The following is a 57,671-nucleotide window of genomic DNA, read 5'->3' as shown; positions in this document are numbered from 1 at the left end:
ACCATCACGTCCCGCAGGTGCCAGAGCTGCTGATAGATCTGATCAACCGTTCGAATCTCCCGTTCGAACCGCAGCATCACGTCGCTGATGGCGATGCCGTGCGCATCAGCCAGGGCAAGCAGGTCGGCGGCACTGTGAAACGACCATGGCGCATCGAGCAGGCCGCTGCGGTTCGCGGTATCGGCTGCGGAGTCGGCGAGGATGAACCCGCCGCCCACCGAGTAATAGGTCTCGGTGTGCAGAACCCGCCGGTCCGCGGCACAGGCGGTCAGCGTCATCGCGTTCGGGTGTTGCGGCTTCACGATGTCGGGACGAAGGTGGAAATCTCCCTCCCGCAACGGGATCAGACTGGAGCCCGCAAGCCGGATCATACCGGTGTCCCGCATTTCGGCAGTCCGTTTTTGTGCGTGATCGGGGTCCAGTGCATCCGGCCACAGCCCTTCCAGTCCGAGAAGGATGGCCGGGAACGTTCCGTGCCCAGCGCCGGTGGCCGCCAGCGAGCCGAACAGTTCCACTCGCACCTCGCGGGTGTCGGTCACCAAGGCGCACTCGGCCAACTCGGCGGCGAACCGCGCGCCGGCGCGCATCGGGCCAACGGTGTGCGAGCTGGAGGGGCCGATGCCGACGGAGAAGAGTTCGAACACGCTTATGGTCATGTGCTCAAACCCCGGAATACAGAGGGTGCTTGGCAGCCAGGGTCTCGATTCGACCCGCCAGGTCCGCAGTGTCGGAGTTCGCGGGTGCGGTCAGGACTTCGGCGATCACCTCGGCTACCTCTCGGAAATCGTCGGTGGTGAATCCGCGGGCTGCCAACGCGGGGGTACCGATCCGTAAACCAGAGGTCACCATGGGGGGACGCGGATCGAACGGAACGGCATTGCGGTTGACCGTGATTCCCACCGCAGCCAAGCGGTCTTCGCCCTGCTGTCCGTCGATGGCAGCATCTCTCAGATCCACCAGCACCAGATGCACATCGGTACCGCCGGTGACTACTGAAATCCCTGCCGTCGCCACATCCGGCTCGGACAAGCGGTCCGCGATGATGCGGGCACCATCGAGGCACCGTTGTTGGCGGGCCACGAATTCCGGCTGGGCAGCCATCTTGAAGCCGACCGCCTTACCGGCGATCACGTGCTCCAACGGTCCGCCCTGCTGGCCGGGAAACACCGCGGAGTTGATCTTCTTCGCCAAGTCGGACTCGTTGGTGAGCACGATACCGCCGCGTGGACCGCCCAGGGTTTTGTGCGTCGTCGAGGTCGTTACATGGGCGTGCGGCACCGGCGAGGGATGCAACCCGGCGGCCACCAAACCGGCGAAGTGCGCCATGTCGACCATCAGGTAGGCGCCCACCTCGTCGGCGATCTCCCGGAACCGCACAAAGTCCAATCGACGGGGATAGGCCGACCAGCCGCCGATGATCAGCTTCGGCCGGTGCTGCCGCGCCGCAGCGGCGACTGTCTCCATGTCGATGCGGTGGTCTTCCTCGGACACCCCGTAGGCCGCAACACTGTAAAGCTTTCCGGAGAAGTTCAACCGCATGCCGTGGGTGAGATGACCGCCGCAGTCCAGTGACAACCCCAGGATTGTGTCGCCCGGACGCAGCAGCGCGTGCATCACCGCAGCGTTGGCCTGGGCGCCCGAGTGCGGCTGCACGTTGGCGTACGCCGCACCGAAAAGGGCTTTCACCCGTGTGAGTGCGAGTTCTTCGACGACATCGATGTACTCACACCCTCCGTAGTAGCGCCGGCCGGGATAGCCCTCGGCGTACTTGTTGGTCAGCACCGATCCTTGAGCTTGCATCACCGCCAGGGGGGCATAATTCTCCGAGGCGATCATCTCCAGGCCGTCGCGCTGACGCCGAAGTTCCCCGCCGATCGCGGCGGCCACTTCCGGGTCAAAGGTGTGCAGTGTCTCCTCAAGGACGTTCATCATCGAATCCCGTTCTTCTCGGCGTACTCGGCAGCGCTGAGCAAAGTCCCCATGCCGGTGGGCCGCACAGCAAACAGCCAGCCCCGACCGTAGGGATCGCTGGTGACCAGACTGGGGTCATCGACGGCGGCGCTGTTGATTTCGGTGACTTCGCCGCTGACCGGAGGGAACAGCTCGGAGACGGTTTTGGTTGACTCCACTTCACCGCACGGTTCACCAGCGGTGATGGTGGCACCCACCTCGGGCAAATCCAGGTACACCAGTTCGCCGAGGGCGTCGACGGCCACCGAGGTGATGCCGATACGCACAGGGATCTCCGGTGGCAGTGGCGCACCGGGTGCGACGTCGACCCATTCGTGCTCGTCGGTGTAACTGCGATCAGCGGGAATCGAAAGCCCGGACATGATTGTGCTCCTTGACTGGTCGGTGGTTCAGCGGCGCCGGTAGAAGGGATACGGGGTGATCTGGAAAGGCACGAGGGTGCCGCGGATGTCCACCAGGACTTCGGTGCCCGTGGCAGCCACGCCGGCGGGGACATAGGCCAAGGCGATCGGATAGCCCAGGGTTGGTGAGAGTGCTCCGGAAGTAACCACGCCGATTGCGTCGTCGTCGCCCGCACTATGGATGCGGTAGCCGGCCCGCGCGGAGCGCCGCCCGGCCCCCCTCAGCCCGACCAGGGTCCGCGCCGGTGACTGTTGCGAAACCGACTGCAACCGTTCGTGACCGACGAACTCCTTGGACAGCCGGACCACTCTTCCCAGGCCCGCTTCGTAGGGATTGATCTGCCGGGTCAGTTCGTGGCCGTACAGCGGCATTCCGGCCTCCAATCGGAGGGTGTCGCGGCAGGCCAGCCCGGCCGGCGATCCGCCTGCGGTATAAGCCCTCGTCAACAGAGCGCGCCACAGGGCCACTGCGGAGGCGCGTGGCACGTACACTTCGAAGCCGTCCTCCCCCGTGTACCCGGTGCGGGCCAGTTGCACGTCGATGTCAGCCACGGTGGCCGACATGATCGCGTAGTACTTCAGTTGTGATACCGCCTGGGCCTGAGTAGACGGAACCAGGTCCAACACGATCGCCGCCGCGGCCGGCCCCTGGACAGCGATGAGTGCCGTCGCTGCGGACTGATCGTCGATGTCGACGTCGCGGCTCTGTGCGTGACGGGTCAGTTCGGTGAGGACCGCGCCGGTGTTGGCGGCGTTGGCGACCACCAAAAACTGTTCCTCGCCGAGCCGATAGGTCACCAAGTCGTCGATGACTCCACCGTCGGAGTCGCACATCAGGGAGTATTTCGCTTTCCCCACAGCCACACTCGACAATTCGCCGACCAGGGTGTAATCCAGCAGCGCGGCGGCTTCGGGTCCGGTCGCCATGATCTCGCCCATGTGGGAGATGTCGAACACTCCGGCCGCGCGGCGTACACAATGGTGCTCACGCAGATCACTTCCGTATTTGACGGGCATCTGCCAGCCGGCGAAGTCGGTGAATGTCGCTCCGAGCCCACGATGCTCGACAAGCAGTGGCGATTCGGTGGTGGGCGGCGCGGTCATGGGCGACTTTCCTTTGCGGTGGTGGCGAACGATTCGGGTGATGGGCACGAACAGACCAGATTTCGGTCACCGTGTACCCCGTCGATCCGCCTGGTGGGTGGCCAGTACTTGTTGGCGCGCAGCGAGTCCACGGGGTAGGCGGCTTGCTGTCGGCTGTAGGGCAGCTCCCAGGTGTCGGCGGTCAGCAGCTCGGCGGTGTGGGGTGCCTGGCGCAGCGGGCTGTCCGCCACGGCCCAGCGGCCGGCGGCCACATCGTCGATTTCGCCGCGGATAGCGATCATCGCTTCGATGAATCGATCGAGTTCATCGAGGTTTTCGCTTTCCGTGGGTTCGACCATGAGGGTGCCGTTGACCGGGAACGACAGCGTGGGCGCGTGGAAGCCATAGTCGATCAGCCGTTTGGCAACGTCTTCGGCGGTCACTCCCGTCGCCTTGGTCAGTGCGCGCAGATCCAGGATGCATTCGTGGGCCACCAGACCACCTGGCCCCGTGTAGAGCGTCGGGTAGTGGTCAGACAATGCCGCAGCGACGTAGTTCGCCGACAGCACCGCAGTGCGGGTTGCGTCAGTCAGCCCTTCAGGTCCCATCAGCGCCAGGTAGGCCCAGGTGATCGGAAGAATGCCGGCAGATCCGTACTGGGCGGCGGCCACTGCCGACTGGGAATCCCCGTCGTCGGCCAGCGGGTCCCCGGGCAGAAAAGGCGCCAGGTGTGCACGGACTGCCACCGGGCCGACACCCGGCCCGCCCCCACCATGCGGAATGCAAAAGGTCTTGTGCAGATTCAGATGTGACACGTCGCCGCCGAACTGGCCTGGTTTCGCCAGACCGACCAGCGCATTCATGTTCGCGCCGTCGATATAGACCTGGCCACCAGCCCGATGAACCAGGTCGCAGACCTCGATGACGCCCTCTTCGTAGACGCCGTGGGTGGACGGATACGTCAGCATGATCGCCGCGACTGACTTACCGTCGCTGCCCAGTTTGGCGCGCAGATCCTCGAGATCAATGCTGCCATCCCCGGCGGTGGCCACCACGCGCACCTGCATGCCGGCCAACACCGCCGAGGCAGCGTTGGTCCCGTGCGCCGACTGCGGTATCAGACACACGGTGCGCTCCGGCTCACCACGGGATTCGTGATAAGCCTTGATCGCCAGCAGTCCGGCCAGTTCGCCCTGCGATCCGGCATTGGGCTGCAACGATATCCGGTCGTAACCGGTGATCTCGCAGAGCCAGGTGCTCAGGTCGTCGATGAGTTGGCGGTAGCCAGCGGTCTGCGCGGCCGGGGCGTAGGGGTGCAACGAGGCAAACCCTGGCCAGCTGATCGGTTCCATCTCCGCGGTGGCGTTGAGTTTCATGGTGCACGATCCGAGCGGGATCATGCTGCGGTCCAGCGCCAAGTCCTTATCGGAAAGGTGCCGCAAGAACCGGAGCATCGCGGTCTCGGATTCGTAGGAGTTGAACACCGGTTGTGTCATGAAGTCGGACTGCCGTACAACCGCAGCGGGCAGGTGGCTGGCGCGGCCCGAGTGGATGCGCCCGGAACCGAACACCGCCAACAGCGTGCTCAGGGTGTCGTCGGAGGTTGTTTCGTCGCAAGCGATCCCCACGTGGCTATCATCGACAAATCGGATGTTGATGCCGTCCTTGTCCGCGGCGTCGACCATCGCGCGGGCCATCCCGGGAACCCAGACCAGGATGGTGTCAAAGAACACCTCGTGCACCACTTCGTAACGCTGCGCGCGAAGGCTCTGAGCGAGCGAGGACGCCATCTGATGGGCCCGGGAAGCGATGTCCCGCAGTCCTTGTGGGCCGTGATACACCGCATACATCGCGGCGACGTTGGCCAGCAACGCCTGCGCGGTGCAAATGTTGCTGGTCGCCTTCTCCCGGCGGATGTGCTGCTCGCGGGTCTGCAGTGCCAAACGGTAGGCCGGTCGGCCCGTGGCATCGATCGACACCCCCACCAGTCGGCCGGGCAGCATCCGCTCCAGCCCGGAGCGCACGGCCATATATGCCGCGTGCGGGCCACCGAAGAACAACGGCACCCCGAAACGCTGTGTCGATCCCACCGCGATATCGGCGCCGAATTCACCTGGCGGACGCAACAGCGTCAGTGCCAGCAGGTCGGCCGCCACCGTCACTTGCGCGCCGTGCGCGTGGGCCGTGTCGATCAGCGGCGCCAGGTCACGGACCGCGCCACTGACCCCCGGGAACTGAGTGACAACACCAAATACTCCTGTCTCCCAAACATCTTCGGGAATGGCCCGGGCCAGGTCGACGACCAGAACATCGATTCCCACCGCGGCTGCTCGGCCACGCACGACGTTAAGGGTCTGCGGAAGACAGTCGGCGTCGATGATCACCTGGTTACCCGGCGCGCTGCGGTTAGCCCGCCGCATCAGCAGCACAGCCTCCATGACCGCAGTCGCCTCATCGAGTAGGGAGGCGCCGGAGACCGGCAGCGCGGTCAGTTCCGAGACCATCGTCTGGAACGTCAGCAGGGCTTCCAACCGTCCCTGGGAAATCTCCGGCTGGTAAGGGGTGTACGCCGTGTACCAGGCCGGCGATTCCAGCATAGTGCGCCGCAGAACCGGTGGAGTAATGGTGTCGTGGTAACCCATACCGATCATCTGGATATGAGTTTGATTGCAGCGTGCAATCTTTCGCAGTGCATCGAGAACATCCTGCTCGGAGCGGCCGGCGGGCAGCCGCAAACTCTGGCAGCTGGGCAATCTGATGGTCGACGGCACCGCGGCGTCGATGAGGTCGTCGAGACTGGCGTAGCCGAGCTTGTCCAGCATGTGCTGACGGGCCGACTGGCCTGGACCGATGTGACGACCGACGAAGCAGTTCGGCTTGGCGAGCTCGGATGAAACTGCTACAGAAAGGGACATGCGGTAACTCCGGTATCGCAGGCCCACCGAGGTGGGTTTCGAAGGGTGACACCTCCCCGATCTGTCCTGCTACCTGAGAGCTTGACGCGTGACCGCGCATTCACCTTCGGTAAGTGCCCGGCGTGAACCGGCACTGTTCTCCAGAGTTGCCTCTGCGCTGCGGTACTGGGCCTGAGAGATTCCTGGGGAGGAAGTTGCTCCTACGGCACCTCACGAAGAGGTTCTCCCGCTGCGCGTCAACGGCGTATTCAATTATCTCGAAGCGAGACACTACCTGCACTGTGGCCTCGGCACCACCTGACGAGCAAAACTGCCCCGAAGGACCCGGCTGAGCGGAGCGGACCACACCAACGGCGAATCCGGTGGCGCACGAACACCATTACTGAGCTGTACCGTCGGGCTCAGCGCCTGGGACGCGGCTGACCGGCGGCCCCGGTGACCGCTCCGGGTGGACCCGAATCGAGGCGCGGCCACGCTAGCGTCTCACCACTCGAAGCGGCCGGAGTGCTCGGCCAACACCACCAGGGTGAGCGGCGTCATAAGACGATGGGGCCGGTGCCACCCGTAGGTGGCACCGGCCCAGGGGGCGATCTGAAGTTGCTCTGCTGCTGATTTAGCCGGCCATTCGGACGTCTGTCAGACCGTCGCTTTCCGCGGTCGGCGGGGTGTACTGAGCGGCGGCGGTGGGTTCAGGGGCCGTGGTGCGGCGAGGACGACGCGCCCCGCTCGCGCGGCCTCGGCGCGTCCCGGCCTGGGTGGTCAGCGGCGCGACGTTGAGTAGATCGAGCTTGGCGGCGGGAGCTCCGTTCTTTTTTGCTTCCTTGACCAACCCGGCCAGTTCGGCCAGGCGCCGGCGGTCGGCCTTGAGGAATTCGGTGCGGGTGGCTTCGATCTCGGCGGCCAGCTGGGCCGCAGGTTCGAGTGCTTCGCGTCGGCGACGTTGCCGTTCGGCGAGGGCTTGTGCTTCGGCGGCGTCCTCGGCTTCGATCTCGGCGAGGAGGTTGCTGGGGTCGAATGTGGTCATCGTTGTCTCCTAGGGTTGGTTGGGTGGGTTCACATTCCGCGTGCGCGTTGGCGATCGGCGTTCTTGCCGCCGCCTGTCCTGGCGCGGGCCTGATTGCGGGGTGCTGAGGCGACGGCGGCACGTGGGTTTGTGGGGTGATCGCGGGCGGCGGTCGCGGCGGCGCGACCTGGTGCGGTGGGGCTCGCGGTGCCTACTCGTTCGGCTCGGCTCATCGGCGGTGGCGTATAGGTCTGCGGCCCCACCGCCACCACGGGTGGCGGTGGGGGTGGTGTTCGGCCGGGGCGTTCGTTGGGCGCTGACCGGTTGAGTGCATCGGCCCGCTCGGCAGCGAGTTCGGCGTTGTGTTCGGCTGTGGCTGCGCGGTCGTCGGCAGCTTGTGCTTGGGAGAGCAGTGCGGCGGCCTGGGCGCCATCGCGATCGACGCTGTCGCTCCCGTCGTGGGTCATCGCTGGCTGTGCGGAGTTGTCGCTGCCGAAGCTGAGCGGGTTGTCCGAACCTTGCCTGGCCTCTCCTACTGTCTGTTCGTAGCGGCGGCCCGCTTCTGCGGGGTCCATGCGCATGAGTTCGTCGGGGTCGAGTCCGAGATCCTGGATCTGTTCGCGGAGGTTGTCGCGGACGTTGGCAGCCACGACGGCCTCGTCGGCGTATCGGTGGGCGAGGTCGAGTACGCCCACGACTGCGGTGCCTCTGGTGTTCTGCGCCCATTGCCGGTCGTAGGCACGATCGCCGAGTCGGCGCGGGTCGAGGTCCCGGAAAGGGGCCTTTTCGGCGTCGTCGGTGCGGAACTTCTCGACGAGTTCGTCGGGGCTGGCGGTGAGCCAGAAGGGGGCGTCTGGCCGACCTTTCGCAAGATCGTGGCGGGCGCGCTGTTCTACCTTGGCGGCGGTGCGACCCAGGTCGTCAGGCGTCTGGTTGGGTGGGGCGGGTTTGTCGGTGTCGGCGCGCTGCGCTTTCCGGTTGCGCTGTTTGGCGACCAGTTTCGCCCAGGACTCCACCATCGAGGAGCCGTGTGCGATGGCGACGGCCAGTGCACGCTCCATTGTCTGTTCGAGCTCGCGGGTTTCGTTGTCGTGCTCTTCCATTGGGGGCTCCTTAACTGACGGTTTCTGGGGCGAGGGTGCTCATGGCCACCCGGAGGTTCAGGTCGTCCATCTCGTCGGTGGGCAGTGCTGTGGCGGCGAGGTCGGTGTTGTGTCCGCGGTCAACCGAGCACCCTTCGAACGGGCCGTCGGTAGCGAACAGTGCAGGCATGTGGTGGTCGGCGTGATCGCGCCACCACACGCTCATCCCGGTCCCTGGGTCCAACCGCAGCGATTCGTATGCGCGCCAGAGCGCTTCGAGCCGTGACACTGCTTCGGGGTGCTCGAACCAGCGCGGGCACCAGCGGCGGTCTTGTTTGTGGGCGAGTTTGCGGGCGTAGAGAAACACCAGGTGGGTCTCGACGAACTCATACACCGAGGTGAACTCGGGCTCGGGGGCTGCCTCCTCTGCGTCTCCTTCCCCGCTGGTGTCGTCGTAGTCATCAGCGGCGTCGGCGAGCTCTTCGTCCAGGAACAGATCGTCGGTCATCGGTGTGCTCCTTCGGCGTGCCCCGGGGCGGCGACCGCCGCGACTGGCGGTGCGTCGGGGCTGTACTCGGCGAGCGAGGACTTGATGAGGTCGGCGTATGGCTTCTCCCACCACGGCACGGTTTTCAGGATCGTGGGCGGGTTGCCTGCCGAGAACAGCAACAGCCGGCCGCGCGGCCACGCCGCGAGGTCACTGGGGTTGAAGATGTTCTCGCGGGTGACATGGCGCGACACTGAATGGTTCCCGCCGCTCTTGCCGCCGCCGCTGGAGTCGGAGACGTTGCGTGCCAACCGCTCGTATTGGCCGGTCAGTTTGGTGAGGTTGTCGAGGTAGGCCGCTTCCCGGACGTTGCCGCCGTAGATGTAGATGTTCGACGAGGATTCGAGCAGCTTCATTGGTCGTTCGCCGAACACGCCGATGCCTTGGGACCACGATTGCAGGATCGTCATGATGATGATTCCGCGGGAGCCGAAGTGTGAGTACAGCTTCGGTAGATCGGGCCAGCGCACGACGTTCGCTGCTTCATCGAGCGCGCACAGCATCGGGATCGGTAGCCGACCGCCTGGCGATGCGGTGGCGATCGCCTCGGCGGTTTTGGTGGCGGCCATCGTCAGCGCAGCCACCAGGGGGCCGACGGAGCCGACACCCTCGCGGGAGAGGCAGTAGAGGGTCTCGCCGTTGCGGATGTAGGAGTCCAGGTCCAGTTCGGGCCGCTGGTCGTCGGCGTCGGTCGGGGCGACCCACTGCCGGACGTTGCGTCCGCGCAGGCATTTGGCCATTTTGATGGCGGTACCCCAGATGCCGTCGGCCTGCTTGGACGCGTAGTTCAGTCGTGCGTTGAGTGCCTGGGCGATCATCGGGTAGCCGTGCTCGTCGAGGATCGCCACGGCCTCGTGACCGCGATCGCGCACGACCAGCCGCTCGTAGACGACGGTGATCGGTTCTGCGGCCAGGGCGGAGGCCAGGATGAGGTTGGCCAGCAGGTCTTCGCCTTCGGGGTCGAAGTAGGGGTCCTTCTTCGCGTCGAGGCCGTCGTCGCCGGCGGAGAACAGCTGGGCCAGCTCTTCGGCGCGGATTTCGTCGGTGACGTAGCTCAGTGGATTCCAGAACCACCACGGGTCCTCGTTGGCGACCGCTTGCGGGTCGAAGACCCACACCTGCCGGGTCGGGTTGCCGGCGGCGTCGCGGAATTCGCGCACCAGCCGGGTGTGGTCGAGGTTTCCTCGTTTGTTCTCTGTGGCGAGCACGGCGCCGGGCGCTTCGCAGATCGCCGGGATGATCCGCGAGGTCGACTTGCCCTGGCGGGGACCCCAGATGTCGAGGTGCATGTCTTCCCACGAGCCGTAGACCATTGTTCCGCTGAGGGTGCGTCCCAGCGGCACGCCGATGGTGCTGGAGAACTCCGCGGGCATGACCGCATCAGTGACGCCGAGGGACTTCGCTTTGGCGGCCACCGCTTTGGCGGTCACCGATTCGATGTCCTGGCGGTTGCCGAGGTGCTGCTGGGCGCTGTCGACGCGGGTCCGGCTGGTGCGTCGCTGCCGCCACCACCACGCTCCCCCACCGACAAGACCGACTGTGACAGCGAGTATCAGGACCGTCCACACGGTCGCCGCCAGCGGCCACCGCAGATCGCCCGTGGCGAGTTTGATCGGTACTGCGAACGGGTTGCCGGGGACCGTCTGCCCCCCGGCGAGGTGCAGGGCCGCCCAGGTCACGACGGCGACCACGGCCACCACCCCGGCAACGCTGAACAGCAGCAGGTCTGTCCCCCGATGCCCCGATGGTTCCTTCGTCTTCCCCGGTGCGCTGGCCATCATCGTGCCCCGCTGGCCGCTGCAAGAAGATCGGTCAGGGAGACCTCACGCCAGCTGCGGAATCCCGGCAGTCGGCACACCTCCAACGCGGGGTTGTCCTCGCCGTTGTCGACGACGTCGATGGTCACGAACACCTTGTGGCGCAGACTGTCTCGTTGCAGGGTCTGGTCGGTGACCCGATGGTTAGACACCACCAGACGCAGCCCGAGCAGCTCGAGGTCTTCCTGTTCACGGGCTTGGCCGGCGAGGTAGATCGCCTTACGTGCGGCAGAGATGTCAGCGCTGTCTTGGTCGCTGACCTTGTCGTTGGGGTGGAACTCGCCGTACCAAGGATCTTCACCGTGCTCGGAGCAGATCGCGAACGAGTCGACCTCGCTGTCTCCGGCGGCGTAGAGGGTCACCTGAGGTGCGTCGGCGGCCTGTTGTGCCATCTCTTCGGTGCGGGCGTCGAATGCTTTCTGGCGCAGCTCGTTGTAGTCGATGTGCAGTTGCTTGCGCAGCTCAGCCTTGAACTTGGTGAACAGCGACGGGGTGTTAAGGCCGTTGCTCTCGGCCCAGGTGAACAGCTCGCTGTGGCTGTTCATCGCTTTGAGTGCTTCGCTGTTGGCGCGCACCGCGTCGCGGGCGGCGTCCCAGTCGGCGGCGTCATTGACAGTGTTCTTCTTGCGGGTCATCACGGTTCCTTTCGGCTGAGTGCGGAGGGGGCGGGGATTCGGGGGCCGATCGACGGGACGAGTTGGCTGATGGCCGCGCCGCCGGCGGCGACGATGAGCAGTGACGCGATCCAGGTGGGCGCGGCGTTGCCGTTTCCCATTGCGATCACCAGACAGGCCCCGATCAGGAAGACCAGCAGCCGGAACAGGGCCGCCCCGCCGGGGGTGTAGACGGTCATGACGACGTAGATAGTGATCGCCAGCAGGGCGAGTCCGGCCGCGCAGAGGGCTGCGGTGCCGGGGCTTGGGAGAAGTGGTGGGTCGCTGTCTAACTGGTCCCATACCTGTTCGGGTGTGCGTGTGGTCATGTATCGCAGCAGCCACACCACGAGGGCGGTGACGATGCCGGAGGCGGTCAAGGTCACCGCTGTTCCGCCGAGGAGGCCGATTGCGCTGTCGCGGGCGGTGGGCTCGGCAGGGCGAGCGGGTGCACGCTGTCCGGTGCGGTCGTGTCCGGTGCGGTCGTAGCCGTATCGGTTGAACCCGGCCCGGTCGTATCCGTCGGCATCGAAACCGGCGTCGTTGTATCCGTCGAGGTAGTACCCGTCCCGGTCGCGTCCTGCGCGATCTCGACCGTACTGGTTGAACCCGTACTGGTCGTAGCCCTCGGCGTCATAGCCGTCGCGGTCGAAGCCGTTCTCGTCGTAGCCGTAGGCGTCGTAACCGTCGCGGCCGAACTGGTTCGACTTGTCATAGGGAGTGGTCATCGTTGCTCCTTGTCGAGGGTTCGTCCGGACTCTGCGCCTGCGGGGTGGCTGGGTGATCGTGTGGACGTCATCCGAAGACCCACATGTTCTTCAAGCCCGGAATCGGGGTCGAGAAGGCCGAGTTATCGGGTGTTCCGTTCGGCCCCTTCAAGTTCGGGGCCGGGTTGGCGACGACGATCTTGCCGTCGTCTGTGACCCCTCGGGCGGTCACAATGTGTCCACCGGGGCACGGGCAGAACGGTGGCGGGAATCCGCCGTCACCCGAGAGCACGAGCTTCTTGCCGTTGTTGAGTGCGGCCACGGCGGCGGCGTAGTCGGTGCCGATGGACCGGACCGGGACCTTCCACTTCGGTTCGATCTGGTCGAAGAACGACCACGACAGTCCCTCGGCGCCCCAGGCACCCTTCTCCACCGCGTACTTCGCCACGGCCGGCGGAGTGATCGAGCTGTCGACCGTGGACGCCAGGATCATCGCGACTGACGTCGGCCCGCAGCCTGCTGCGGCAAGCGGAAGGCCATCGACCTGCCACCGTGGATCGTTCTGCGAGTAGTACACCCACGACCCGTTCGGCGCTGCCGACCCTTCACCTTCGCTGCTGCTGTCGCCGCATCCGTTGCCAGTGATCGAACCCGAGGACGGGAGGCGGTTGCCCAGTGACTTCTTGGTCTTGGCATCGACGATCTGGTTCGATTCGGGTAGCCAGCCTTTCTCGAAGTTGGTTGCCATCAACCAGTAGCCCATGCGTACGTAGTCGCCGTTCTGGCCGCGCGCGAAGTTCGGCAGCACCGCACCCTCGACGGCGGTGCCGTCGTTGCCGTTGTAGTTGGCCATGTAGGTGAGCAGGCTCTTCTTGGCCGGGTTGTGCCGATAGAACGGTTTGGTCGGATAGTCGGCCGCAGGATTCCCGGTTTCGCCGTAGATCACCGGCAGGCCGGCGGATCCGGGCGAGTGGTTGAACGCGGCGTGTACCGCATCCTCGGGATTGCCGGGGTCTTTCATCCCGTCGCCGTCGCCGTCGTAGCCCATCGACGCCCACGACGACGGGATGAACTGCCACGGCCCATTTGCCGAAGACGTCGACGTCGCCCAGCCCGTCTTGCGGTACGGCGGCCACCCGCGATTCTCCGCCCACAGGGTTGCGGCCACGATGCGCCGATCGGAGTCGGGATGCTTGGCGGCGGCCTCGTTGATGAGTGAGCGCCACGGTTCTGGAACCGCCTCGGGCAGTGGCTCGCCCGCCGCCGGGCGGGTCGCAGGAGCCTCGCTGCTAGGGGCTTCGTCCGAAGGTTCTTCGGTGTGCGGCACCACGGCTGCCATGTTCCGTACCCCACCCGAGCTGCGTGTCTGACCAGGCTCGGACGCGCCGTTGAGCCAGGGTTGTGGGTCGATCGCGGTGCCGCCGAAGCGGCCGCCTTCCCAGACCTCGAAGTGCAGGTGAGTGCCACCGGGGCCGGGAGGGCTGACCGAGCCGTTGTACCCGACTCGTGCGATCTGCTGGCCGGCCACCACCTTCTGCCCGGGCTGCTTGACCAGGAGGTCCTGGGGGAACATGTGGCCGTAGACGGTGTCGACGCGTTTGCCGTCGATGGTGTGCCGCAGAATGATCCACTGGCCGAATCCCGAGGCAGCCTCGGCCTTCTCCACGATTCCGTCGTAGGCGGCATAGATCGGTGCACCGGGTTGTGAGCCCAGGTCGATGCCCTGATGGGGTGCGCCACCACGCATTCCGAAACCGGAACTGAGGTTGTAGGTGCCCTTCTTCATCGGCCAGGTGCGCTGACCGGGGTTACCGCCGGAGGGTGTCTCGCTGACGCCGCCGGAGGGGTCGCAGTCGATCACAGTGCCGCTGAGTATGGCGACGATGGCAACGGGTATCGCCACCACCAGCGCCACGGCCAGCGCCACAGCCCCTTTCGCGACCTCGTTCATGGAGGGGTACCCCGGTCTTTGAGGGCTTCCACGAGATTGGCGTTGAGCCGTTGCAGTGCCCGCATCTGTTCGCGGGCGGCGGTCAGTTCCAGGTTCGTACCGGCCGGCGGAGTGTCCTGTTCGCTGACCGCGCCCCGGTACCAGTTCTTGATCGTGTTGGGATGCACCGACAGCTGCTTGGACACCTCACAGCAGGCGGCCCACAGGGACTCGACGTGCGGCAGCAGGTCGCGGACGGTGGCCACGGCCAGCTCTCGGATCTCGGCGTCGATCCAGCCGTAGCGCCGGGTCGAGTCGGGGGCGCTCATGCCGCACCTGCTCGGCTGGTGATGCCCTTGAAGCGGGAGTTCGTGTCGTGCACAGCGCCGCTGGCTTCCAGCGGGGTGAAGTTCAGTCGGAAAGCGATGCCGGGGCGGTTGTCCTCACCGAATTTCAGCAGGAACACGCCCTGGCCGTGGGGGCGCGGACGTTCGGCGGCGCGGTCGCCGACCCTCATGCTGTGGCGGAGCTTTTGCAATACCGACTCCGATGGCGGCGGTGTCGAGGCCGCCGAAGTGACCAGGGCACGCTCGGCGGCGTTGAATTGCGTCACTGCCGAGAGCCGGTCGAGTTCCTCCGGGCCGACCGGGCCGATGAACTTCAGCCGTGCCTTCTCCAAGAAGCCGATCGCTTTGTTGGCGTCGGCCTGGGACTCGAACGCTGACAGATCGGCCACCGAGTGGGTGATCATGACCAGCGACACCGCATCGGACCGGTTCAAACGGACCAGCGCATCAACGCGATCGACGATGCCCGCACCGGAACCGATCACCTGCCACAGCTCGTCGATGATGACCTGGAAGGTGCGTCGCGGCCCCATGCCCGCATCGGCAAGGACATGGGCGGCCTCGACGGCACCGAATCCGTCGGACCAGCACACCAGCAGCAGTGCGGCTTTGAGCTTCTTGTCGCCTTGGGGAACGCGGGACACATCGACACAGACCGCCGGCGCGTTGACATCGAGCGGCTGGGTGGTCTGACCGTTGAGAACTTCGCCCAGTCGACCGCACACGAGTGCTCGCAGCGAGCGGCGCAGCGGTGCGGTGACCTCGACGTAGGCCTCTTTCCATTCCACTGCTGCGTCTTCGTAGAGAGCAGCGTTGCCCTCCTTGATGACTTCGTAGAGGTCTTCGAGGATCGGTGGGTGAGCGCCGGTGAATCCTCTGCCGTCCTCGGACTTTGGCCGGTAGAGCATGTCCAATGCCGAGGACAGCAGGGTCTCCTCGAAGTCCTCCACCGCTCGCCCGCGGTTGATCTCGACCAGACCGGCGAGGGTGGCGACCTGGCGTGCCCGCAGATCCGCGGCCACCTGCACTCGTAGATCGGACAGGGTGGTCAGTCGTTGACGCTGTTCGTCGCTCGGATCGGTGAGGGCCTGGAGTGCTGCGACTTCCTCGCTCAGCCGGTCCAGGACGGTGCCGAGGGCCCCGGCGGCCAACGGGTTGATCTTCTGGTGCCCGTAGCCGCCGGTCACGACCTGTCCGCCGTTGGCTCGGGTCAGCTCGGCGTAGTCGGGCTTGATGTCGCCGAGGAACAGGGAGGTGTGGCCTTGGGCCAGGTTGCCCAGCGCCAACCGGCGCACCAGCGACGACTTGCCGAAACCGTTGAGCGCCAGCACGAACGCGACCGGGGCGGTGATCAGCCCGGCCAGGAACCACGAGAGCGGATCGCAGCCGAAGTCCTGCCCGGTTCGCAGGTGAGAGCCGAGCGGGGTCCCCAGCAGCGGCGACGATGCTCCGATGGAGAACGGCCAGAACCCGCCAGCCACCTGGGCGGTGGTGGCACGCCATTCGTGCATTTTCAGCACGATGTTGGTGCGGCCTCCCCCAGCTCCAGCTGCGCCGCGATGGCCAGGGTCGCGTCCTTCGATGTCGAATCCGCCCTGCTCGACCACGCGGGAAACTGCGCGCATTCGTCGCCGATCTTCGGTGGCCAGGCGGTGACGCGCCTTGCGGCCCGCCAGCCCAGTCTTGGTGGCGGCGTCGAGTTTCAGTTCCGCGTATCGCTGGGCGGTCAGCACCAGCACGCCACCGACGCGCACCGTGTCGGGCACCGTCTCCTTCTCGACGGAGATGGCTGAGGAGTCGGCGGCGCGGTGCCGAGGGGGCACTCCCAATGTCGTCATTACTCGCTTGGTCCTCTCGGTTTCAGGTGGTGAGGCGCTTGTTGACCGTGGCGTATTCGGGAAGCAAGATCCCCAGGCCCAGCGACCCGGCGAAGGCCGAGTCCTGGCCGCCGTACACGCGCTGGACTCCGATGCGTGCGGCCGCGGACATACCCTCGATCTCGGCGGTCATCTGGGGCAGATCGGCGTCGTGCGGCGCGGTCAGGGTGACCAGCACGCCGAAGCGGGTCAGACCTGCACCACGGGCTTGCTCTTCGCGGGCGGCACGGGTGTTGTCCACGCGGATCGACGCCGCAGCCGAACCGATACCGGTTTTCGCCTGCTCTGCCGACAGAGCGTCCTTGAAGTCGCCGTCGACCAGCTTGACCGCCTCGGCGATGTTGTGGATGCGGTAGATGATCGCCACCCGCTTGCGCGGCAAATCGAAGCGGGGCACCAGCAGCGGGCGAAGCGCATCGTGGGTGACAGTGCCTGCCGGCGCAGCCGCCATTTCCCAGGTGATGGAGCGGAACCCGTTGTGCACGTAGTAGTCCCACTGGGCCTTGGCGCCCGCGCAACCGGTCTGATCCCAGCGCAGTTCGTCCTGCTCGCCGCGACTCAGCAGCACTTCGAGTTCGCGGTCGAGTTCGGGACGGTACGCGCGGGTTGCCACTGCACACAGCTCCCCCGCCGTCATCGGTGCTGCGTCCAGACCAGCCGCAGCAGCGTTGGAGATGATCGTCGAGAGCAAACGCCCGATCGCGGCACCCTGGTCGGCCACCTCACGGCTGGCTGCCTCGCGTTGGCGGCGGAAGGTGATCGAGATGCGCAGCTCGCTGCGCACGATCGCCGACGCCCGATGCAGAGCCGTCTGTGCCATGACCTCACGGGCATAGGCCGGAGCAGCCGGAGAGGTGATCGCACGGACCTCCGAGGCGATGCGGGTGCCGTTGTCGGGAACGGTTTCGACGACCACCGTTGCGCCTGCCACGTTGTGGGTCGTGCCCAGGCTGGCGAGGAAGTCATCCCACCCCTGCACCCACTCGTTGATTTGCCACTGCTCGACAAGTTCCTGCCCTTGGGGCTGGCTGGACAGGACCACGGTGTAGTGGTCCTTGGCCCTGGCGTGGATCAGGCCGAACCGCTTTCCCGAGCTCAACTCGTATTCGTAGAGCCGGGTATCGCCCTGGATGCCGGGCATCTGCGAGCGGCCCGGCACCACCCCGAACACGCCTCCACGGAACGTGTTCTCTCCCTTGCTTTGTGCCCGCCAAAACGCCAGACGCACAATCATCAACTCCCATCCAGTACGACCTCGGCGCTGCATCAGCATCGGCACCAGCAGAGTTATGCCGAGGCCGAGAATTGCGCCGGTCAACAACAACGAGCGGAAAATCATGAACTGGAGCACGCCCACGATGAGCACGGCGCCAGCGAAAATGGTTGCGCCCCATGTCATACCGAAGAGGCCGGTGGAGCGAGGCTTCTCCCAGCGGCCATACAACAGGACGGCGTTGCTGCGCGGAGTGCTCATCGGTAGCTGCCCTCCTGCGCCGACGACGAGGACTCGTATCCGTCGTCGAACAGCATCTCGGAGGCCGACATCACGGCATTGCTTGCCATCGAGACATCTCCCATCGAGGGACCACCGGTGCCAGAGCCACTGCCGCCGCCGGAACCGTTCCCACCGAGCTGGTCGGTGGAGTTACGCCCTCCGGGCGGGGGCGACGAGGGCGAGCCGCTGCCGCCGCTGCTGCTGCCACCAGTTCCACCGCGACCAGGGGGCATGCCTCCACTACCGGTGCCGCCACCGCCACCACCAGGAGGTGGTGGGCCGCCGGTCCCACCGCTGAGCCCGCCGCCTGCACTCGGTCCTGCGGCAGCACCGCCGCTTGTCGCGCCCGCGGTCGCGGCTGTCGACGCCCCGCCGGCAGCGGCTGAGGCTCCGCCGGTCGCGACCATCGTTCCAGCGGCAGCAACCACGCCCGCGGTCATCATTCCGGCCTGCAACCCGGACCCGCCCGACATCGCCGCACCACCGGAGACCAATCGCATCAGGATCGGCAGGACCAAGGCGCTCAGGGCGAGCAAGATCAGGCCCATCAAAGCCATCTGTGCGTCTTTGAGGGAGTTCACGTCGTGACCGGCCATCTTGAACGCCACCCAGTACACGATCGCGGCGACTGGTTTCCAGAGCAGCAGCGCCACAGTCCATTTGATCAACTTGGAGAAGGCGTCCTTGCCAACTGCGGTGCCGCCGAAAGAGCCAACCAGCGGAATCACGGCCACCACGACAGCGAGCATCGCCTGGCGCCCGATCAGAAGAACAGCCTGCAACAGACCGCCGAGAATTCCGCAGATCGCGACCACGAAGACCAAGCCCGACCCGAGACCGACGACCAAGTTAGCCGCGCCCAGGTTAGCTATGAGCTGTTCGTTATTCTCCGCACCCTTGTCGAGCATCCAGTCGGCCAACGAGTCGCTAGCTGCCGTGCAGACGGTGAGCACGCCGCCGAACATCCAGGCCCCGAACACGGTTTTCGCCAAGCTCGTAAACGACTCCTCGGCTTCGTTCATCACCGCCTGGCGGCGCGCCCGGATCAGTTTGTAGGAGCCAATCAGGATTGACAGTGCCAGCCCATAGAGCTGCAACTGCACGGTTGATTGCTGAATATCGGTGATCACCGAGTCGTGGGCATAGTCCGGTGTCGGGATTTTGATGAACCACGCCAAGGCGAGTTCGATCATCTTCACCCAGCCTTGGGCCATCGACTTCGCAACCGACTTGAAGCCGTCGCCGGCCGCGTCCTTGATTGCCCCGCCGAGCTGCTTGGCGGCCACGCAGCCCAACGGACTGGTCAGCATTGCCACCGGGTTCTTGACGCACTCCTTGGTGCTGTCGACAACGTTCGGTGCGGCAGCGGCTACCGGAATCGTGTCCGGGACAGAAGTGTTGTCCCCCATGCCGATAGGGACCCGCACGAGAAGAACCGCGGCCAAGATGACGGCGATGAGGAGGCGGCGCGGCCACGCGCGGCCCGAGGTCAGAACCATGTCGTCGCCCACCTCGGGTCGTCGAGGTACTCCTCGAAGTCGCTGAGTTCAGAGGACACGACGGCCTCGGTCAGTTTCAGTTTCCAGCGGCCGTTCTCCCAGATCACCGGGATCGCGCCACCGTGGTAGACGGTGCCGTTGGTGGTCGGGAACTCCTCCGGTGCGGGCAGGGGACCGAACATCCAGCGCACGGAGGCAGAGTTCTCGCTGTAGCGGTCCTCGAGGATTTGCACCGCGGCCGGGATCGTCTGGTACTGCGGCTCACTCGGCGCGTTGAGGACGATGTTCTTCAGTTCGGCCGAACCGATGACCGAGCTGTCGAGGATCGCCTGGCGTACCTCGCGCGGCCCGTAGGTGGCGCGCATGAGGATCTGCAAGGTCGCCAGCGCCGCGCCCTGCGGAGTGCGGCTGAAACCTGAGGGCACACCGTCGGCACTGATCTCGGTGGGACCGTCACTGGTACTGAACGGCATCGGCGCTCCGTAGACCTTCTGCCATTCCAGTCCCTGCGGTGGGGCGATCGGCTGTGTGAGCCGCGATGACGACGTCTTCGACGTCTGTGCCAGGACGTGGCCGTGGGGGTCGGCGGGAACCCGCATACCGCGCCCGATGACGTCGACGTCGCTGCCGGTGTAGGGCCCGTTGGGGTCGGCGGGCAGTGATTCAGACGGTTCCTGCACGACCGGCGGCAAAACAGCAACCCTCGGTTGGCTGCTGTCCTCGCCACCTCTGAGCAGTGCCAGTCCGGCGATGCTGGTGGCCACGAGCACCACGACCACCGCCGTCCACACGCCAGAACGCTTCCACCAGGCGCGCCTGGTAGGGGTCTCGGATTCGGTCATGCCTGGAAGCGCCATTGCGCAGTTCTCCCTGCTAGTTGGATTCGGGAAGGCGGATCATGCCCGCCGGCGGGATATCGAGCGCCTGAACGCGGTTGGTGGTGTTGTCCACGGTGGGAAGCTCCAGCAACCAGTCACCGCTGACTACCCACCGCACGGTGGCCGTGGTCTTGGTTATCGAGTCGTCGGACTGGCGGGTGACGATGCCGACGGTCGCCTTATCCGGGGTGAAGGCCTCGACCGTGTACCCGATGACGCTGGGTGCCTTGTCTTTCGGGACCGGCTGAGTGATCGAGAGTTGAACACGATTGACGGACCACTGATCTCGTGCTGCCGACGGCGCGACCAGAGTGCCGACCACCCTCGGCCACGTGTTGTCGTCGGCCACCGACATCCGGATGGTCGCCGAGATCGCCGCCAGCGCCGCACCGGCACCCGTGCGGGCATATCCGGTGGGGACCGACTGATAGCGGTTGTTGCGCGGACCTTCATCGGCGGCAGGTACCTTGACCCCCGCGAATGAGGTCCACACGACATTGGTCGGTGGAGCTGTCGGTGCCGGCGTCGTCGATGACGATGCAGACGTCGAGGAATCCCCACCGCAGCCGGTGAGGAGGGTCAGCAGCGCGATCAGCGCGATCAGCGCGGCCAGCGTGGTCAGACCGTAAGTAGCGCCCCGGCGATGCCGGTGGATGCTGCGGCCACGATCAGCCCGATGATCACTCCCAGCGGAGTGTCTGGCGGGTCGGAGGCGGGGTGATCCTGCACGTGCCCCATCTGCCCGCCGATCCAGAACAGCCGCGCCACCGCGGCCAGACAGATCAGCCACATGATCCAGCCCAGAAGCAGATTGAGCGGTTCGGTGACCTCCTTGGGAAGGTCGCTGCCCGCTGCCAGCGTGTGCAGCACGTGCATTCGTGGGTCCTTTCATTAGCTGGTCAGGCCTCCGACGAGACCGCCGGCGACGGCGATGATGACGCAGCCGATGCAGGTCTTGGCGACCTTGGTGGCCGCCTCGCTGTCAGCGGTGCCCTGGTGCTTGTCGAAACCGAACTTGCCGCCCGCGATCAGCAGGGCGCACACAGCCGCCAAGCACGCACCCCAGCCCACCCACGACACGAGAGTCATGAACTTCTCCGAGCCGGGAGGCGCGGTGGGATTGACCTGGAAGTCGACGGCCAACAGCTGTGCTTCGGTGATGAGAGAACGGGTGGTCATGATGTTTCCCCTCGGTGTTTAGGCGACCGTCACGGACGGATCGCTGCGTTCGGCAGCACGGTCGGCTGCCAAGTCCTCACAGATTTGATGTCCCACTGCCGCAATCGGACTCGGCACAGTCGCGATGACGCCGTCGGCGGTCTGTTGCGTGGTCTTGACCCCGTCGGCGGGCCGCCATGTCGGCAGTTGCCGATGCAGCAGCGGGATCAACGATTTGACCCACGGGATGCGATAGGAATGCGGAGCCAGCTCCGACACTGTTCCCGCGTAGCGCACCACGTCCTTGCTCGGACGTCCTGGATGGGCGGCAACGGTGATCAGTCCACACACGGTGACCCCCACCGGCGCGGATTCGTCCAGCGCCGCACGCAGAACGTCGGCGGCCGCAGCGATACCGCTCATGTGTTCGCGGGCCACGACGAGCACGCGACGGGTGGTCAGCGGCGAGGTGGGCCACCGTCGCTCGGTATCGGCGGCCGGCGCCCACATCCGGGCGAGTGCGGTGGTACCGGCTCCGCCGTGTGCACCCATCAGCGCGAACAGCGGCGGGAACTCGCCAGTGATCGGCAGCGGCTCGGTACGGACCTCAATCACTGCGACACCACCGAACGACGCCCATCGGTCGTCCTGGAGCTGGTGTGGGCGGCCAGCTCCGAGACGGCGTCCCAGGTGCGGGGTGCCAACGCATCCTGCCGCTCCAGATCGAGGTGTGTGCCTTCGCCCAGCACCGGGTCGTAATCCAGCGCGACCACGGCGGCGACCTGACCGGTCACCGCGTTCTGCACGAGTTCGGTCAGGGCGAGGTGATTCAACGTGGGCACCTGGCACGCGATGACCAGCACCGTGTCAGCCAGCAGCCCCATCGAGTCCCAGCAGTCGAACACCTCCCTTGACCGATTGAGCAGGTCCGGTCGGGGGCTGACCACGAGAACCGGTGTCACAGCCTCGGGTAGCGGTTCATGGTGCAGTGCTTGGGCCACGCTGAAGGCGCGCGCACCGGTATCGACCACCGGGACCCCGCGCCCGGTGGTCGATACCCGTTCGAGCACAGCGCCAATGGCGGTGCCCTCGTCTGGTGCCCACAGCGTGGCTCCCCGAGGGGAGTGCCACTGGCGGCGATCGGGAACAGCGTCCACGCCGAAGCGGCGCGGCACGTCGGTGTCGTTGCCCGACAGGTCGACCCACCACGACCGGTCTCCCAGGTCGGCGGCCCGGTAGTCGGCGAGGAGCGCCGAGAGCACCGAGGTGCCCACTCCCCCGCTCGTACCGCACACCAGCACCGGTCGCTCACGCACCGGGATCTGCTGGGAAGTGCTGGGGTGGTTGGGGACTTCGATCAAGGACCGAGGCCCGGTTCCGGTCAACCATGACGATGCCGATTCGTTCATCTGCGTGTGCTCCTGTTCGGTCGATGCCGCGCGTGCGCCTTATCGGCGGTGGGCGGGCTTCTTCTGCTGCGGCCACTCCACGTGCAGACCGGGGATGGCCTTGTTCAGATCGCTGACCGCCTGCTTGGTCGCCTCGTGCACCTGCTTTTCCACCTGCGGCGCAGCAGCGCCCAGGGCCGCGTACGGTGCGCGCGCCTGCTCCCCCGACCATCCGGCCCGCAACGTCTGACCGCCGACCGCGACCGAAGCGCTGACGTCTCCGCCGGCGGTGACCGTGTAGTCCACGGCGGGCAGGCCGACCTTGGCGGCCTCGTCGGCGGAGAGGTTCAGCTCGAACTGGTTGGCACCGGGATTCGCCGGTGCCTCGGGCGTGTGCGGAGTCTGCGGGCGGTCGGGCTGGCCCGGAAGCCGCGGATTCGCGCCGGGATCACCTGCGCCCAGGGTGTGCGCGATGATCCCGCCAGCCAGACCACCCGCCGCGCCGCCGGCGAGCGCAGCCGGAATGCCCAGCACCGCAGCACCCGCCGCCGCACCGATAGCCGCGCCACCCGCAACGTTGACTGGGTTGCCTGCCGAGATCGTGCCGCCGATCACGCCGCCGATCACCGCGCCGCCGACGCCGCCGACGACGGCGGCCGGGATGCCCGCTGCGGCTGCGCCCGTCACGCCACCCGCCGCGACACCGATCACTGTGGCCGCCGCCTGGCGTGACGCCTCGTCCTCAGGGACCCCCACCGAGATCAGACCCTGAGCGATCTTCGCTTCGGTGTAGGCAGCCCACTCGTTGATCGACGTGACATCACGGCGCGACATCCCCTTCGGAATGTCGGTGATGTAGTTGCCGATTCGGATCTTCTCCGGCGGCGGCGCGATGGGACGGACCGGAGCGGCGGGCCGAGGCGGTCCGATCGGCGCTGTCGGAACCGGGCTGTAGCTGTCGTCGTACTGCGGGGTCACCAGCGGCTGATACGGCGCTTCCTGCGGCGGCGGCGGGAGCGTGCCCGGTCCCGGCGAGTAGTTCGCCGGCGGAGGTGCGGGTGCGGGGGTGGGTGTGGTTCCACCCTGCTCAGGGACGGCGGGGGTGGCCGTGCCTCCCTGCTCAGGTGCCTCGGGAGCGCTCGGCGACGCGCCGCCCTGCTCAGGGACGGCCAATGCCGGTCCAGCGCCGAGTCCCGACGCCAGCGCGCCGGCAACTACCGCAGCGGCCAGCAGCCGATGGTGAGACGACAGCTGGTGTCTTCCGTTGTGGCGGTGTTTCGCGGTCATGTTCTTACCGGGTCCTTTCAGGTTGATCCATCAGCAGCCCAACGTGTTTCATTGGTGCGCTTCAGGGGGTGTCTTTCTTGATTGAGGCAATCCAGGTCTTGCCGTCGGCCTGGACGGTCTGAATCAGCTGCGGGTAGACGATCGGCTGTTCACCTGGCCTGGTCTCGGTTAGCTGCACCGCGTAGAGGCCGTTGCCACGGTCGGTGATGCGCAGGCAGTGACCGGTGTCGGCGGGCAGCGCGTCGATGCTGGCTTGCAGCTCCTTGGTGCTGCCGACGCCCGTCGGTGTGGCAACCGTGCGTGCCCGCTCCCCCGACCGATCGACGTAGTAGGCGTAGTCGAAGGCCTTGATCACTCCCGGCCCCGATTCCTGATCGCCCGAGTCGTTTCCGATGGTCACCGGACCGTCGACACCCTCGGGACAGTCGTCATCTGCGGCTGCTGTCACCCCGGTGGTGTCGGCGAGGACGTCCACCGGGTCCTGCGGAGCCGAATCCTCACTCGCACCGCCGAACAGCATCCCGGCCCCCACAGCACCAGCGACGATCACCACGACTACCGCCGCCAAAGCGACAACCAGAACACGACCAGCGGGACGCGTACCCCGACGCGGCTGCCGGACGCGATGATCCGAACCCCGGCCCTTGGGCTTCCTCCGGGGAACGGCCGCAGCGACATCAAGGTCGTCATCGTCCGGGAGATCGTCGCCCTCGGCGGCCTCGGCGAGTCCTTCTTCCTCCGGAAGCGCTGCTGGCTCGAGGTCGGGTCCATCCTCATCGAGGGCAAGCCACCCCCACTCATCCCCAAGCCCAAGACTGCGCTCATCCTGCCGGTCACTGACGGGGTCAGCGACCTTTCCCGCCGCCCGCAGGTCGGCCAAGTGCTGTGCAGGTGTGCCGCCGGCATAGGCCCACGCCGCGATCGTGTCGAACCATTTCGAATCAGAGTTGTTGGTTGTCAACAAAATTCTCCTCTCCCCCCTTTCGGGAAGAAGCCGGGTTCACGGGTCACTCGGCGGTGGGAACGGGTTCAGAGGATGAGGCGGGATCGTCGGTCAACTCGGGAGCCGACGACGTATCGGTGGCCGGGATGTCTTCATCGGGCACAGGTGCGGTCTCCGGCGGCTCGGTGGAGGCTGTACTTCCGGCAGGCACCGTCGTCGCGGTGTCCGGAAGTGTCGGCACGACGGCAGGTGACGGGGCGCTCTGCGTATCCGGGGAGAAGAGCGTGTCGCCGGTAGAGCCGGGCGACAACGTCTTTCCCGCTATGTCCGCAGCGAGTGCGGCGAACCAGGCAGCGGTATAGGCCGCTGCCGACACTCCCGCAGACGTCGAGGCCCGCGACCCGTAGCTGGTGTGCTGCTGCGCTGTTTGCCAGTAGCGCACCAGATTCGACACATCGAGCAGCTCGGAATTGTCGGCGACGTTCTCCTTGACGGCCTCGAACGCTTCACCGGCCCACCGATTCACCGTGGTCGGCGGCACCAGCTTGACCGTGGCGTCGAGGGCCTTTGCCCCCAGCATCGCCAGCGCGGCAGGCGGGTTCGCCAGTCCGGTCGTCGCCAGGGCTGTAATGGTGGCCGGGTCCAGCACCTCCTTGGCCACAGTGATCACCGCGTTGAGCCCGATCGTGCCGACCTTCACCAGCGCATTCAGCGCATCGCTGACCGAGGGCATCGGGGTCCTCGGATCAGAAGCGACCGCCAAACGCTGAGAGATCGACTGACCCGGCTGATACGACAACTCCTCCAGGCTTTCGCCCTGGACGTCCTCATTGATCACCGGAACGGCGGTCTTGACCGTAGTCAGAGCCAGCGCTTCGGCCAACGACGTCAGCGTTTGCACCGGATCGTCCTGGTCGAGCTTGCTCTGTCCCACGATGTTGGTCACCAAATGGACAACCGGTGCGTCGGCGGGTGCGTCACACGCCAAATCGCCGCTCTGGCAATGAGATGCGACACGACCGGTCAACGCTCCGTAGTCGCTGACCGTATCTGCGGTCGGGCCGATCCCACCGCCCGCTGGCATCTGCTGGTCCAGCACGGGCACCGACATCAGCGATTCACCCGAGGTACCTGGAGCCGGATCAGGGCGGGTCGCACCGTCCCGGCCAGGAAACAGAGGTGAACCAGAAGGCCGGGTGGGATCACCGAACAGCGACACTCCCGCAACCCGATCCGCAGAGACCGGGCCTCGCCCCTGGCCGATGTCGCGGGCGACCCGGCCCGCCGCGAATGCACCCTGCGAGTAGCCGGTCAACGCGAACTGCGTGTCGTCGCAGCGATCCGCGACCTGCTTGATCATCGAAGTGGTGCGAGTGACTGCGTGCGAGACGGACTTGTCGAAGGTCATTGACGAGTTCCCGACCGCGCCACCAAACCCTGCCGGATAGGGAACGTATGCACGCTGAACCAGGGAGCCGGCCATCGTCATCAGCGGTTTCATGACTGACGACAGGAACCCGGAATCGGTGGTCGGACTGGCGTCGGCCGCCGACTGGCCCGTGCCCTGAACTCCCAGGACGTACAGGCTCGGGCAGGCACCCGCCGCTTCGGCAGGAGCCTGCGCAGTGCTCAGGCCACCAACGGTCAGCGACACCGCCAGGCCCGCGGCTGCACCGCGCCGCACCCACGTCCGACTCACTGCGCCATGCTTTCCGCGAGCTTGCTGGGAAAGAGCGGATGCCCCAGGTTGCAATGGGGTATTCCAAGTGCCGTCATCATCGGTACGCCAGTCACACACACGTAGCCCGATGGACGGCATGCGCACAGATATGTTGCTGTGCCGCTAACAATTTCGGCGACCGGAACAGCGCCCCCATACGGTGGGAGCGCAGTCTGTCGCTGCGGAGAAATGAAGCCGTACACGAGTCCTCGCTCTTGGTCGAGAGACTCGATTCGGTTACGGCGCACGAATGATCCAGGCAGCGGATAGCCGCTACCCATACACCTCACGTAGCATGCGAAATGTCGGACTCGTGGTCGCTAACCGCATCGAGTCGGGCAATGAACTAGGAGTCCTCGTGGCGGGGTGAGGCGAGACGGCCAAATCTAGGCCCCACCTCGCTCACGAGGCTCCTACAGACGTTGTGCTGGTGCTACTCCTCCCCTGCTCGGACGACACCACGACGGCAACCCTCAAGGTCGCCTGCCATCTGGTTCGGAGCTGCCACAAACCGCCCAGATAGACGCTTGGAATGGTGTGAATGGCAGGAGCGAGTGCCAGAAACTGCGCCCCCAGCAAAAAACAACGCCTTGTACCCCTTCTTGTCGCGAACCAATGCAGGAGCAGGACTCACGGACGTCGAAACGTCGTGTGCCCCCGCTTTTGTCGCGACCGGACTCGGAATTCCAGAGTCCGGGAACATCCACCCCGGTGACGGGGTGCGCGTTGTGGAGCTGATCGTAGCATCGGCCCCGGCAACCGCAATGACGCCTTTCCACATGCTGCGATGGTAGGCCACCAGTAGCCCTTGCGCAATTATTGGGCGCATGTTTTCGTTTCGTCGTGGTTGGGAGAGGTGTGTTCAAGCGGGAAGATTGCGGTAGTGCTCCGCAATTCGTGGGCATTGATTCGACCGAGAGAGGTGCTCACATGCCCCGCGCTGGCGTGCATGGATTCTCTGCCGCCGCTCTCCGTCGGACCATGACTCGGGCCGGCGTCTCGACCGACGAGCTGGCGGAGTTGATTGGTGTTGCACGCCAGACGGTCTCCGCATGGCTCAACAACGTCACCGTGCCAAGTCCTGGGTCTTTGGCGAAAGTCGCGGATGTGCTCGAAGTCGAAGTCGCCGAGTTCACGCCCTCTGCGGTAGGAGACCCGTCGCTGGTAGACCTCCGGGTGCGGGCCGGGCTGTCTCAGACGGCGGCAGCTGTCGCGCTGGGGGTTTCGCGCACCGTGCTTGGAGTCGTCGAGCGCGGCCAGCGCCGGGAGCTGCCGGCCCCTTTGGCGGACGCAATGGCCTCGGTGTACGCATCGACGCCAGCAGAGGTGTATGCGGCATGGGAGATGACACTCGCAACTCGTAAGCAGGTGCTCGAAGCCCGAGCTGCGGCACGCCGTAGGCGCAAGTGAACGACGCAATTTTTCGGCGAGCTACCTTTGGCTAAGATTACAATCAGATCGCGCCGACTCGGCGTGTCTGCGCGCTCAGTGATTTCTGGTACGCATAATTAGCGGTATGAGTGAATCCTCAGCATCTCCGCGGCGACCCGGTCGCCCGTCGAAGGGGCCGCGGAAGGTCGTGAAAGCGCTCGTACCAGGTCCTTTAAAGGATGCTGCCGCCGAACGTGCCGGTGCACAGGGACTGAACCTCAATGACTACATCCACCAACTCATCGCACGCGACGTCGCGGCGGGAGCAGGAGAACAACTCGCGATCTTGGAGGTCCAACTCAAGCAAGCAGGCTGAGAAGAGCTACTCAGACAACTTCAACGAGGAGAACTTTCCCTAGATAGACGAAAACTCCCTAGCTGCCACACCAGGGAGTTCGTCGTAGAGGCCAAGCGCCAACTTGGCTCGGGGATCAACCCGGGAGGAATTTCTCCACCCAAATTGAAAGGGTTCAGTCTTTGCCGGACTGCACTCAGGATAGCGCGTACCCACGGTACGGGGCTACTTCTGACATAAGCGTGTCGGTCGACGCGTCCTCTGATGAGACGCGGTGGGCCGAGTTATTCGGGATCTTGCTTGATCCAGGGACGACCGCGTACGCGCTCGCCCCCACTGACCGTGCAAACGAGCCGGTCAAGGTCAATTCCGGCGACGCTGTGGACCTCATGACGGAGGCCGAACGAGCAGGTGCAGGCCAAGCTATCTGGGCTGTTGTCGCGCCTCTGAGAGCTGACCTCTTGGTCCTGGACATCGACGAGTGTGCTGACGAGGTCTGGTCGACGATCCGTGATGCCGCAGCGGACGTCGGGGCTGGCATCGTTCATTGCGCGACGTCAGGCCGTCCGAACTGTCTGCATGCGGCGCTCACCGTTCCAACTCCCCACGCCTATGCCCGGTTGAAGGAGGTCCTCGCCGATCTCCGAGAGCGCCACGGGCCATACTTGCCTGCTGGTGCAGCAATCGACGTGCGTGGACGTAAACCGATCCGTCTGCCAGGTAGTGCTTCGCTCAAAGGCCACGGGCACTGCACGGTCGTTGACGAATACACCCTCGCTCCCATCACCGCTATTGCAGCGGTTAAGCGAGCGGTAGATGCTGCCGCCACAGACACTTTCACACAACCGGCGGCGCGGATTGGCATTGCCGAGGCGCCGGCGCTCCTCCCCTCCGACGATCACTCGGAGAGCCCCGGCCTTCAATGGGAGTCACCTCGGGCATGGCGTGCTCGGCAACGAATGTCGCCAGCAGAATGGCGGATGCTGAATACGACGAATCCCACAGATCGCTCGTTGGCGGCCACTGAAGCAGCTTGGCTCCTCTGGCGGCATGGCGTGCGCTCCTTCGCTGCGGCTCGCTGGTGGTACGAACGCATGCCTGCATTTGCCAAGTTCAGGGACAGGGACGTCGACACCCATCGCAAAGCGGGCCGACATGGCCCTATGCGGTGGGAGTCCTGTCGGCAGCACTGGGAATCAGTTGTGCGGCGCGCCCGCGCACATCGGCCGGCGATCCCTGCGTCGGACCAAGCCGTTATCGACGCGGCCCTGGAAGAGATCAGTTGGTGGCCAGAGGCCGATCTTTCGGCCGCCGCTGCGGTTATCGTGCACCAGCGTTACCGAGACGGGCATGGCATCACCGCTCGACCAGTCGCCCGTCGCGACTTGTCGACCTGGCTGCACCTATCGGACGGAGCAGCGTCGAGAACCCTCCAAGAGCTTGTTCGCAGAGGCCTGCTCGTGCTCGTTGAGCGGTGGCCAGAGAGCAATCCTCGCCATGCCAACCTCTACACCCTCTCAGTGCCAAGTCGTATTTACCGGGGGAAGGTGGCCCATGACGTCACAAGCCCTGCAGCCCTACCCACCCTGACCCACCCCCTGTGGGCTCACCTCGGTCACTCCTGCCGCCGGGTGTGGGTCGCCCTCCAGACTCTCCCCACCCCCACCACCTCCCGCATTGCTACGGCGCTAGCCATGCCCACAGGGGACCAGACTTACGGCGTGCTCAGATCCCTCCACCACCTGGGCGAACTAGGTCTTGTTCAGCGCTTCGGCCGTGGCCGAGGGACGCGGTGGGCACCAGCTTCCACGAGCCCGGACGACGCGGCGGCAACTTGCGGCGCTCTCGACCGCGCACGGCAGATCAGCGCGAGGGTCGTCGCGGAGCGGCGCTGCTGGCACGCCGAGTCTCGCTCGGAACAGGCTCGGAGCAGGCGAGGGCTGGAGGTTCTGAGGGCTCGCCTGACGCACGCTGACGCGTTACCGGGCATGGTCTACGCGTTCTCGTCGCGCAAGGAGTCACCCGCACAGCGGCGAGCAGGTAGCCGGTACCGGCGAACAGAGCGTGACGGTCCTGGTTAGTCTTCTAACCGAGTGAATCGGCCGATGTGGAGAAGGCTGCCGACCGCGCCTGGATAGCGCCGGATGTGGAAGCGGACGCGAACCCAGCTTCCGTCGTGTCCGAGTAACTCGACGACCATGGGGATTTCGAGGTCGTCTTGACCTGCTTCGAGGACCTTCTTGGCACGGGCGAACTCATCGAAGAACTCGGGATTGATGAGATTGCCGGGCAGCGGGGCGTCTGGGTGCTGCGCCAGATGGTGCTCAGTGGCGGATTCCGCGATGTAGCTCGGCCGGGGCGAGACCCAGTAGATCAGTGCTGGGACTTCAGGTTCGCCAGGCACACGGCGATACGCGACCAGCACTGTGCCTGGGGCATTGTCACTTTCGTCACGGGTACGGAGCTCATCGCCGGCTGGGAGCTTCAGCGCGGTCAGAGGCGCGATTTGCGGTGGTTCGGTATCTGTCACGTCGTGGAACATCCCACGTACCTCGGAGCCATCCGGGCCGGCATTGCTCCGGGCCAGGCCACGCCACGCCATCAAGTGGGTGTCGTCGTGAAGGACAGTGAGCCGACCCGAAAAGTGGGTACGAGTTCCGTCGTTGAGACACAGTTCGGCCAGCTCATTGAGCGCGTCGAACTGAGCGACTTTACGGAGGAACTGCCCCGGATCGCGATCCTGTCCGAACCCCTCTGGGCTGATAGACGACATCATGTAGGACTCAAGTGTGTGCCGGGCCACCAGGGACTGCACGTCCCAGTTCACCGAGGCAATGGCACGTTCGGGAGTTACGTCCGCATCAGGCTTTCCCACCCAGGTCTTGATCCCATAGACCTCGCCCTCGAATCCGAGCACCGGCCGCATCACGACCCGCCGCGGACCCAGCCTCCCCTGCTCGACTCGGTCCAACCCCTCACACGAGGTACGGACCTCAGCGATAAGGTCCTCGATCATGTCGAGACCATCGCTGCGCGTCAGCGTGCGTACCGACGTCCAGTCTCGGTGCTCCCCCTCCTTGAAGACGATGGATGCGCTCGGCGCAAGCGCCAACGTCTCGATGAGATACCAGGTCATTTCGTCCTCCCCCGCGGAGTTGCCACGATCCTGAACGGCTCGGGCCGTAACGTTGCCCGCTCACGCAGGCGTAACTGGACTGGTTTATCCAGTGTCAGTCTGTATTTCGAGAGTAGCGATGCAATGAGCAGGGTTGTCTCATGGATCGCGAACTGGCGTCCAATACACGATCGCGGCCCGGTGCCCCACGGCGCGAAGAACTCTGGTGAACTGGCAGTCAATCGCTTGCCCAAGAACCGATCTGCGCGAAATTCGTCGGCGTCCGCTCCCCACACCGTCTGGTCGCGCTGTGCTGCGAGGCTGAGGACGAACACCGCTCTGCCTGCTGGCACCAGGTATCCGCCGAGCTCCTGGTCCGAACGAGCGATGCGGAAGAACCCAGGTGCAGGAGGGCACAATCGCAGGCACTCGTTTATCAGAGCCTTGATCCGGCGCAGCCGTACAACTTCGTCGTAGTCCAGCGCTGCATCGTCGCTCAGCTCCTCAGCGACGATCAGATCACCGACGCTGGGATCGGCGGCCAGATGATAAAGCGCGACCTCCAAAAGGGCTGCTGTCGTCTCATGGCCGGCGGCGAGGAATGTCAGAACCTGGTCTCGCACATTCTCGACGGGCAGCAACTCACCCGTCTCGGTGTCCCGAGTGGTCAGCATGAGCCCCAGGAGGTCATCGTTCTGAGCGGAGCTGTCCTTCTGTCGGCGTTCGATGATGTCGTCCACGAAACCACGGACGTAGTTGACGTCGCGGCGAATCCCCGGTGCCGCGAACACTTCTCGGATGGGGCCGATGACCGGTAGATCATTGGTGGACTCGCTTGCCCACGCCAGGACCCGGCTCAACGCTGCAACGAAGGCGTCTGTCCCCTCCGATGCGGCGGCGTGGTCACCAAGCAAGCCCATCGGCGTCGAGAAGCCTGCACGGCCGATGATCTCCAGCGTTGCGGCCGTCATATCGCTATGAACGTCGACGTCCGGGTTCTCTTTCCATTTGACCGCCAGATCATCCGCCACAGTCTGCATCGCGTGGTGGTACGCGCGCATCGCGGCCTGAGAGAAGCCAGGAGTGAGAATCCGGCGTGCTTGACCCCATAGCGGGTCGCTGGTTCGTGCGGTGAACAGTCCTGATGTGACAATTTCGCGAAGCTTGGCAAGCGGACCGACGAGCACACGTCCCCACGCCTGCTCATCAAGCGTCTCCTTGGCAAGCTTCGCTCCCCCAACGACGACGAGACGATCCCTCAGCAACAGCCTCTGAAAGATCGGTCCCAGTTCCCTGGCGAGATGGGCCTCGTGTTGTGTCGGCCGATGACGGTCGACAGACCTTATGTCCCCCAACAGCGGCACACGTCCAGAAGGATGAGGAAGTTCACTAAGTGTCTTCGCGTGCATTGGGCCGAGTCTTCCATGAAGCACGGAGGTGATCGAGATTCAGCCTCCACTGCGTGATCTCGGAACCCCATCTCCTGGGCTACCCACACGCCGTCAGTACAGCGTGACAGCGCACCCCCATTACAGCTAGACAGCAAGCTGTCTAGCTGTAATGGGGGTGCCTACCGCCTACCGTGGTCGTACAGCAATACAGCAATACGGCAGTACAGCACTACGGCGCGTCGCGTTGAAACGCAGCGTATTGGGGCATAACGTCAGTTCAGCTCAGCTCAATGACAGCAGTACAGCAATACAGCAGTACGGCGATCTGTCGGTACGGAATGACAGCATTACAGCATTACAGCAACCCGGTGGCCCGCCCCCGATGTTGGGGATGGCTGCACAACTGTCATGACAGCTACCTGTCACTACAGAAGTACGGCCATACGGCAGTACGGCAATACAGCAGCAAGGAAGGGAGAGTTGCCAGATGATCGTGTCGGTGGTGAATACGAAGGGGGGAGTGTCGAAGACAACGACGAGTGTGTTCCTCGCGAACGAGCTCGCCCTCCGGGAGCCAGGCCGGGAGATTCTTCTGGCTGACCTCGACAAGCAGGGATCGGCCACCGAGTGGGCTGACCGCGCCCACGACAACGGCGAAGCGTTCCCGTTCCGCGTTGAGGTGTCCAATGTCAAGCGTCTTCCACGCTTGGCCGAGCAGCTCGGTCCCGAGGCTGCCGTGTTTATCGACACGCCGCCGGGGGATAGCTCAGTGATCCAGAACGCGATTGAGATGTCGGACTTCGTCATCGTGCCGACCCAGGCCGCCGGCCTCGACCTCAGCCGAGTCTGGGAGACCTTGCCGGTCATCACGACTCAGATGTACGCCGTCCTCATCACGTCCGCACGCCTCAACACCAGATTGCTGAATGACACGATCGAGACCCTCGAAGACCAGGGGATTTCCCGGTTCGACACGATCGTTCCCCTCCGCGAGCACATTCGCACTGCATACGGATTCCGGCCGCCGCACGACAACGCATACGCCGACGTGCTCAACGAGATGCTCGAAGCGCTGAAGGACGGTGTTGAATGAGCATCAAGCCGAATGCCAGGGCAAATCTCGGACCTCGTCAGCCAGCACCAGCCGCAGCCGAGTCAGCCCCTCGGGCTACGCGAGTCGCAGTGGCGGACACGTTCAACCGCGTGAGTACGACCCAGACCAAGCTGACCCATCGGATCGACGCGAACCTGCACCGCAGGTTCAAGCTCGCGACAACCGCAGCTGGCGTCTCGATGGGCGATGTACTTGAAGAACTCATTACGGACTGGCTGCGCGAGAACGAGAGCTAAGTCCTGGCTTTGCCAAATAGCGGCCCTGGTGGTGATTGCAGCACCACCAGGGCCTACCGACCAACAATGGAGCCTGTTGATCTATGCATGACGATACTTCGCACACCGACCAGCACAACGGAGGATCACCCAGCGTCGCCAGCATGGCCGGCGCAGTCGTCCTCAGTCTGATCGTCGTCGCCGCTTCCTGCACATTAAGTTTCAATGCTTTGTCGGAGCTGGCTGCGATGTCGGGGGCCGTACCGCAGCAGCTCACCGCCCTGCTTCCGGTCGTTGTCGACGTCTTCATTTTGCAGGCCACGTGGTGCGCGCTGCTGTCGACTCGGAGAGGCGATGCTGCTGGCAAGCGATACCACTTCGCCATGCTCGCGATCTTTGCATCGACGTCGGTGGCAGGTAACGCGGCACACGCCTTCCTTGTCGCTGATCGAGGGGTCACGCACGGCCTGCTCTCGGTGGCCATCGCAATCGTCGCGCCGCTCGCACTACTTGCCAGCATTCACGGCCTCGTGATGCATGTCTGGACAGGGATTCAACCTGTGCGCGAGAAGATCCCGCACGTCCGGATCGACGCGCATGAGCAGCCGAGGGAGAGTGCTGTTGATGCACCAGTCCCCGATGCGCGGTATGCACAGCCCCAGGTCAACCAGGCTGACGTGACGACACGCACGGACGCTGCGGTGCGCGTGAACTTCGATGAGCTCGACGATCAGATCACCCAGGATGAACGAGACCTGGCTCGTTTCATGTGCAGCCGGTATCAGATGCGGAGCGACGAGGTCGCTGTTGCGCGCGCACTCGTAGCCGACCGGCTCAACGCACCGAAGAATGAGGCTGCGCTCTGGATTGGTGTGCACAGAGTCACGATCGGACGTTGGCTCACCCTTGCACAAGAGTGCAAGAGAGAGCTACACGCGCACACCAACTCGACGACAGCACTCACCGAAGCGGCTGAGCATGCACTCGACGAGCGTGCGCTCATTGGCGCTCGCTGAAAACTGTGCCCGGCCCGCCCATGTATTGCTGTATTGCTGTACTGCTGTACTGGCGATGTGAACTCGCAAAGGGTTCTCCGCTCCGCTGCGCTGCGCTGCCGCCCTCCCCTCCAGGCCGGTTGCCCTCAGATCTCCGTCGCCCAGATCGGCGGTGGGTGGGGCTTGGTCGGAGGCCAAGGGGAGTAGGGGAGTGAAGGGGATTCAGTCGAACGAACCGTATTCGCACATTAGTTCGAGAATGGGCTATTCTGACCGGGGATGGGGTGCTGGTCGTCGGGAAGCGGCTGGTGCCCCATCCACGGTTTGCAGGGCGGGACATCGAGGGTGGTCAATGTTCGAGGCGTGGCCTGATGGGCGAACACTTCGGGTGTTCGATCCGCCGCGACCTGTCGTCCTCGACATGGTGCGTTTCGATCCCACCTCGGGATGCCCGTACTCGGCCGCTCCCGAGGGGGTTTCCCTTCGGGTGCGGGCATCGGGTGCGCGGATCGAGTCGGTGATGCCGGCGCGACAGTTGGCCTGGCTCCAGTTGTGCAACGGATTGTGGCGGGGGATCTGCGAGATGGAGCTGCGCAGCGCCAACCGCACCTCGTCGATGACGATCACGCTCTGGGTGCCGCCAGAGGCGATTCAAGTCCAGGAGGTAAAACGGTGAGTGACAACGACGGTGGGGGAGTGACCAGCCGGGTTGCTCCGAAACGTGGCAAGGCCACGCTTGCCGACTTGACTCTCCTTGTGCGGCCTGGCGGGGCGTCCCGCGGACATAAGGGTCTTCGCTGACGATGAGAATGCCGAAGCCCAGGAGTATGCGAGGGCCAACGGCTGCGACGTCGAACGACTCCCGTAGTCGCTAGCTCGGTATCAGCAGTAGGGAATCTTGTTCACGATGCCGTCGAGGACCTCGGTCGACGTCCAGCCCTTGACTCCGGTGGCTCGGTTGGTGCCGTAGACCCAGTTGGTTACAGCGCCATTCCAGCGACGGTCGGGAACAGAGCGCATGCACTGCGAGTCGAACTTCTGTCCGCGCTGGCCGTGTCCCACGCTGGTTGCGTCGATGTTGGCGGCGGAGCGGATGTTGATGCCGTTCTCGATGAAGGTCATGGTCGGGCCGGGTGCTGCCGCTGCAGCACCTGCTCCACCGATAACTCCACCAGCGATGGCCAGCGCGGAGCCCGCGGTGATGAGGACCTTCGTGCTGATGAGATGGCGCATGGCGGGCAGCCTACGTGTCATTCACAGCGTGCGAGAAAGTGAAAGTTGTTGTCAATATGACAGTTTCGAGACTTCGAAAGTGTTAGTTGTTGTGACAGTGTCACGTATGGATTCCGGGCGTAAGGCAGGGGGAGGACAGTCGGTGCTGCTACTGCGTCCGCTGCACTAGTCGCACGGACGCGAAAGTTGTTACAGCTCCGACAACTTCATCGGTTGAGTCGCTGAGAAGTCGGCAACAGGATTCCCTCGTTTGGAGGACAGCCTCCTGGGTTGGCGGGGCGGTAGTGGATCAGCGTGGGGGAGTGGCCCCGGCGTCCGAGCCGGTACCTGGGCTGGTCGGTTGATTTCTACGGTTGAGCGAGACTTGCTGCCGGCCCGCCGTGCATCGAACGATCTCGCCTCGGTCTTTCAAAGAGATTCGGCACGTCCAGCCTCCGCCGACCTCGAGTGGGTTGCTGGTCATGAACCCATCGACGCTCGACATATAGGTGTCGGCCGCCCGCTCGGCGGCAGCGCAGTCAACGTCCTGGCTCAGCGCCACGATGTCGAGGATGCCATCTGGCCCCCACGCGACCCCACAGCTGCGGTCCCCGATCCACGCGGGCGGCGGGGGAGTGGCGATCGTGGTCAGCGTAGGGGGAGACGATGAGGTCGGCGTTGTAGCCGCAGGTGAAGCGTCGACGCCGCAACCGCCGACGACCAGCGCGGTACCGGCAAGGCCGACGACACAGAGAGAACCAAACTTCGCACGCTGGCGCATCATTGCAGTTTGTCCTGCCTTCTGAGGGCTGGTCATTGTTCTATGGCCATCGGTAACGCGCACCCAGCGTTACGTGCGATGTCTCCATCGTTCGTTAGCGGATTGCCGAGTCATTCCTGCGGCCCGTCCTATATCGGTCCACGACCGACCCAATTGCCGGGCTATCGCTACCGCTTCGTCGAGCTGGGTCTCGGCTGCGCGGCGTGCAATTGCGGCCCTGCGGATCGCATCGATGCAACCGTGAGGAATGACGTGCTCACGCATCCATACCGCCTGCGCAGCCTCGACAACATCACCTCGGAAGGCGATATCGGCGATTTCGTCGTCGGGAGCGAACACCCGCTTGCGGGGTAAGTCTTCCAATGTCTTTGAGGGACATCGCGCCCAGCGGTCGGGATCGTCCCAGCTTGACGGAGCGGGAAATGTGCTGCGGCAGTGGCAGCGCAGCAACCAGCCGACAACCTCGGCAGATGGACGATTCTCGCCGGACTCACCAACAATCTCATGCACCACGCCGTTCACGGTCGTCTGCCCTCGGCTTTCGGCGCCATCGTCGAATACTGCGACAAACCCTGCTTCGTGTGTGCTCGAACTGTCCTCATGAATCCAGCCCATACCCGATAGGGTAGCCGGAAGCCGTCAGGATTACCATACTCTGCTTCTCTCGATGTCAGGATTACCTGACATAATCATTACTATCGGTGGCGCGATCTCTTGTGCTGCAATGTGTCACGTCCTTGTCAGGTTTCGGATTCACGATGAGTCGGTCTGGACACCGAAGCCCTGCATCGATCGTGTGAACTCGAGCGGTTCGCTGTCGACGAAAGTGTCTGGGGTGAAGGATCTGTCCGTCATCACGCCCCAGGCGCGGCGACGTTGCATGGCGAGGTTGCCGGCATCGTAGAGAGGGAAGACGGCCGCTTCGCGGTAGGCCTTGGCGAGTGGGAATCGCTGGTCGAGGGCGTTGACGCCGACGATGCGCATGCAGTCGTAGACGACGCTTTGCATGAGGTCACCGCAGAACGTCTTGTTCATCCCGCCGAGGGCGTGGCCCTGGCCGGGGTGTTTATCCATGTAGTGGGCGGCTTTCCAGCTGAAGTAGCGGCCGGCCTCGATGCGTCCGGCGATCTCGGTGAGCAGGTTTCCGACGGCCTGGTGGTTGATGATCGGGGAGGTGCCGCCGCCGGTGTAGGTTTTGGCCCATTTCAACGCGAAGTCGTAGGCGCTACGGGCGACGCCGACTGCTGCGATGCTCGCGATGGGGGAGGACCAGGTGAAGTTGCGGTTGATGAGGAGGTCCCCGTCGCCCTGGGCCAGGATGTTGTGCTCGGGAACGCTGGCGTCACGAAAGGTCATGGTGACGTTCTGGCACGTGCGGTGGGCCATCTTGTCGATGACCTCGTAGTCGATGCCGACGGTACCGCGTTCGACGATGAAGACGCTCAGCGCGCCGGCGCCGCCTCTGGTCGGGTCGGTGCGTGCGACACAGACGTTGATGTCGGCTCCGTGCAGATCCCATCCGCCGGAGTTGCATGGCCAGTGTTTCTCACCGTTGAGTGTGTAGTCGCCAGTTGCGGTCTGGTCGGCCAGGAGTTGGATTCCGGCCGTCGGGTTGGGGTGGTCGAAGTTGGCAGTGCCGCCGCGTTCGCTGACCACCCAGCCGGCGAGGAATGATCCGTTGGTGTCCGAAGTGGCTCTGCCGAGCCATTTCTCGCGTTGTTCGTCGCTGCCTAGCCATAGGATCGGCATCAGTGCCAGTCCGTTCACCAGGAGGATCGTGGGAAATCCGGGGTCCACAGCGCATAGTTCTTCGATGGCGACGAGGAAGTCGACATTCGACGCGCCACCGCCACCGTATTCACGGGGCAGGAACATGGTGGTGAAGCCGAGTTCGGCCGCTACCTCGTACACCGGTCGCATGGCGGCGAAGGCCTCTTGCGGATCACGAAGGGCATCAGCATATTCGGCGACAGGACGCAGTACGTCCGTGGCGAATTCGCGGGCCTGGGACTTGAGCCTTCTTTGTTGTTCCGAGAGATCGAAGTCGATGGGCATGTCGTCCCTTCGGACCGTTAGCGGGTGGGTCGGCCCAGGGTCATGCTCAGTGCGCCGCGCAGGCCGTGATCATTGGCGGCGATCTCTTCGAGGGTCGAGGCGTCGAGGACCTCGAAATATGCGTCCAGCGCTCGGCTGAAGACGTCGCGGGCACCGCAGACTCCGGCGATTCGGCAGTATCGGACCGGCCCGAGGCACTCGACCACGGCGAAGTCGGTCTCCATGGTCCGCATGATCTCACCCACGGTGATCGCCGACGGGTCGCGGACGAGGTGCACGCCACCGGCTCGGCCACGGACTGTTTCGACCAGGCCTGCGCCGGCAAGTCGTTGGACGACCTTGTCCAGGTGGTTACGCGAAATCTTGTGCGCGGCAGCGATGTCACCGACCGAACCTCGCCGGCCGGGTGCCACTCGCAGGTAGAGCAGCACGCGCAGCGCGTAGTCGGCGTGACTCGTGTGTTTCATGCTCGGTGCCTCCGTTGCCGCCAGCCGAATATTACCTTCGCGCAGCCGCCCCGTCCTATCGAGCAGCACGTGAGCCGGGGCCAGCCGGTCAGATGGGTCCGTACCGGCTGGCCCCAACTGTGCGGGGCATCAGCCAGCGATGGTGCCGATACTCTCGTGTTCTTTGCCGAAGCGGACGTACTCGTCTTCCATGATCGCGCGGGGGTTGAACGCGGGGTCGGCGATGATGCCGTGGACGCGGCGACGCTGCATACCCATGTTCCCACCGTCGTAGATGGGGAGAACAGCTGCTTCGCGCAGGAGCTTGCCGAAGCCGTTCTTGGTCTCCAGGCTGTTGACGCCGACGATCTGCATGCACTTATAGACGCAGTCAAACATGAGCTCGGTGACCTGGATCTTGGCCATGGCGCCAACTAATTCTGCATGCTTGTCGTGCTTGTCCAGGTAGTCAGCTGCGCGCCAAGAGAAATACCGGGCCATCTCGATCTTCGATGCCACGTCCCCGAGGACGTAACCGACGTTCTGGAAGCCGATGATCGGCTTGAGGGCGCCAGCAGTGTTGTTCTTGGCCCAGTCGAGTGCCATCTCGTAGGCGGCGCGTGCCATGCCGACGGCGGCGATCGCCGCGACCGGGCCTGACCAGGCGAAGTTGCGGTTAATGACCAGGTCGCCGTTGCCTACGGCACCAGGCAGCAGGTTCGCGGCCGGGATTCGGGCGTCTTCGAAAACGATCTCGGCATTGGAGGCCAATCGATGCCCGATCTTGTCGAGATGCTTGAAGGTGACACCGGGAGTGTCGCGCTCGAGGATCAGCGCGGACAGACCCTCGGTGCCGCCCTTGTCCGAGTCGGTGCGGACGATCAGTGTGCCGGCATTCACGCCGCGTTCGTCCCAGCCCGCCGACGACGGCCAGTACTTGCGACCATTGACGATGTAGTCGTCGCCGTCGCGCACGGCAGTCAGGCCAACGCCGGCGGGCCGCGGCAGCTGGATGTCGAAGTTGGCCGTCCCGGCGGGATTGCCGGGCGGTTCGCTGGCGGTCCAGCCGCCCAGGTATTCGCCGGTGGGGTCGGACGTCGCCGCGGTGAGGAACTTCTCCTTTTGCTCATCGCTGCCGTACCACGCCACGGGCATCAGTCCGAGCCCGTTGCACAGGACCGTACAGGCAAATCCGGGATCCACAACGCAAATCTCCTCGGCCGCGATCACCAGATCGACGCAGGACACACCGCCGCCACCGTACTGCGTGGGGAGCATGCACATGGCGATACCGGCATGGTAGGCCTCGATGTAGGCGGGCTTGGTCATCTGAAACCCGATGAGCGGGTTGGGTTCTGCGTCCGCCTCGGCGATCACCGGTGCGAGAACGTTCTCGGAGAACTCGCGCACCTCGTGTTGCAACTTTCGTTGTTCGGTGGACATTGTGAAATTGATGCTCATGTCTAACTCCATGTTTTAGTAGAGATCGGCCATCCGACCACCGACGGGCCCCGTTGCTCCTGCGATGATCTGAGCCAGATTCGCAAATCGGTATTTCCGATACCGGTTTGGTTTGGTTACTGCCGCATTGCAGCAGGTTGCGACGTGCTCACACAGAAAATGCCTCCCCAGAGAGGACAGGCGCTGCCATGCTTCGTCAACCGTCCTCGGATGAAGACCCGACGCCCGCGCGCCGACTCTGCGGCCCCGCACCCTCCCGCCAGTGACTTGTCAAGTTTACTTGACATAATAACTATTATCGGCTAAAAGGGTGGCTATGTACAGGCCAGTCTAGCGGCTACACTGGACGGCATGACGACAGTGCCACTGGGTGAAGCCAAGGACAAGCTTTCCGCGCTGGTCGACAGCGCCGAGACCACGCACGACATCATCACGATCACCAAGCACGGCAAACCTGCTGCGGTGCTGATGTCGGCCGACGACCTCGAATCGTTGCACGAGACGATCTACTGGCTCTCACGTGCCGGTGTCCGCGACGACGTCGCTACCGCCGACGCCGAGTACGTCGCGGGCCACACCGTCTCCATCGACGACCTGCGCGCCGAACACGGCCTGCCGCCGAAATGAGCGACGCTCCGACAGACTCGCCGACCCCGTACCGGGTCGAGGTCGCATCCCCAGCTCGTCGCGACCTTCAACGCCTTCCATCCCGGATCGTCCACGCCGTCATCGAATTCGTCTCCGGACCTCTCGCTAGCAATCCGCACCGGCTCAGCAAGCCGCTGCGCGACGACCTCGCCGGCCTCCATAGCGCCCGCCGCGGCGACTACCGCGTCTTGCTCCGCGTCGACGACCCCAACCACACCATCGTTGTCGTCAGAATCGACCACCGTGCACACGCCTATCGCACCTAACTGACTGTGGCACTGCATACCTGGACGAAGGAGAGAATGTCGTGAACGACCCCGGGAACACGCTCGACCACGCTATCGACCAGCTCTACGACCCCATCATCGCTCTGCAACGCCAGGCGCTCGACATCGAGCGCGACTACCGTGACCTCGCCCAACGCGACGATCTAGCCGTCGACACTCTCGGCGCACCCACCACGCCCGCCGAAGCCATCGCCAGCATCACCGAAGCGCTCGCATCTCTTCGCGACACACTCCGCGCCGCCGAAGAACACCAAGCCGCCGCCAAACGCCACGCAGCACGCCTCTACATCGACCACTAGACCCTGTCAGTTTCTCGACTCGTCCTTACTGCAGACCTGTGTCTTCTGAACCGCTGATTTCGCAATGGCTCGCTGAATCCTCACGGCCGGTGATCTCTTGGGCTCTGCGGGTGCGATAGCCCTAGCCAGAAGTCGGCGATGTCCTTTCGGCTGGCAAAGAGGCTGGGTAACAAGGGGTCGCCCGCCTTGCCGCGCGCGACGATGTCGTCCAGCGAGGAGACGACGTCTAGGACTGATCGCGGCTCGAACTGTCCGACGAGTCGCTTAGCCTTGGTCCTGACGTTGTTCGGTGTTGGGCCGGCATCGATGATCGAGTGGTTCCAGATCCGGCTGTGATGTGCGCAGCGATTGCGCACATATACCAGTGCTCGGACTCGGTAGGCGAATCCGGCCTTGGCGGCACCCAGGCTCGTCGCGACGGCATCTGAGAGTTGGCCCTGCGCTCCGCGCTCGATGCACTTGGACAGCGTCCCGAACGACAGCGCCTCGACGGCCGACCAGACAGGGAGCTTGTTCCAATCGGGATCCTCATCGCCGACCGCATACCGCAGGATGTGGCGCTCGCGGCTCCTCCGGATGTCCTTGAGGCACGAATCGACGGTCGGTTCGAAGCCTCCCGTGTCGGTGTAGAACCCGTCTTCAAGGTAGCTCCCGTATGGACCGTGTTCGTTGGCGATGACGTGGGCTGTGTGTGTGCGTAGGAGCAGCTCGGCTTTCGCGAGCTGATCGGCGAGCGCCACGCGCAGCACGTGGTCCGAGTCGTAGATCTCACGGATCTGCTTCAGCGTGGTGCCGGGGAGGAAGTCGTCGTCGCCTTGGTGCGGAGCCTTCTGGAAGTACCGCATGTATCCGGAGAACCGGTAGTAGTTGTGGGCGGCGAGGAAGTCCACGCACTCGTCTTCATCCTCCACGAGGAGGCCGCGGCGGACCAGGAGCGCAACCTGCTCCGCCCAGGCGAGCGACGGTTTCACAGAGTCCCTAGAGAAGAAAAGGCCCCTCCCATTTGAGCATCGCTGAGAGGCTTGGGAGGGGGTCGATTGACACCAATGTAGCAGCGGGCTCCGACGGTCGCCAAAAAACGACAGAACGCGGAAGCGTGATGCGTGTCACCAGGGTTCCCACGTCTCCAGCCTGCGACACAACGCCGGTTCGCAGGCGCACAATTGGCGGTTGATGGCTCGTGAGTTGAGGCCGTAGCCGGGGAGCGTTTCCGGTTGAGCCGCTCCCCCGCTACCGCCACGGCGGTCTTTCCGCGCGAACCGCGACCACGGCCGCGGTCCAGTAAATGGTTGCTACAGCTCTCCTACGATGCGCATGGTCTCGATCGAAATGGTGGTGACTTTCTTGATCACGTCGATGATGTAGGTGGGGTCGTCCTGCTCGTCGCACCAGAGGTTGGGGTCGTTGACGATGCCCGATGCTTTGTCGGTCTTGACCTGGTAACGGTCGATGATCCACGCCAGTGCCGAGCGTGACCCGAGCATGTACTCTTCAGCTCCGGCCGGGATGCCGGTGATGGTGACTTTCGGGTTGTAGATGATGGCGGAGTGGTCGGTTTTGCTGCGCCATTTCATCTTCTGGACTCGCCAGGCTTCGCGGTCGGCAGGATCAGTGCCAGGCTTGAGCTGGACATCCAGCGGATAGGGTTCGACGTCCTCGTAACGCATGTGCAGGTTCCCCAGCTTTTCACCCGCCTGCGCCAACTTGGTGAACCGCTCTACCGTGTCCGGGACGGGGATGTGCGGCAACATCTTCTTCAAGTCGGCGGCGTAGGTGGACCGGTAGCTCGGGACGTGTAGTTGGCCGTACACCGACCAGAAGATCTGGTCTTTGGTCACCGATTCCCCCAGCGTCGCCTGATAGATGGCCAGGATGTCGTCGGTGATGTTGTCGATGCGCCGATACCCGTACTCGTCGACCTCGGAATCATCAGCCGAAGAACCAAAGTCCAGCTCGCCAGCAGCGGTCGCGTTGTTCTGCTCATATGTGAACCGAGGAAAGAACTGGCCATTCTGTCCCGCACCGATCATTTGAACGTCGGGTACAACATCCGTGGCCAGCAATGCGAAGTCCGCCGTGGCGCCTACGCCTATGGCGTAAAAGCCGTAGTTGCGGTGATGGGGCGTTGGGAACATCGACGGCAGTCGGTACATCATGTCGCTGGTGGCGACGTCGAAGTAGACCCATTGCGGTGCGAACGGGCGATAGGATCCGCGCCGCACTGACTGGGGGTCGGGTACAAGATCATGTCCGCGGTCTAACCGCTGTCGCAGGCTGCGGTTCCAGGAGATTCGGCCGGTGCCGGTCAACTCGGGGTGCTGCCGGAGAACCTCATCGGAAGATGCAGAAGTCGAGATGCCGTCGCGAAGTGTCTGAACTTCCCGATACTGCACGGCAATCTCGTCAACTTGTGCATCGAGCTGCGTGCGTGACCAGCTATAGACCCAGGGGTCGCGTCCCGAAGAAAGGCCTCTGCAGTAGCTTCGGAACACCTTGTGACCGGTTGCGTCTTTCGTACCCAGTGTCGGCCAGGAGATGAACTCGTCGGCGCGATGGCTAATCCAGTCGCCGTGAGCATTTGGTTCGATCGCCTGCCATTCGACATTGTCGATGGTGCTGGTTTCGATGATGCGGAGTTTCTCTTCGCGGGAGAGATAGTCGCCGATGTCGCGGTAGTGGATCTGAACTGGACCGGTATGGGCAGCGTCTTTGACGCCGATGAAGATTGCGATGGTCGAGCGACTTCCGGACCCGAAGACTTTGCCGCCTTCTCGGCGGGAGAGTTCGCCGGCGGTGCGCTGGTTGCCGCGCAGGTTGTAGACCCAGAGGTGCGCGAACTCGTCGGCGAAACTCAACCGCACGCCGTCAGCGGTGTTGCCGTCGATCCAGCCGCCGTTGGAGACGAAGGCGACGATGCCGTGATCGCCGACCCGGTCGGTGGCCCAACGGTAGGCGCGGTAGTAAGAGTCGTAGAGGCTGTTCTTGTTGGTGCCCGTCGACCGTCCGGCGTAGGTTTGGCCAATCCGGCCGTCCAGTGTCGGGTAGCGCAGGTTGGCGTTGTTGTCGTTGGCGCTGTCCTGGCCGACCGAATAGGGCGGGTTGCCCACGATCACATGGATCGGGGCCTGTAGTTGTTTCACGATCCGATCGTTGTTCTGCGGGAACATGATCGAGTCCATCGAGTCGCCGTCTTCGGTGATCTGGAAGGTGTCGGCCAGGACGATGCCCTCGAAGGCCTCGTACATCCCTTCTTCGCCATCAGGTGTGGTCAGGGCGTGGAAGGTGGTTTCTACGTTGACTGCGGCAATGTAGTAGGCCAGGAGCATGATCTCGTTGGCGTGCAACTCTTCTCGGTATTTGCGCCCCAGGTCGACGGGGAGGATCAAACCGGACTGAAGGAGTCGCGTGAGGAAGGTGCCCGTGCCGGTGAAGGGGTCTAGCACGTGGACACCTTGATCGGTCAGGCCTCTGCCGAAATGTTCGCGAGATACGTGGTCGGCGGCGCGCAGGATGAAGTCGACGATCTCGACGGGGGTGTAGACGATGCCGAGAGCGTCGGATTGCTTCTTGAACGCGACTCGGAAGAACCGTTCGTAGAGTTCGGCGATCACCTGCTGTTTGCCTTCGGCACTGCTCACCTCCGAGGCCCGGACCTGCACCGAATGGTAGAACTTGTCCAGGCTCGCGGTCTCGGACTCGAGGTTCGCGTCCCCGAGAGCGTCGACCATCTGCTGCATCACGATCGATACCGGGTTGTGGGCGGCGAAGTCATGGCCGGCGAACAGCGCGTCGAACACCGGCTTGGTGATCAGATGCTGGCTGAGCATGCTTATGGCGTCGTCGCGGCTGATCGAGTCATTGAGGTTGTCGCGCAACCCCGTCAGGAACTTCTCGAATTGCGCCGCCACCGCTGGGGCTGCCCCATCGAGGAGCACGTTGATGCGAGCGATCTGCGCCGAAGCGATGTCGGCGACATCAGCGGCCCACTGCTCCCAATAGACGCGGGTGCCGACCTTGTCGACGATGCGGGCGTAGATCGCCTCCTGCCATTCAGACAAGGAGAACAGCGCCATCTGCGTGGCCATCCCGCCGCCAGTGTCGTTGCTTGCTGGGGTGTCGGCGGGTGTGGATTGGCCGTCCCCGACGGACTCGTCGGCGTCGCTGGTGGGGCCGATGTGACCACCGAGTAGCCGGTTGTTGCCCTTGCCCTGTTTGAGCTGTTGGGTGGTGGCGTTCAGCGCGATCGAATTGACCATCGCATTGAACCGATCATCGTGTGCGCGTAGCGCATTGAGGACCTGCCACACCACTTTGAAGCGGCGATTGTCAGCCAACGCCTGCGACGGACTGACGCCGGCGGGGACGGCGACTGGAAGAATGATGTAGCCGTAGTCCTTGTCTTGGGACAACCGCATCACCCGGCCGACAGACTGCACCACGTCGACCACCGAATTTCGTGGATGCAGAAACATGACCGCGTCCAGGGCGGGCACGTCGACGCCTTCGGATAAGCACCGGGCGTTGGTCAGGATGCGGCACTCGCCCTCGGGGATGGGCGCTTTGAGCCAGGCAAGTTGTTCGTTACGTCGCAGCGCGTTGAAGGTGCCGTCGACGTGGTGGACTTCGCAGCGTAGATCTCGGTTGGTGGTATCGACCTGTTCGCCGTCGTTCTCGGACTCGGTGAGCAGCTCGCGGTAGGCGTCGACCACCGCGGGAAACACCTCGGCAACTTGTTGGGACGCGGCGATATCCTTAGTGAACGCGACCGCACGGCGCATCGGCGGCGCCCCGGCCGCGAACCCGTCGCCGTCGGGAGAACGACCGGCGCGCTTGGCCAGACCGTTCCAGCACCCGACGATCTTCGAGGCGTCATCGAGTTGCAACTCCGAGAAGTCGCCGGCCAACTGCTTTTGCATCGGCGCGGCTACCAGCTCCTCATCGACGGTCAACACGATCACCTTGTAGTCGGTGAGAAGCCCACGCTCGACCGCTTCGCCGAACGAGAGCCGATGAAACTCGGGCCCGTAGATGTCCACGTCATCCATCGACGACAACTCGGCAGAGTGATCGGCAGCCTTCTCCTTGACGGCGTCGTCGAAGATCCGAGGCGTGGCCGTCATGTACAACCGCCGATCAGCCGCCAGGAAATCGTTGTCGTGGACTTTCACGAAATTCGATTCGTCGGCTCCGGCGACGGTCACGCCGGTGGTGCGGTGCGCCTCGTCGCAGATGACCAGGTCGAACGGGTCAACGCCGTGCCCCTGGGCGCCGGCGACTGTCGGCAGCGACTGGTAGGTGGTGAACACCACCGTCAGACCCTTGGACCGCTTGCGGTGCGCCATGTGGGCAGCCAACACGGCAGGATCTGTGGTTACCGGGATGGCCACATCGACGGTGCCGAAATCTTCAGCCGACCGCGACACCTTCGAGTCCGAACACACCGCGAACGCCCGCATGTCCAGCGTTGTTTGTGCCGTCCACTCGCGCAACGTCTGGCTCAGCAACGAGATCGAGGGGACCGCAAACAGGATGCGCGCACTGCCGCCGTTGCCGATAGCTGTCTTCTCGGCGATCTTCAACGCAGTGAACGTCTTTCCGGTCCCGCACGCCATGATCAGTTTGCCGCGGTCGTGACCGACGCCGAACCCGGCGAAAACGGCGTCGATCGCCTCCTGCTGATGCGGACGCGGTTCGTGTCGCGTCGCCTCACTCAGCTCCACACTTAACTCGCCCTGCGGCCAGGCAATCTCCCAGTCGATCGGGGATTCAGCGATGTCGGCCAGGTTGATCCGCTGCACCGGTATGTGCTGGTTCTCCAGCGCGTCCTCGGCGTTTCTTCCCCACCGGTCAGTGGTAGAGATGATCACCCGATTGGTGAACGGTGCCTTACCCGACGCGGTGAAGAACGAGTCGATATCTTCCTTCCGCAAGATCGACGTCGGCTCGTAGAACTTGCACTGGATCGCGGTGTACTCGCCGGAATCACGTTCACGAGCTACCAGGTCGATACCGGTGTCGGGCTTGCCACCACGCCCAGGCCAGTCCATCCACCGCCACACCTGCTCGTACTGCTGAGACAACATCGGATCGAGCTGAAAATAGCGGACCATCAACTCCTCGAACTTGGTGCCCCGCTCTGAATTCGTCGGCTGCCTACGGAACGCCTCAATGACCTCGTGCACGCTCGCCACGAACTACCAACCCATCGCTCGACGACTGATTCAGTCGATTATGCCGCCCCGCCCGTCACCGACGTGGGATGACCGTCCCGGGACGAGCCGTCCAATTCCCACCCCGAGCTTCACGCCCCGCCCTGGCTGCGATGGCTATCTACTGGTCGCAGATCTGTCGGCACCCCGCCGGGCCAATGACAGCCGGGCTATGCCCGGATCTGAGCGGAGCGGCTACGCCGCCCTGTGACGCCCTTCGGGCGCAGTTGGTTTGCGTTGCATCGCCGCATTCTCTTACCTCCACTCCCGTGCCGCAAGGGTCGTGAAAAACTAATCCGCCCTGCGGGTTTCAGGCCTACGGCCCGGATGACTTTTTCACTGTGAACCCCCTTGCGGCCCACTCGCTTCGGCAAAGAGATGGCCGGTGCAAACGCAAACCAGCACTCACAACGGGAGGGTCACCATGAGCATCGCCACCACCGTCTACCAGCTGTGCACCAGCTGCGCCGTCGCCGTCGCCATTGGCGACCTGAGCGGCCTCGACACCGGCAACAGTCGCGAGGTCGTGGCGTTCATGGAGAACCACGGCTACCTGGTGCCCGCCGACGACATCGACCCGCCCGGCTACTGGCTGTGTGAATGCTGCGGACTCGACCAGCTCGGCGCAGGCCGCATCTTCACCCACGACTAGCCCCCTGACCTGCGAAAGGAAACCCACGATGAATGCCTGGATCGCCACCAAGGACCCGACGAAAATCGCCGAGGTTGCCGACCGAATCGCCGAACAAGCCCCCGAACGTCTCACCGAAGTCGACGGTGACCGCGAGTTCGCGGTGTGGCTACTCGGAGTCGACCGCAAGATTCGCCGCTACACCGGGGTCGAGCACCGCGACCTACCCGATTGGCAATGGCGTGCCGCCTACGACGACGACCTGTCCCCCGCCGATGCAGCCGCCGCCGCGATCGCCCACTGGATCGAGTTCGGCGACCTCTAACCAGACTTCCGCGTGCACACCGGCACGCCGGGACAAAAGAAAACCCGGCCAGGGACTAGCTGGCCGGGGTCTCACCCACCACAGTAAGGGAGAAACCCCATGACACACAACACCACTGAGGCCGTCGCGACGGGCGAGCTGCGCCACCTCGACCCGACCGGTCTGGTCATCGATGCCAACATTCGCACCGAAGCCCAAGCCACCCTCACGTCTGAGTTCATCGACTCGGTCCGCGAGGGTGTCCGTCAGCCGGTCCTGGCCGTTGAGATCGACGGGCAGGTGCGGGTTCGGGACGGGCAGCGCCGCACGCTGGCCGCCCGCGAGGCCGGCCTGGTCAGCGTCCCGGTGTACGTGGTCCCGGTCGCCGCTGACGCCGATGACAAGGCCCTGACGGTGGATCGAATCTTGGAGCAGTTGGCCAGTTTCGAGCGTGAAGAACTGCGCGCATCCGACCGGGTGGCCGCGATCGAGCAACTTGCCCTGGCTGGGATGTCGGCGACCAAGATCGCCAAAGCCACCCGCACCAAGAAGAAGGACATCGATCACACGCTGACGGTCGCGAAGTCGGCTACCACCCTCGACCTGCTCGACCAGGGTGCAGGTCTGACGTTGGAGCAGTCGGCGACGCTGGCGGCCTACGACCACGACCCCGAGGCCCAGCAATGGCTCATCACCGCCGCACACAGCGGACGGTTCGAGTTCCAGGCCAAGGTGCTCGCCGAGGCCGACGAGCGGCCCGCCCTGCTGGCCCAGGTCGCGGACTACGCCGCCGAGGGAATCGCTGCGGTGACCCGCCAACCCAGCTACAACCAGGCCCGCAGGCTCGACCGATTGGAGACCGCCGACGGTGCTGCAGCCCGGATCGAAGACGTGCCGGTCAAGAACCGGCTGGCCTACGTATGGGCCGATGACACCGAATCGTGGACCGACGCCGAGGGCAACGAGGTCCCTGAACACGTCATCGACTTCGACCTGCTCGACAGCGACGAAGACGACGAGGACTCTCCCGCCGACGACCAGCCCGAGGACGGGTTGCTCGACCCGCGCACGCTGACCCGCCACATCAACCGCGAGGTCGAAACCACCTGGTACGTGCTGGGCAGCGACGACCTCGGACTCACCGAGCGCGCCTACAGCTACAGCACCACCAGTAGCGCCGCCACGTCCGGCGAGGAGGACAGCGCCGCCGAGAAAGAGGCGCAGAAGCAGGAACGTCGCCGGGTGCGTGTCCTCAACGCCGCGAGTGTGACCGCCCGCGAGGTGCGGATCGAAAAGCTGACCGCGTGGCTGGCCCGCAAGACCCTGCCCAAGGCCAGCGCCCCAAAGGTCGCGACGTTCATCGCGACCTCAATGCACGCCCATCACGACATGTTCGGCGCGAACAGCATGCAGGGCAACGCCGCCGAGATCGCCGCCACGATCCTCGGCGGCCAGCCAGCCGAGCTGTTGGAGCAGGCCACCACCGCCGACCGCGCCCAGATCATCGGACTCGGCATCGCGCTGGCGTCCCGCGAAGCGCACATGTGGAAAGACGCCTGGCGCAACGTCGGTGACCGCAACTACCTCGGCGGCAGCTACACCCGCGCCCGCGCCGACTACCTGCGATTCCTGGTCGAAGTGACCGGTTACACCCTCTCCGACGTCGAGCAAGTCATCGCCGGGGACACCGACGCCGCCGACGTGCCACTCGACTAAACCCCACACGGTGGGCCGCGGACCCTCACGGTCGCGGCCCACCGTCCCCCGACCGGACTACCCCGAACAGGTGACACACGATGACCACCACCGGCGAACTCTTCCCCCGCTGCGTCCTCCCCGGCTGCACGAACCCCAACCGACACCCAAGGCCACCCCTGCGGCCAATGCCGCCGCGACTTCGGAACCTTCCTGCGCCACAACCCCGACGCGCAACCGATGACCGCCGCCGCACAAGCCGTCCGTGACCAGGCGATACGCACCGCCTACCGCACCCAGCACCACGCCCACCTCTAGGCTGCCGATCGGCTGCGTGCCGTCGAGACCGGCGAGCAGCCCAAGCCCGGACAAACCTGCTGGCTGTGCGAACAACGCCGCCTGTGTGTCCTCGTCGCCGGCCAGTGGGAATGCCGCGACTGCCGACAGATCACCGGCTAAACCCCGCGCCGGGCAGGCAGCGCAGCGGAGCGACCTGGCGGCCGCACAGCATTGTCCCGGCCCGCTGACTCCGCTGCGCTCCGCCACCGACCCGGGAGATTCCCAGTTAGGTGGGGGTCACCAATTTGCGCGCGCACGTCGACCAAGTGTGACCGACGGGGACCCCCGAGCTGTCAACCCACACCAGGCGGCTACCGCCCGTTCTCCGCTGCGCTACGCCCGTGCGCTCCAACCACTTTCACTCGCTGCGCTCGTACAACGAAAGTGGCTTCCGGCGCGCCTGCCTCTACGGGGTTGACAGCCCACCCCCGCCGGTCCCCCAGGTCTCTCGACGTCCGCCACACCGGCCGGACCACTACCGAGAGGACAAGATCATGGACTACACCGCTCACACCGCTACCGCCGCCGCCGAGGGCAGCGTCGCCCACATCCTCTGGGCAGCAGCCGACCTCGCCGCCACCAACCCCGAGGCGGCCGACCCCATCCACGACGCCGGCCTGCACATCATCGCCGCCGGACAGACCACAGCCCGCCGGGGCAAGGCCGCCATCGAGCTCGCCACGATGGTCGCCGCCGACCGCCATCCCCGGCTGGCCGCCACCATCGAGACCAACGACGACTGGGCCGCCTGGCAGCAGGTACTCACCGAGCCCTGGCCCATCCTCGCCGACGCCGCCGCCATCGCAGCCCGGATCGCCGGCCTCGAAACCCACATCACCCCGGGTCGCTGGACCCCCTAACCAGGCAGCGGGTCGGGGGTCGCCACCACGGCGGCCCCGACCCCGAGGTCTGTGCCGTCATCGACCAGTCGAGTAGTCGGCGAACGAACAGATCAAACGAACAGATCAGCGGAGCGGCTACGCCGCACCCCACCTGAACTGGGGTTGCTTTGCTGACCCCCACCAGTCTCTTACCTCTGGTCGTCCGGTGACAAGGGCCGCGAAAAACTGGCTCGCCCTACGGGTTCCAGGCCTACGGCCCGAGCAACTTTTATCGCTGTAAACACCCTTGCACCGGCCTCCCGCCGGCAAAGAGATGGCAGGTGTCACGCAAAGCACCGGCCCGCCGAGGCCGACACCCACGGGGAGGCATTATGAGCCGCAGCCACAGCACCAAGAAGACCAGCAGCGCCGACCGCGAAGCCCGCGCCGCCAAGCAGCGCGAACGCGCCGCCGAGCTGCAAGCCACAATCACCGCCAAGATGGAAACCCTCACCCAGACCGACCAGTGGGCCGCATTCCTCGACTACGCCACCAAGTTTCACGCCTACAGCCTCAACAACTTGCTATTGATCCTCGCCCAGCGGCCCGACGCCTCCCGCGTCGCCGGATACAACAAATGGCTCGAACTCGGCCGCCACGTCCGCCAAGGCGAAAAGGGAATCAAGATCCGCGGATTCAGCAGCCGCAAGGTCACCGACACCGACCCCGACACCGGCGAAGAGGCCGAGCGCAAAATCGCCACCTACCCGATCCTCACCGTGTTCGACGTCTCCCAGACCGACCCGAACACCGAGATCACCGACTACATGCGCAAGAAGAACCCCAACGCCCGCCTATGGGCCGACGTCGAAACCCCCGTCCGCCGTCTCCACGGTGACGACCCCGCCGACATCTACACCCGCACCGCCGAATACATCACCGCCCAGGGATGGACCGTCACCCGCGAGCCGATCCCCGGCGGCACCAACGGATACACCACCACCGACGGCACCAGCCGAATCGTCATCGACGCCGACCTATCCCCCGCCCAGGCCGCCAAGACGATGATCCACGAAACCGCACACGCCTTGATGCACCACGACATCGACACCGCCGAATACATCACCCACCGCGGCCGCTGCGAAGTCGAAGCCGAATCAGTCGCCTACATCGTCGCCGGAATGCTCGGACTCGACACCACCGACTACAGCATCGGCTACATCGCCAGCTGGGCAGAAGGAGACCCCAAGGTCATCGCCGAAACCGCAACCCACGTCCTCGAGGTCGCCCGCAGCATCGCCGCCGCACTCGACCCCGACACCGAAGACCAGGACACCGAAGAATCCGCAGCCTGACTCTGACACTCCGCCGGTCACCCACCCCAGGGCGACCGGCGGCCAGGGCGCGCAGCGGAACGGCCCCAAGCGGGCCGTGCTCTGCTGTCCCAGCCCAGTGTCTCCGCTGCGCTCCGCCACCGACCCGGGAGCGATGGCAGTCAGGGGAAGGGGTATTTCAGCGAACGCCATCCGGGCCGGATCGACACCCCAGGTCACAACCAGAATGAGCTCCCTACGGTCGCACTCAACCACCACCGCCGCTAACGCGGCCCAAACCAACACACTGCCCGGCTTCGCCGGGCCCGCGTGCGTGCCGTCGTGTGACACCATCGAACCAGGATGAAGGCGCGCCATATCGGGGGGGGGAAGTAATTATGGAAACAGCAGCTCTCATGCTGGTTGCAATAGTTGGGTCCGCGCTCGCCTTCGCCATACCAGGCCGGTTGCTTTATGTTTGGGGTGCTGAGAAATGGCGACACACCCGCATTGAGTGGAAGCGACAAGCTGTATTTCGTTCCCTGCTTCCGCTATGTACGATAGCGGTCGTTGTCTCGCGGGAAATAGCCGCAGAACTATCTGTATCCCAGCACTGGATCGTCATTCCAGCAGTCGGTGCCGCTGTAGCACTCACTGTTGCGGACTGGGCAAACATGCGCCACGACGTGGTTGCGCTGGATTCCCGAAACTCTACGTCTCTGTTCCTCGCGTTCTTCAAAGGCCGCGAGATATTCTATCGCAAGTATCGACCCCTCGTTGACATGATCTACATGAGTGTGCTTTTCCCAATCTTTCTAGCCGCTGGCCAAGCCGTTTGGCTGAAAGATAATGAGGGCGCCTCCGAATGGGCTGTAGCAATACTAGCAACCTTGGCGCTATTTGCGATCTATGCAACATGGACAGTGGTGGCGCTACCGGGCGTAACCAAGGTTGAACAGGAATAGCGGTCTTGCGCTCAATGTTTGAGACGAAATAAAAGAGCATTAGTGCTGCCGCGACACCAAGCCCTCCCGCAACCCGCGCAGCTCCCGCACAATCACCTTCCCTGCCACGTGCGTCCGGTGTGGTTGCGTCGAGCCTGACTGCTGGCAGTACGGCAGTACAGCACGAGTCTGCCGGCTGCGCCGTCACCTGATCGGAGCGGCTACGCCGCGCCCTGAGCCCTTCGGGCTGAGTTGGTTTGCGTTGCCCTGCCGCATTCTCTTACCTCCACTCGCGGCCCGCAAGGGCCGTGAAAAACTAACCCGCCCTACGGGTTTGCAGGCCTACGGCCCGGATGACTTTTTCACTTCCTCCCTTGCAGTCCACTCCCTGCGGCAAAGAGATGGCCAGTGCAAACGCAAACCAGCACTCACAACGGGGAAGGGGTCACCAATGACCGTCAGCTACAGCACCAAAGAGACCGCCGCCATCATGCGCAAGACCCTGCGGGCGAGCTGGCCCGGCGTGACATTCTCGGTGCGCCAGGGCCGAGGCACCGGCTCGGCATGGATCGGCGTCTCCTGGACCGACGGACCCCGCGAATCCGAGGTCAAAGCCGTGGTCGACGGTTTCCGGTCCGCATCGTTCAACGGCATGACCGACAGCTACGACACCCTGCCCGACCGGCTCGTGGCCATCACCCCTACCGAGTTGCCCGAGATGGTCCGCTACAGCTGCGACGGGGTGAACGTCGAACGCCACTACTCCCCCGACGCCGTCCGAACGGTCACCCGCGAACTCTTGGCCGACAACGAGCACCTGCGCGAGCTGCTGGCCGCCGTCGACGTCGACACCCTCGACTACAACCGCCTGCACAGCGGCCGGTTCTGCCTGCTGGCCCTGCCCGAGGATCGTGCCCTGATCCACCGAGGCGAACACATCCCCACCTACCGCATCAACGACGCCGGGACCGCGATCACCGCCGCGCTGCACCTGGCCGACCTCACCACCCACACCACCGCCTAACCCCTCACCCACCGACCGCACACCCGAAGGAGACACCGCACCATGACTGAGATCACGATTACCCACACCGCCGCCGACGGCACCCTCGCCGACGGGATGATTCGCGGTGACGGCACCTACGAAATCTTGCGGGCGAACGGGTTTCGCTGGTTCCGCAGCCTGGGACTGATGGGTATTCAGTCCAGCCGCGACCGCCAACCCAACGAAAACAAGATCACCCGCGCCGCCCGCGCCCTCGAGGAAGCCGGCCACACCGTCACCGTCGAGATTGACCGCACCCACCGCGACCCCGCCCAGGTCGAAGCCGACCGAGCCGCCCGCCAAGCCGACCGGGTCGCCGCACTCGAGAACAAAGCCGACCGACGCGCCGCCGACGCCGAGGCCGCATGGACCGCCGAACAACGTGCCACCGCCGCACTCCCCCCGGGAGGCGAGCCAGTCAAGGTCGGCCATCACAGCGAAGGCAGGCACCGCCGCGCGATCGACCGCGCCCACAACGCCCTCGGTAAAGCCGTCGCCGCCGAACGCGAGGCCGACCACGCCGCCCACCGCGCTGAATCCGCCGCGCGCACCACCGAACAGCGCTACAACCCGGTCACCGTGGCCAACCGCATCGACAAGCTCGAAGCCGAACAGCGCGCCGATCAACGCGCCCTCGACGGACACACCCGAACCCTGTTCACCGACGCCCGAGGCGTCAAACACACCGAGAAGACCACCGCCGCGACCGGCGAGTACCGCGAACGCCTCATCGCCCGCATGGCCGAACGCGCCGCGACCATCACCTACTGGAACGGCGTGCGCGCCGCCCAGATCGCCGACGGCACCACCGGCGACTACAGCCCCGACACCATCACCGCCGGAGACCTGGTCAAGATCCGCCACCACGGATGGACGCCCGTGCTACGCACCAACGCAAAGACCGTCAGCGTCCAAACACCGGCACCGTTCGGCGGCCGCATGATCCGCCACACCGTGCCCTACCCCGAACTCCAAGGCCACCGCCCCCACAGCGACACCACCGAGGACGCAGCCACAGCCTGACCACCAAGCCCGGACCCACCCCGCACAGGCGGGGCGGGTCCGGTGCTTCGGGCATCGAACCCGAAACACCGCAGGGCGCTCCGCGCCCACCGCACACCACCAAGGTCCGCAGCCTGTCTGCCGCGCGTCCCGTCCAGCACGCACTACCCCCACAGATGAATAGATGGCAAACCGAAAGTTTGCTATCGTCGCCGACGCGAACACTGAGTTGCCACACCAACCAGTACATCGCCCCCAGGGTGGGAGGGAAGAGCGGCAGAACCCCCGACCTGCAGCCCTCTCCCCTCCCACCCTCCCCTGGCGTCGAAACGACCTCCGTACCAGCATCGTTCGCGCACCACGGATCAACACCACCGAGAACCGGGCTTTGCCTGACCTGCCGAATTGTCATGGCGCCCAACCGGACCGCGTCAAGTCGTTTCGGCAACAACTCGCCACGCGCTCTCTCCTCGCTGGCGCTCGGCGCCGCTTATATCGCGGCGACTTCTTCCCTGCACTCCATTGACACCCCCCGCCCGGGCGAATCGGGCGGCAGATAACAGGAAAAGCACCACCATCAGACACCCTGAAAAGAGACTGTGAGCAGCGAAAACACTTGCACCACAACGCAATACGAGATACAATAGACCCACAGGCAAGCACTCGCGACGACACCAGAGAAGAGGCCCCACCATGAGCGATAACACCACGATCACCGTCTACACCAAGCCCGCCTGCGTCCAGTGCCACGCCACCTACAAAGCCCTCGACAAGCAGGGCCTCGATTACCAGCTGATCGACATCAGCACCGACGACGCCGCGCGTGACTACGTGATGAGCCTGGGCTACCTGCAAGCCCCCGTCGTGGTCGCCGGCAGTGAGCACTGGTCAGGGTTCCGCCCCGACCGCATCAAAGCACTCA

The 57,671-nt window shown here is 64.6% G+C and carries 52 protein-coding genes and 1 riboswitch (1 of these 53 running past the window's edge); of the genes, 18 read left to right on the top strand and 34 right to left on the bottom strand.

What is annotated here, in order from left to right; genetic code table 11:
• The 25 genes from M1L58_RS15770 to M1L58_RS15650 form a co-directional block, all read right to left on the bottom strand.
• Positions 1-656, bottom strand: partial view of an L-serine ammonia-lyase gene (locus M1L58_RS15770; RefSeq protein ID WP_248659608.1) — the beginning only. 733 nt of this gene lie to the left of the window's left edge; the window shows 656 of its 1,389 coding nt (coding positions 1-656); its start codon is at positions 654-656; its stop codon lies off the left edge, out of view.
• A gap of 4 nt (positions 657-660) precedes the next feature.
• Positions 661-1,929, bottom strand: coding sequence for a serine hydroxymethyltransferase (glyA, locus tag M1L58_RS15765; RefSeq protein WP_248659639.1), 1,269 nt, complete (start codon positions 1,927-1,929; stop codon positions 661-663).
• Positions 1,929-2,333: a glycine cleavage system protein GcvH gene (gene gcvH / locus M1L58_RS15760; protein ID WP_248659607.1), complete on the bottom strand. Its 405-nt coding sequence runs from the start codon at positions 2,331-2,333 to the stop codon at positions 1,929-1,931. The genes glyA and gcvH overlap by 1 nt, the downstream gene beginning before the upstream one ends.
• A gap of 27 nt (positions 2,334-2,360) precedes the next feature.
• On the bottom strand, positions 2,361-3,476 hold the full coding sequence (gene gcvT / locus M1L58_RS15755; protein WP_248659606.1) for a glycine cleavage system aminomethyltransferase GcvT: 1,116 nt from the start codon (positions 3,474-3,476) through the stop codon (positions 2,361-2,363).
• Positions 3,473-6,370 carry an aminomethyl-transferring glycine dehydrogenase gene (gene gcvP / locus M1L58_RS15750; RefSeq protein WP_248659605.1) on the bottom strand — a complete coding sequence of 966 codons (2,898 nt, stop codon included), beginning with the start codon at positions 6,368-6,370 and terminating at the stop codon, positions 3,473-3,475. The genes gcvT and gcvP overlap by 4 nt, the downstream gene beginning before the upstream one ends.
• Positions 6,371-6,520: 150 nt before the next feature.
• Positions 6,521-6,609, bottom strand: a riboswitch (glycine riboswitch).
• 374 nt (positions 6,610-6,983) lie between these two features.
• Positions 6,984-7,394, bottom strand: a complete 411-nt coding sequence (locus tag M1L58_RS15745) for a hypothetical protein (RefSeq protein ID WP_248659604.1) — start codon at positions 7,392-7,394, stop codon at positions 6,984-6,986.
• Positions 7,395-7,423: 29 nt separating this feature from the next.
• The gene (locus M1L58_RS15740) at positions 7,424-8,476 is read right to left on the bottom strand and encodes a hypothetical protein (protein WP_248659603.1); all 1,053 of its coding nucleotides are present in this window, start codon (positions 8,474-8,476) and stop codon (positions 7,424-7,426) included.
• Positions 8,477-8,486: 10 nt separating this feature from the next.
• Positions 8,487-8,963 carry a DUF4913 domain-containing protein gene (locus M1L58_RS15735; RefSeq protein WP_248659602.1) on the bottom strand — a complete coding sequence of 159 codons (477 nt, stop codon included), beginning with the start codon at positions 8,961-8,963 and terminating at the stop codon, positions 8,487-8,489.
• Positions 8,960-10,783, bottom strand: a complete 1,824-nt coding sequence (locus M1L58_RS15730) for a TraM recognition domain-containing protein (RefSeq protein WP_248659601.1) — start codon at positions 10,781-10,783, stop codon at positions 8,960-8,962. Before M1L58_RS15730 ends, M1L58_RS15735 begins: the two co-directional genes overlap by 4 nt.
• On the bottom strand, positions 10,780-11,454 hold the full coding sequence (locus tag M1L58_RS15725; protein ID WP_248659600.1) for a hypothetical protein: 675 nt from the start codon (positions 11,452-11,454) through the stop codon (positions 10,780-10,782). The genes M1L58_RS15730 and M1L58_RS15725 overlap by 4 nt, the downstream gene beginning before the upstream one ends.
• Positions 11,454-12,200, bottom strand: a complete 747-nt coding sequence (locus M1L58_RS15720; RefSeq protein WP_248659599.1) for a hypothetical protein — start codon at positions 12,198-12,200, stop codon at positions 11,454-11,456. The genes M1L58_RS15725 and M1L58_RS15720 overlap by 1 nt, the downstream gene beginning before the upstream one ends.
• Positions 12,201-12,267: 67 nt before the next feature.
• Positions 12,268-14,130 (bottom strand): peptidoglycan DD-metalloendopeptidase family protein, encoded by a 1,863-nt coding sequence (locus M1L58_RS15715; RefSeq protein WP_248659598.1) that lies wholly within the window; start codon positions 14,128-14,130, stop codon positions 12,268-12,270.
• The gene (locus M1L58_RS15710) at positions 14,127-14,438 is read right to left on the bottom strand and encodes a transposase (protein WP_248659597.1); all 312 of its coding nucleotides are present in this window, start codon (positions 14,436-14,438) and stop codon (positions 14,127-14,129) included. Before M1L58_RS15710 ends, M1L58_RS15715 begins: the two co-directional genes overlap by 4 nt.
• Entirely contained in the window at positions 14,435-16,294 is a 1,860-nt protein-coding gene (locus M1L58_RS15705; protein ID WP_248659596.1) for a hypothetical protein, read from the bottom strand. The genes M1L58_RS15710 and M1L58_RS15705 overlap by 4 nt, the downstream gene beginning before the upstream one ends.
• Positions 16,295-16,316: 22 nt before the next feature.
• Complete coding sequence (locus tag M1L58_RS15700) at positions 16,317-17,807, bottom strand: SCO6880 family protein (RefSeq protein WP_248659595.1); 1,491 nt, start codon at positions 17,805-17,807, stop codon at positions 16,317-16,319.
• Entirely contained in the window at positions 17,804-19,339 is a 1,536-nt protein-coding gene (locus M1L58_RS15695; protein ID WP_248659641.1) for a hypothetical protein, read from the bottom strand. Before M1L58_RS15695 ends, M1L58_RS15700 begins: the two co-directional genes overlap by 4 nt.
• Positions 19,318-20,169, bottom strand: a complete 852-nt coding sequence (locus tag M1L58_RS15690) for a hypothetical protein (RefSeq protein ID WP_248659594.1) — start codon at positions 20,167-20,169, stop codon at positions 19,318-19,320. Before M1L58_RS15690 ends, M1L58_RS15695 begins: the two co-directional genes overlap by 22 nt.
• Before the next feature lie 31 nt (positions 20,170-20,200).
• Positions 20,201-20,698, bottom strand: a complete 498-nt coding sequence (locus M1L58_RS15685; protein ID WP_248659593.1) for a hypothetical protein — start codon at positions 20,696-20,698, stop codon at positions 20,201-20,203.
• A gap of 125 nt (positions 20,699-20,823) precedes the next feature.
• Positions 20,824-21,081: a hypothetical protein gene (locus M1L58_RS15680; protein WP_243829244.1), complete on the bottom strand. Its 258-nt coding sequence runs from the start codon at positions 21,079-21,081 to the stop codon at positions 20,824-20,826.
• Positions 21,082-21,096: 15 nt separating this feature from the next.
• Positions 21,097-21,384: a hypothetical protein gene (locus tag M1L58_RS15675; RefSeq protein WP_211540340.1), complete on the bottom strand. Its 288-nt coding sequence runs from the start codon at positions 21,382-21,384 to the stop codon at positions 21,097-21,099.
• A gap of 18 nt (positions 21,385-21,402) precedes the next feature.
• Entirely contained in the window at positions 21,403-21,978 is a 576-nt protein-coding gene (locus M1L58_RS15670; protein WP_248659592.1) for a DUF6668 family protein, read from the bottom strand.
• Positions 21,975-22,637: a hypothetical protein gene (locus tag M1L58_RS15665; RefSeq protein WP_248659591.1), complete on the bottom strand. Its 663-nt coding sequence runs from the start codon at positions 22,635-22,637 to the stop codon at positions 21,975-21,977. The genes M1L58_RS15670 and M1L58_RS15665 overlap by 4 nt, the downstream gene beginning before the upstream one ends.
• 174 nt (positions 22,638-22,811) lie before the next feature.
• Complete coding sequence (locus tag M1L58_RS15660; protein WP_248659590.1) at positions 22,812-24,038, bottom strand: hypothetical protein; 1,227 nt, start codon at positions 24,036-24,038, stop codon at positions 22,812-22,814.
• A gap of 61 nt (positions 24,039-24,099) precedes the next feature.
• A complete protein-coding gene (locus M1L58_RS15655; protein WP_248659589.1) occupies positions 24,100-24,999 on the bottom strand; it encodes a hypothetical protein in 900 nt (299 codons plus the stop codon).
• Positions 25,000-25,045: 46 nt separating this feature from the next.
• On the bottom strand, positions 25,046-26,680 hold the full coding sequence (locus tag M1L58_RS15650; RefSeq protein WP_374112735.1) for a cutinase family protein: 1,635 nt from the start codon (positions 26,678-26,680) through the stop codon (positions 25,046-25,048).
• 951 nt (positions 26,681-27,631) lie between these two features.
• Here M1L58_RS15650 and M1L58_RS15645 point away from each other — a divergent pair.
• Together M1L58_RS15645 and M1L58_RS15640 are read left to right on the top strand one after the other, a co-directional pair.
• Positions 27,632-28,111: a helix-turn-helix transcriptional regulator gene (locus tag M1L58_RS15645; protein WP_282578769.1), complete on the top strand. Its 480-nt coding sequence runs from the start codon at positions 27,632-27,634 to the stop codon at positions 28,109-28,111.
• Between the two features lie 106 nt (positions 28,112-28,217).
• A complete protein-coding gene (locus M1L58_RS15640) occupies positions 28,218-28,448 on the top strand; it encodes a hypothetical protein (RefSeq protein WP_248659587.1) in 231 nt (76 codons plus the stop codon).
• Between the two features lie 2,056 nt (positions 28,449-30,504).
• Here M1L58_RS15640 and M1L58_RS15635 read toward each other — a convergent pair.
• Together M1L58_RS15635 and M1L58_RS15630 are read right to left on the bottom strand one after the other, a co-directional pair.
• Positions 30,505-31,563 (bottom strand): GAF domain-containing protein, encoded by a 1,059-nt coding sequence (locus M1L58_RS15635; protein ID WP_248659586.1) that lies wholly within the window; start codon positions 31,561-31,563, stop codon positions 30,505-30,507.
• Positions 31,560-32,951: a cytochrome P450 gene (locus M1L58_RS15630; RefSeq protein WP_248659585.1), complete on the bottom strand. Its 1,392-nt coding sequence runs from the start codon at positions 32,949-32,951 to the stop codon at positions 31,560-31,562. The genes M1L58_RS15635 and M1L58_RS15630 overlap by 4 nt, the downstream gene beginning before the upstream one ends.
• A gap of 469 nt (positions 32,952-33,420) precedes the next feature.
• Here M1L58_RS15630 and M1L58_RS15625 point away from each other — a divergent pair, with 469 nt between their 5' ends.
• From M1L58_RS15625 to M1L58_RS15610, 4 genes are all read left to right on the top strand, one after another.
• Positions 33,421-34,026: a ParA family protein gene (locus tag M1L58_RS15625; RefSeq protein ID WP_248659584.1), complete on the top strand. Its 606-nt coding sequence runs from the start codon at positions 33,421-33,423 to the stop codon at positions 34,024-34,026.
• A gap of 110 nt (positions 34,027-34,136) precedes the next feature.
• Entirely contained in the window at positions 34,137-34,283 is a 147-nt protein-coding gene (locus M1L58_RS23510; RefSeq protein WP_248659583.1) for a plasmid partition protein ParG, read from the top strand.
• Between the two features lie 143 nt (positions 34,284-34,426).
• Positions 34,427-35,278 (top strand): DUF2637 domain-containing protein, encoded by an 852-nt coding sequence (locus M1L58_RS15615; RefSeq protein ID WP_248659582.1) that lies wholly within the window; start codon positions 34,427-34,429, stop codon positions 35,276-35,278.
• 400 nt (positions 35,279-35,678) lie between these two features.
• Positions 35,679-35,933, top strand: coding sequence for a hypothetical protein (locus tag M1L58_RS15610; RefSeq protein WP_248659581.1), 255 nt, complete (start codon positions 35,679-35,681; stop codon positions 35,931-35,933).
• A 206-nt stretch (positions 35,934-36,139) separates the two neighbouring features.
• On the opposite strand, the gene M1L58_RS15600 is transcribed toward M1L58_RS15610, so the two are convergent.
• The 5 genes from M1L58_RS15600 to M1L58_RS15580 all read right to left on the bottom strand — a co-directional run bounded on the left by M1L58_RS15600 (position 36,140) and on the right by M1L58_RS15580 (position 41,194).
• Positions 36,140-36,490, bottom strand: coding sequence for a hypothetical protein (locus M1L58_RS15600; RefSeq protein ID WP_248659580.1), 351 nt, complete (start codon positions 36,488-36,490; stop codon positions 36,140-36,142).
• Positions 36,491-37,319: 829 nt separating this feature from the next.
• A complete protein-coding gene (locus M1L58_RS15595; protein ID WP_248659579.1) occupies positions 37,320-37,865 on the bottom strand; it encodes a hypothetical protein in 546 nt (181 codons plus the stop codon).
• A 138-nt stretch (positions 37,866-38,003) separates the two neighbouring features.
• The gene (locus M1L58_RS15590) at positions 38,004-39,305 is read right to left on the bottom strand and encodes an acyl-CoA dehydrogenase family protein (protein WP_248659578.1); all 1,302 of its coding nucleotides are present in this window, start codon (positions 39,303-39,305) and stop codon (positions 38,004-38,006) included.
• Between the two features lie 17 nt (positions 39,306-39,322).
• Positions 39,323-39,772, bottom strand: a complete 450-nt coding sequence (locus M1L58_RS15585) for an RrF2 family transcriptional regulator (RefSeq protein ID WP_248659577.1) — start codon at positions 39,770-39,772, stop codon at positions 39,323-39,325.
• Positions 39,773-39,901: 129 nt separating this feature from the next.
• Positions 39,902-41,194, bottom strand: a complete 1,293-nt coding sequence (locus tag M1L58_RS15580; RefSeq protein ID WP_282578775.1) for an acyl-CoA dehydrogenase family protein — start codon at positions 41,192-41,194, stop codon at positions 39,902-39,904.
• 369 nt (positions 41,195-41,563) lie between these two features.
• Between M1L58_RS15580 and M1L58_RS15575 the strand changes: the two genes are divergently transcribed.
• The 3 genes from M1L58_RS15575 to M1L58_RS15565 are packed head-to-tail and all read left to right on the top strand — an operon-like array spanning position 41,564 to position 42,446.
• Positions 41,564-41,839 carry a type II toxin-antitoxin system Phd/YefM family antitoxin gene (locus M1L58_RS15575; protein ID WP_248659575.1) on the top strand — a complete coding sequence of 92 codons (276 nt, stop codon included), beginning with the start codon at positions 41,564-41,566 and terminating at the stop codon, positions 41,837-41,839.
• The gene (locus M1L58_RS15570) at positions 41,836-42,126 is read left to right on the top strand and encodes a type II toxin-antitoxin system RelE family toxin (RefSeq protein ID WP_248659574.1); all 291 of its coding nucleotides are present in this window, start codon (positions 41,836-41,838) and stop codon (positions 42,124-42,126) included. The genes M1L58_RS15575 and M1L58_RS15570 overlap by 4 nt, the downstream gene beginning before the upstream one ends.
• 41 nt (positions 42,127-42,167) lie before the next feature.
• Positions 42,168-42,446 carry a hypothetical protein gene (locus M1L58_RS15565; protein ID WP_248659573.1) on the top strand — a complete coding sequence of 93 codons (279 nt, stop codon included), beginning with the start codon at positions 42,168-42,170 and terminating at the stop codon, positions 42,444-42,446.
• Positions 42,447-42,526: 80 nt separating this feature from the next.
• Here M1L58_RS15565 and M1L58_RS15560 read toward each other — a convergent pair whose 3' ends face one another.
• Complete coding sequence (locus tag M1L58_RS15560) at positions 42,527-43,417, bottom strand: Abi family protein (RefSeq protein ID WP_248659572.1); 891 nt, start codon at positions 43,415-43,417, stop codon at positions 42,527-42,529.
• A 321-nt stretch (positions 43,418-43,738) separates the two neighbouring features.
• The gene (locus M1L58_RS15555) at positions 43,739-48,637 is read right to left on the bottom strand and encodes a DEAD/DEAH box helicase (RefSeq protein WP_248659571.1); all 4,899 of its coding nucleotides are present in this window, start codon (positions 48,635-48,637) and stop codon (positions 43,739-43,741) included.
• Between the two features lie 442 nt (positions 48,638-49,079).
• On the opposite strand from M1L58_RS15555, the gene M1L58_RS15550 reads away from it, so the two are divergent.
• From M1L58_RS15550 to M1L58_RS15510, 9 genes are all read left to right on the top strand, one after another.
• Entirely contained in the window at positions 49,080-49,307 is a 228-nt protein-coding gene (locus M1L58_RS15550) for a hypothetical protein (RefSeq protein ID WP_248659570.1), read from the top strand.
• Between the two features lie 28 nt (positions 49,308-49,335).
• The gene (locus M1L58_RS15545; RefSeq protein WP_248659569.1) at positions 49,336-49,611 is read left to right on the top strand and encodes a hypothetical protein; all 276 of its coding nucleotides are present in this window, start codon (positions 49,336-49,338) and stop codon (positions 49,609-49,611) included.
• 99 nt (positions 49,612-49,710) lie between these two features.
• Complete coding sequence (locus M1L58_RS15540) at positions 49,711-51,306, top strand: ParB/Srx family N-terminal domain-containing protein (protein WP_248659568.1); 1,596 nt, start codon at positions 49,711-49,713, stop codon at positions 51,304-51,306.
• Positions 51,307-52,118: 812 nt separating this feature from the next.
• Complete coding sequence (locus M1L58_RS15535; protein ID WP_248659567.1) at positions 52,119-52,484, top strand: hypothetical protein; 366 nt, start codon at positions 52,119-52,121, stop codon at positions 52,482-52,484.
• A 353-nt stretch (positions 52,485-52,837) separates the two neighbouring features.
• The gene (locus M1L58_RS15530) at positions 52,838-53,800 is read left to right on the top strand and encodes an ArdC-like ssDNA-binding domain-containing protein (protein ID WP_248659566.1); all 963 of its coding nucleotides are present in this window, start codon (positions 52,838-52,840) and stop codon (positions 53,798-53,800) included.
• A gap of 356 nt (positions 53,801-54,156) precedes the next feature.
• Positions 54,157-54,723, top strand: a complete 567-nt coding sequence (locus M1L58_RS15525) for a hypothetical protein (RefSeq protein WP_248659565.1) — start codon at positions 54,157-54,159, stop codon at positions 54,721-54,723.
• 430 nt (positions 54,724-55,153) lie between these two features.
• The gene (locus tag M1L58_RS15520; protein ID WP_248659564.1) at positions 55,154-55,726 is read left to right on the top strand and encodes an LPD29 domain-containing protein; all 573 of its coding nucleotides are present in this window, start codon (positions 55,154-55,156) and stop codon (positions 55,724-55,726) included.
• Between the two features lie 42 nt (positions 55,727-55,768).
• A complete protein-coding gene (locus M1L58_RS15515) occupies positions 55,769-56,770 on the top strand; it encodes a DUF3560 domain-containing protein (protein ID WP_248659563.1) in 1,002 nt (333 codons plus the stop codon).
• Positions 56,771-57,442: 672 nt separating this feature from the next.
• Positions 57,443-57,671, top strand: a 229-nt coding sequence (locus M1L58_RS15510; RefSeq protein WP_248659562.1) for a redoxin NrdH, incomplete at its 3' end; no start/stop codon positions are given.

Source organism: Gordonia sp. C13 (assembly GCF_023218005.1).
GTDB lineage: Bacteria > Actinomycetota > Actinomycetes > Mycobacteriales > Mycobacteriaceae > Gordonia > Gordonia namibiensis.
Note: the sequence above shows the minus strand (reverse complement) of the source record. Positions and strands in the feature narration are given on the sequence as shown.

What these genes read in the sequence shown, in the direction of transcription:
- M1L58_RS15740 (WP_248659603.1), bottom strand. Translation starts at nt 8,476, where the DNA reads ATGGAAGAGCACGACAACGAAACCCGCGAGCTCGAACAGACAATGGAG.
- M1L58_RS15730 (WP_248659601.1), bottom strand. Translation starts at nt 10,783, where the DNA reads ATGATGGCCAGCGCACCGGGGAAGACGAAGGAACCATCGGGGCATCGG.
- M1L58_RS15590 (WP_248659578.1), bottom strand. Translation starts at nt 39,305, where the DNA reads ATGCCCATCGACTTCGATCTCTCGGAACAACAAAGAAGGCTCAAGTCC.
- M1L58_RS15700 (WP_248659595.1), bottom strand. Translation starts at nt 17,807, where the DNA reads ATGAGCACTCCGCGCAGCAACGCCGTCCTGTTGTATGGCCGCTGGGAG.
- M1L58_RS15715 (WP_248659598.1), bottom strand. Translation starts at nt 14,130, where the DNA reads ATGAACGAGGTCGCGAAAGGGGCTGTGGCGCTGGCCGTGGCGCTGGTG.
- M1L58_RS15550 (WP_248659570.1), top strand. Translation starts at nt 49,080, where the DNA reads ATGAGCATCGCCACCACCGTCTACCAGCTGTGCACCAGCTGCGCCGTC.
- gcvH (WP_248659607.1), bottom strand. Translation starts at nt 2,333, where the DNA reads ATGTCCGGGCTTTCGATTCCCGCTGATCGCAGTTACACCGACGAGCAC.
- M1L58_RS15690 (WP_248659594.1), bottom strand. Translation starts at nt 20,169, where the DNA reads ATGACCGAATCCGAGACCCCTACCAGGCGCGCCTGGTGGAAGCGTTCT.
- M1L58_RS15720 (WP_248659599.1), bottom strand. Translation starts at nt 12,200, where the DNA reads ATGACCACTCCCTATGACAAGTCGAACCAGTTCGGCCGCGACGGTTAC.
- M1L58_RS15640 (WP_248659587.1), top strand. Translation starts at nt 28,218, where the DNA reads ATGAGTGAATCCTCAGCATCTCCGCGGCGACCCGGTCGCCCGTCGAAG.
- M1L58_RS15575 (WP_248659575.1), top strand. Translation starts at nt 41,564, where the DNA reads ATGACGACAGTGCCACTGGGTGAAGCCAAGGACAAGCTTTCCGCGCTG.
- M1L58_RS15525 (WP_248659565.1), top strand. Translation starts at nt 54,157, where the DNA reads ATGGAAACAGCAGCTCTCATGCTGGTTGCAATAGTTGGGTCCGCGCTC.
- M1L58_RS15530 (WP_248659566.1), top strand. Translation starts at nt 52,838, where the DNA reads ATGAGCCGCAGCCACAGCACCAAGAAGACCAGCAGCGCCGACCGCGAA.
- M1L58_RS15675 (WP_211540340.1), bottom strand. Translation starts at nt 21,384, where the DNA reads ATGACCACCCGTTCTCTCATCACCGAAGCACAGCTGTTGGCCGTCGAC.
- M1L58_RS15615 (WP_248659582.1), top strand. Translation starts at nt 34,427, where the DNA reads ATGGCCGGCGCAGTCGTCCTCAGTCTGATCGTCGTCGCCGCTTCCTGC.
- M1L58_RS15705 (WP_248659596.1), bottom strand. Translation starts at nt 16,294, where the DNA reads ATGACGACATTGGGAGTGCCCCCTCGGCACCGCGCCGCCGACTCCTCA.
- M1L58_RS15580 (WP_282578775.1), bottom strand. Translation starts at nt 41,194, where the DNA reads ATGTCCACCGAACAACGAAAGTTGCAACACGAGGTGCGCGAGTTCTCC.
- M1L58_RS15645 (WP_282578769.1), top strand. Translation starts at nt 27,632, where the DNA reads ATGCCCCGCGCTGGCGTGCATGGATTCTCTGCCGCCGCTCTCCGTCGG.
- M1L58_RS15570 (WP_248659574.1), top strand. Translation starts at nt 41,836, where the DNA reads ATGAGCGACGCTCCGACAGACTCGCCGACCCCGTACCGGGTCGAGGTC.
- M1L58_RS15545 (WP_248659569.1), top strand. Translation starts at nt 49,336, where the DNA reads ATGAATGCCTGGATCGCCACCAAGGACCCGACGAAAATCGCCGAGGTT.
- M1L58_RS15630 (WP_248659585.1), bottom strand. Translation starts at nt 32,951, where the DNA reads ATGCACGCGAAGACACTTAGTGAACTTCCTCATCCTTCTGGACGTGTG.
- M1L58_RS15745 (WP_248659604.1), bottom strand. Translation starts at nt 7,394, where the DNA reads ATGACCACATTCGACCCCAGCAACCTCCTCGCCGAGATCGAAGCCGAG.
- M1L58_RS15635 (WP_248659586.1), bottom strand. Translation starts at nt 31,563, where the DNA reads ATGACCTGGTATCTCATCGAGACGTTGGCGCTTGCGCCGAGCGCATCC.
- M1L58_RS15680 (WP_243829244.1), bottom strand. Translation starts at nt 21,081, where the DNA reads ATGCACGTGCTGCACACGCTGGCAGCGGGCAGCGACCTTCCCAAGGAG.
- M1L58_RS15535 (WP_248659567.1), top strand. Translation starts at nt 52,119, where the DNA reads ATGGACTACACCGCTCACACCGCTACCGCCGCCGCCGAGGGCAGCGTC.
- M1L58_RS15540 (WP_248659568.1), top strand. Translation starts at nt 49,711, where the DNA reads ATGACACACAACACCACTGAGGCCGTCGCGACGGGCGAGCTGCGCCAC.
- M1L58_RS15660 (WP_248659590.1), bottom strand. Translation starts at nt 24,038, where the DNA reads ATGACCGCGAAACACCGCCACAACGGAAGACACCAGCTGTCGTCTCAC.
- gcvT (WP_248659606.1), bottom strand. Translation starts at nt 3,476, where the DNA reads ATGACCGCGCCGCCCACCACCGAATCGCCACTGCTTGTCGAGCATCGT.
- M1L58_RS15520 (WP_248659564.1), top strand. Translation starts at nt 55,154, where the DNA reads ATGACCGTCAGCTACAGCACCAAAGAGACCGCCGCCATCATGCGCAAG.
- gcvP (WP_248659605.1), bottom strand. Translation starts at nt 6,370, where the DNA reads ATGTCCCTTTCTGTAGCAGTTTCATCCGAGCTCGCCAAGCCGAACTGC.
- M1L58_RS15595 (WP_248659579.1), bottom strand. Translation starts at nt 37,865, where the DNA reads ATGGGCTGGATTCATGAGGACAGTTCGAGCACACACGAAGCAGGGTTT.
- glyA (WP_248659639.1), bottom strand. Translation starts at nt 1,929, where the DNA reads ATGAACGTCCTTGAGGAGACACTGCACACCTTTGACCCGGAAGTGGCC.
- M1L58_RS15625 (WP_248659584.1), top strand. Translation starts at nt 33,421, where the DNA reads ATGATCGTGTCGGTGGTGAATACGAAGGGGGGAGTGTCGAAGACAACG.
- M1L58_RS15515 (WP_248659563.1), top strand. Translation starts at nt 55,769, where the DNA reads ATGACTGAGATCACGATTACCCACACCGCCGCCGACGGCACCCTCGCC.
- M1L58_RS15610 (WP_248659581.1), top strand. Translation starts at nt 35,679, where the DNA reads ATGGTGCGTTTCGATCCCACCTCGGGATGCCCGTACTCGGCCGCTCCC.
- M1L58_RS15725 (WP_248659600.1), bottom strand. Translation starts at nt 11,454, where the DNA reads ATGACCCGCAAGAAGAACACTGTCAATGACGCCGCCGACTGGGACGCC.
- M1L58_RS15735 (WP_248659602.1), bottom strand. Translation starts at nt 8,963, where the DNA reads ATGACCGACGATCTGTTCCTGGACGAAGAGCTCGCCGACGCCGCTGAT.
- M1L58_RS15600 (WP_248659580.1), bottom strand. Translation starts at nt 36,490, where the DNA reads ATGCGCCATCTCATCAGCACGAAGGTCCTCATCACCGCGGGCTCCGCG.
- M1L58_RS15585 (WP_248659577.1), bottom strand. Translation starts at nt 39,772, where the DNA reads ATGAAACACACGAGTCACGCCGACTACGCGCTGCGCGTGCTGCTCTAC.
- M1L58_RS15710 (WP_248659597.1), bottom strand. Translation starts at nt 14,438, where the DNA reads ATGAGCGCCCCCGACTCGACCCGGCGCTACGGCTGGATCGACGCCGAG.